Genomic DNA, 55,243 nt, shown 5'->3' with positions numbered 1-55,243 from the left:
GAGTGAGCGGCTTGGCGTCGTCGACCAGGCGGGTCAGCTCGGTGTACATGCCATCGGTGATGCCGGTATCGAGCACGCCGATGCGCAGCGCGAAGGTGCCGGGGGTGCCTTCGGGCGTTGTTTCCCACCACTCCTCGACGTCGAGCAGATAGCCGAGGGGCTCGACGACCCGGCGCAACGCCGAGATCGTCCCTTTTCGCTGGTGGACGTAGAACGCGGCGCTGATGACGCCGCGCTTGGTGGCGTCCGACCAGCTGGTGTCCCAGCGGTCCACGCTGAAGGCCCAGGCGAGGTAGGGCAGCAGGTGGACGGGGCAGGTTGCCGGATTCCACAGCTGCCGCAGTGGCACCGGAACCCGCTGGATCTCGGCCAGGGCCTCGGCGGCGGCACGCTCGAGCGGGGTGCCGTTGGGCGGCAGGAGCGGGCGGCGGGCGTTACTCATCGCTGCCCCCGATCGAGACATTGGTACCGGTGCAGTGGGCGGCCTGGGTTTCGTCCAGCACCACGTCAGCCGCGGGGCTCACAAGCTCCACGCGCTGGACGCCCTCAACGTGCAGGGCGGCGTAGACCGCGCTCAGGCGAATATCGCGCCCGAGGCGGCGCTGGGTGGAGACGTAGGCATCCAGGGCGGCCTGGGCGGCGGCGAGGATCGGCTCCTGCTCCGGCCCGGGGTAGAGGTAGAGCACGGCCACGACGCTGTACGCGACGATGCTTGCCGATTGCACCGTGAGGCGGTCGCCGACCGGCCGCACGTCCTCGGCGGAGAGCGCGGCCGTCACGGTGTCGATCAGGTCCTGGTCGGCGGTGCCATCGCCCAGCCGGGACAGCACGGTGACCAGGGCCTCGCAGGGGGCGGGCGAGATCGCCGTGGCATCGGCCACTCGACCATCGGCGCTCAGGGCGTGGAAGACGTAGGCACCACGCGGACCGGCTACCGACAGCCCCTCGAAGGCACGCTGGGCACGCAGGCGGAGATCCTCGTCAGATTCCAGGATCGGCGGTACCGGCGGCACGGCCGAGGGATCTCCGAGGGCGATGGTGAGGCGCTCGACGTTGTAGTTGGCGGCCAGCTGGTCGAGGTCCCCGTCGCGGGCATGGGCGAGCATGACGGCCTTCGCCGCCTCGTTGACCCGCTGACGCCAGTGGAGCTCGCGATAGGCGTTCTCCTCGCAGAGCTTGGTCAGCGGCTCGGATTCGAGCTCGAGAAGGGCGGCGATGGCGTCCTGCTCGTCGGCGGGATAGAGGGCGACGAGGGCGGCCTTGCGCTCAGCGAGGACGGCTTCGAAGTCCAGGACCTCGACGACATCGGGCGCCGGCAGGCGGGAGAGATCGATCGGGCTGCTCATGTCAGGCCTCCGGCGGCGCTGCCCAGGGGCACGCTCAGCTCGATGGGCTCTTCGGTGTCGGTGCGCCGCGCGGTCATCTCAAGCACCAGGGTGCCGGGGCGGTCCGCGGGCGCCAGGCGGGTGATGCGTTGCACGCGGATCCGCGGCTCCCACTTCATCAGCGCGACGACGGTGGCCGAGTAGGTGCGCAGGGCGGTGGCTCCGTGCAGCGGCTGGTCGATCAGTTCGGGCAGCAGCGAGCCATAGTCGCGGCGCATGACCCGCGAGCCGAGCGGCGTGGTCAGGATGTCGCGCACTGACTGTTGAATGTGGGCGATGCCCTCAATGGCACGGCCGCTGCTGGCGTTCATTCCAGGCATCACACGGGCCCCTTGGTGTTGCTGTTACCGGCGACGACGCCCTTGTGGGCGTGGTCGTGGCCGACGTTCTTGCCGTTGTGGGTCAGGCTGCCGCCCTGCTGGTCGTAGGCTCCCTCGCGACTCATGGCGCCCTGGTGGTTGATGTCGCCGACCCAGGCGGTGCCGCCGGGGGCGCTGATCTCGATGGAGCCGGGCAGGTTGATGCGCAGCCGGCTGGCCGCGTGGTCGTACTCGAACAGCGCCTGGTCCGGAAACAGCCGCCGCCACAGGTCGGCGCTATCCGCCGGCGCCGGGTGGGCGTCGGAGAACAGCCCGCTGATCACGAAGCCGGCGGCGGGGTCGCCACCGGGGGAGAACACCACGACTTGCTCGCCCCGGGTGGGCGGGTCCCAGTCGCGGGTGGTACCGGCGCGTGCCTCGATCCAGGGCAGCCAGTTGGTCAGCAGCTCGCCGGACTGGACGCGCACCTGGGCACGGGTATGATCCACCTCGGCGATGGTGCCCAGGCGGATCAGGTTATGGATGAGGCGCAGCAGTTCGACGAGGTTCATGCCCGCTATCGTGCGGGCCGGCGCGGAGTGCGCGAAGCGGTGGCGGGTGTGACTGTGGGGACTTACACCGAGGCGAGGTGCTCGATCAAGGCGTCACGGATCCGCGTCCGATCCGCCTCGGTGAAGCCGAGCAGCTCGCGTTGCGGGTACTCGATGGTGGGGCCGTTGCGGTCGACCCGGTCACGCAGGCCATACTGGTGAGTCTTGGCGATGCGCGCCACATTGCCGAAGAAGCCCACCACCGCGGTGTCGCCCTGGGCAGTGGCCTTGAGCCACTTGGCGGTGGCCAGCTTGCCGAACATCGCCCGGCGGCGGATGCCGCCCTGGCGGGCGCGCCACTTCTGGGGCTGGCGGGGCGCGAATTCGCTACCGTCGGGATTACGCTGGGCCTTGATGCGCTCGCGCTGGCCGCGGCGCAGCTCGCGCGCCAGGGATCGGGCCAGGGCCCGCCGCTCCTTGGCGTCGAGCCGGGCCAATAAGGGCCCGGCCCAGTCGGCCAGCTCCTGCAGGTCGTCAGCCATTTTCAGCCTCCCAGGCGCTGGCCAGGGCCCAGTCGTCCTCGCCGGGCTCGCGGGTATAAAGCTGCCACTGGGCGGCGGGGCAGGTATCGCGCTCGAAGCGCAGGGTGACGTGCTCGGCCTCGATGCGACCGCTGTCGCAGTCCACCCGGGCGATAACCCGCTCGCTGAGGCGTAGGCGCAGGGCGAGGTCGACGGCGTCGTTACTGAGGATCTCGGCCTCGAAGGTGAGCGCCTCCCCAGGATCGACGTCCGGTTGATGCTCGGCGAGCCACTGCAGCAGCGGCAGCATGACGGTATCCAGGTCCTCGGCGAAGTCGGTCAGGACCAGCTGGGCGGCGAAGGCGTACTCGTGGGAGAGGTTGGGGCCGCGGTGGAACTCGATGCTGCCCTCCTCGACGAAGGTGAGCAGGCGGTCGGGATCCCGGGCGAGGGCCGGCACGGCGGCGATCAGGTGCTTGCGCAGCAGGTGCAGCTTCTTCATGGGCGAGCGTCTCGTTGGCGGCGATCCAGGGACTCGATCAGGCCGTTATGGCGCGTGGCGCAGCCGTGGTACTGGCTGGCCCAGCCGCGCAGTGTCAGCGCCACGTCCCGGGCGGTGCCGTCAGTCAGCGGTGGCAGCGTCGTTGGGCAGGGTGTCAGCAACGTCTGCTGAAGCGGGGGCGCGGCCGGCGGCGGCGTCGTTGAGCAGCCGGACAAGGCGAGGCTCAAGGCAAACGCGCCGATAAATGGGCTTCTCGATTTCACGGATGATCCCTCGATCGATGATGCGCTCATTGGCCTCGAGCTCGGCCAGTCTGGCCTCGACGGCACCGGCGATCTCGGACTCGCGAGCCATGGCGGCGGCGATAGCCTGTTCGATGGAGCGCTCGGCGGTGAGGCGCTGGCTGTCCTCGAGCCAGCCCCGGGCCAACCAGCCGCCGGTGGCGGTGGTGGCCAGCACCAGGGCGGCGACGAGTAGGCGGAACCGGGTCATGCGGCGATCTCCAGGTCCCGGGAGTGGCGTCGGTAGGCGGCGGCGAGCCTGGTGTCGTAGTCGTTCTTCGCGAAGGCCGGGCCGTTGTAGCGCCGGGCGAAGTCACGCCAGTCGCGGCGACGCAGGGCGGCATGGAGCCCTCGGTCGGCGGCGATGAAGCGTACGAAGGCGTCGAGCTGGGCGGCCTCGTCGCGCTGCATCGCGATGACGAAGGCTTCGGCACTCTCGTAGCCCAGCGTCTGCCAGTGGAAGCCCATGATCTGAAAGGTACCCCAGGACGCGGACTCCCAGGCGCTGGCCGGATGGATGGCGTGGGCGCGGTCCAGTCGCCGGTGCTCGCGGATCCCGCCGACGTAGCCGCCGGGCTTGTCGTTGACGATGTCGGGCTGACGGCGCTGCCAGGGCACTGGGTCGATGCCGTGGTGGATCAGCCGGCGGCGCATGATGTGGCGCTCGAAGAGGATCACCGGCTCGCCGCTGGGGTGAAAGCCACGCCCCCGCGACTCGATCTCGTTGACGGCCATGATCGCCGCGAGTTCGACACCCAGATACTCGGCGGCCAGCACCAGGTCGATCTGGCACAGGGCGAGGGGATCCGGTTCGCCGCGGTGCAGGGCCTCGCGGGTCTTGGGGCCGGCGAGGCCATCGATGACCAGGTCATGCTGACGCTGGACCGCACGCACCGCGGCTTCGGTCTCGTCGCCATACCAGCCATCGATGGCGAGGCTGTGACCGGCGCGCACCAGGTCGCGTTGCAGGGATTCGACCCGGTAGCCGGTGTCTCCATGGCGTAGCAGCATCACAGCCTCCTGAGCTTGATGACGTGAGCGACGTTGCCCCGGGCGCGCACTACCAGCCAGGCCAGCACCGCCATGACCAGGGCGATGCCCCAGCCGGCGGGATAGCCACTCTGGGTGATGATGCGGATGGCCACGGTGCCGGTGCCGGCGATCAGCAGCCAGGCGGTGCAGGAATAGCCCAGCCGGTAGCGGGCCCCGCGGCGGCGAAAGGTCAGCAGCCGAACGCAGATGAGCAGGGCACAGAGCAGGGTGACGAGGGTGGGGGTGGTCACTTGCGGCCTCCCAGTAGCGACTTGATGTCGAGTGTCTTGACCCCTTCGATGGCGCGCAGTCCCGCGGTCACCGCGGTGGCGCTGGCGATGAATGCCGACACCGCGCTGTGCGGAACCCACTGGCCCAGCACCGGCGGGCCTCCTAGGTAGCCGATCAGCAGGCTGATCAGCAGGTAGATCAGGCGCACGACGATCGGCAGGTCCTTGGCGCTGATCACGAACAGCGTGGCGCCGCAGAAGGCGCCGATGACGGCATTGGCGTCGACGCCCGGCAACCAGCCGACCAGGGCGGCGAGTCCGGTGGCGGTGGCGACGGCGGTGGCGGTGCTGGGCTCTGCCATAGGTTCCTCTGCGTACTTCGCGCGTCTTGTGGCGCTGGTTATCGCGCTGGTTTGGCGTTAGCCGGGCGCGTTTATAGGTTCAGTCCCACAGCTGCACGGTGGGGGAGCGCTGCGGCTGTGGCGTGGCCTCGGGCAGCTGCACCGGCGTGCCCTGGGCCAGGGTCGGGCCGAGGTCGGCAACGCCGGGGTTGAGCTCAAGCACCTGCTCGGTGACACCTGCCGTGCGGCCGAAGACGCGATGGCAGATGGCGTCGAGGGTGTCGTGCTGCTGGGCATAGGCCGTGCGAGGCATCAGACCAATCCTCCGGGAGGGGATTGGAACAGCGCGAAGCGCTGGCCCGACGGGTGAACGACAGGGACGTCGTTCATATCAGCTCGATGGTGCTGTGGGGCCGGCCTTCGATCTCGGCGATCGCCCAGACGGCATCGCGACGGTAGCTGTCCGCCGGGTCCACCAGGCTCTCGGCACGCTCGCGGCCGCTGTTGGTGGTGTCGTAGTCGGCGTAGCGTTCGATCAGGCTGGCGTGGGCCATGGAGTAGACAGCCCGCTGATAGAGTCCCTGGTAGACGCCTGGGGCTTGCCATATGGGGATCGGCACCTCGTCGATGCTGGCGTGGCCGGCGTCGACCTGGCGGGCCTGCCATTCGCGCAGGGTGCGGTTGACGGTGGCGATGGCCGCGAGCAGGGCACCCTCGATCCTTGCCGCGGTAATGGCGCCGTCCAGCCGATGGCGATCGCGGAAGTCGGCGGGCGCGATGTCGGGCCAGAATCCGTTGTTCTGCACCGGCTCCGCGGCGGGGGCGCTGGTGGTAGCGGTCGAAACGAAGCTGTTCATCCGGACTCCTGGTTGAAGGGGGTGGGCCGGGTTACGAGCGGGTCTGCTATCGACCTGCTCTCACCCGGCGCCCCCTGACGTCGGCGTGCGACTCGGTGGCAGCGTCAGGCCCCGTTCTGGGGAGAGCCCTGATCGCCGGCGTTCTGTTGCTTGAGCTCGCGCTCGATGCGTTCGAGATCCTTCTTCACCCCAACCTTGTCGTTTAGCGCCAGGGCGCGCTCCAGGCTGGACTGGGCCTCGACCAGTTGGCCGGCGGCGCGCTGGGCATAGCCCAGGGCCTTGAACAGCTTGGCGCGCACCTGGTCGTGCATGTCGGCCTGGCGGGTCATGATCTCGGCGTCGATCAGCTGTTTGAGCAGCGCCAAGACATCGGCGCCTTCCTCATCGAGCTGCTTCAAGCCCTGGTCGGCGACTTCCTCGGCGATGATCGCCGCGGTGGAGCGCTCGAACTGGTCGGGCGGATTGAGATCGTGGGTGAGGGCGTAACGGGCAATGGTCACGGCGCCGGCGATATCTCCGGCATCGATGCGCCACAGCATGACGCGCATCAGCACGTCGTCCTGGGCGCCCTGGCCGGCCTCGAGCACGCCGTCGACGTAGTCGGCGTACTTGGGCAGGATCTCGCGCTTGATCTCGGCCTTGCGCTCCATCGACTGGGTCGATTTGAGGCGGCGGTAGTCCTCGAACAGGGCGGCCTGCATCAGCTCATAGGCGGGGCCCTGCATGGGGGTCTCACCAGCGTCTCCCGCCGCTTGCGCGGCGGAGACCCGTTGGAAGTGGCGGCGGGCGGGACTGGTCATCGTGGCTCCTTATCAGACGCTGAAGTCGCCCAGCTCGATGTTCTCGATCAGGCAGCCGGCGCCGAAATCCTCGACCACATAGGCGTCGTTCGAGGATTCGAAGTTCTCGATGCGGTTGCGCTTGGGGTTCTCGCTGACGTAGCGGCGGCGGGCGCCGTTCTGCCAGTAGATCGAGAGGTTATCCAGGGTGGTGACCAGGATGGCGTTGTCGGGGAAGAACGGCACCTGGAGGCCCTGCTGCCCGCCGATGCGCTTCTGGCTGATGATCACGTCCATGGCCTGCTGCTCGGTGGGCGGCTGGGTCTGGTTGATCAGCGGGAAGTACTTGTCGGCCATCAGCTTGCGGCCGACGATCGCGACCAGGTCGGTGGCGTTGCGGAACCACGGATCGATCAGCTCGTTGACCGCGTCGTAGACCACGGCGTCGAGGTTCTCGTAGTCGCCGCCCTTGCCCACCTTGAGGGTGCCGGCGGTGGCGCCTTCCTTGAGCACTCTGGCCGGGGCCTTGGTGCGGTAGTGCTGGAGCCAGCCGATGTTGACGTCCTGCAGCATCGGGTTGGTGGCCGGATTGGTCTGGGCGGCGGCGGAGGTGCCGTTGAAGCCGATCATGATCCGGTCCAGGGCCTGCTGGCGGACGATGGCATCGCGCACCAGGGCCTGGAAGTTGGGAAATTTGGCCCAGGCGTCGAGCTTGCCGTAGCCGAGGTGGGTATCGAACTCGGTCAGGCGGCACTCGTAGCCGTTGGCGTCCAGCGTCGAGAGGTCGCGGGTCTCGCGATCGTTCTGGCTGACGTCGGTGCGCGCGGCGATCGGGCCGGAGACGCCGAGGGCGAGCTTCTCCCCCTTCAGCTCGTCGACGCCGATCATGTTGATGCGGCCCAGGAAGTCGCTGGACTCCTGGATGCGCTTCTCCAGGCGCTGCTGGACGCTGGGGTCGACGGCGAATTTCTGGGTGGCTTCCGGCACGCCGTTGAGCTTCGCCACCTGGGAGGCGAACTGGTTGAAGAGGATGCGGGTATCGTTGCGCATGAGCGGGTCGGTTCCTTAGCAGTCGGTGACGATGCCGCCGTCGTTGCCGGTGGCGCGGGAGCGGTGATGTTGGGTGGAGGGTTCGTTGTCGAGCCGGGTGTAGAGCTCGTCGAAGCGGCGCTGCAGTTCGCCATGGGCGGTCTTCAGTTCATTGAAGGCCTCGGCGGTGGGGCGCTTTTCGAGGTCGGATTCCAGCGCGGCGTGGCGCTTCACGAACAGCTCGAGGGTCTGTTCCAGATCCTTGCTGAAGGCGTCGAATCCGGCCTTGGATTTGGCGTCGTGTTTCTTGAACAGGGCGGTGACGCGCTCGGTCAGGCTGGGCCCCTTCTCGGGCGCAGGCGTCGGATCTGAGAAATCCAGCTCGGTCTCGACGGCGGCGGTGAAGAGGTTGTCGATCTTCTGCTTGCGCGCGGCCAGCGGTGACGCCTGGCCCTGCTGGGCGGAGAACTGGAGCATCTCGGTGCCCAGGCTGGCGGGGCTGTCGGTGACGGCCAGGCCGACGAAGTAGGCCTCGCCCGTGCCGGCGAAGTCCGGGTCGACCTCGATGCTGGTATAGACCTTCTGTCGCTCGCCGTTGATCTGCTTGAGCTTGTCGGTGGGGTCGATGTCCGCGAACAGGCCCAGCTTGCCTTCCTCGACTTCCTCGGCCTTGACCGCCTTCACATCGCCAAGGGCGGGGAAGGGCCCGTCATGGAACATGCCGCGCATGTGCTCCATCCACACACGGGCGCCGTATTTCTTGGGGTCATAGTTGCCGGCCATCTGCGTGATCCAGTCGCGCGAGATGATCCGGCCATCGGTGGTGGCGCCTTCGGTGGCGACGCGGAAGAAGGGCATGGGGTGTCCTCGGTTCATGGGCTCTCGGTGCTGCCGTCAGGTTCCGCGCAGAGGCGTTGGGGCTCAACGCGTTGCCGGTGTCGCTGGGCCGACTTACACCGAGCCCCGCGAGGGCACCGTCGCGCGCGCGGGTACGCTGGGCGGCATGACGACACCGACGCCCGACCTGGACATCCTCGACGCTTCACGCCTCTCCGCCCGGCACCTGTACTGGACGGGGTGGCGCATCGCGCGTATCGCCGAGTTCCTGGACGTGCCCCGGGCCACCATCGACAGCTGGAAGAAGCGCGATGCCTGGGACGACGCCACTCCCACCCAGCGGATCGAGGGCGCGCTCGAAGCGCGTCTGGTTCAGCTGATCTGGAAGGACCAGAAGGAGGGCAAGGACTTCAAGGAGATCGACCTGCTGGGGCGGCAGGTCGAGCGGCTGGCCCGGGTGCACAAGTATCAGGGCAGCGGGAAGGAGAGCGACCTCAATCCCAACATCGATCGGCGCAACGTCGGGCCGAAGCGCAAGCCCAAGACCAACGACGTCGGCGACGAGGGCGTGATCCAGATCGTCGAGGCCTTCGAGGCCTCGCTATTCGACTACCAGCGCACCTGGTACCGGGCCGGCCAGCATGAGCGGATCCGCAACCTGCTGAAGTCGCGCCAGATCGGCGCGACCTGGTACTTCGCCCGGGAGGCAATCGCCGATGCCCTGGAGACCGGCAAGAACAAGATCTTCATGTCGGCGAGTAAGGCTCAGGCCCATATCTTCAAGCACTACATCGTGCAGTTCGTGAAGGAAGTCACCGGCGTCGAGCTCAAGGGCGACCCGATCATCCTCGCCAATGGCGCCGAGCTGCACTTCCTGGGCACCAACGCCAAGACGGCCCAGGGCTACCACGGCGACACCTACCTGGATGAGTACTTCTGGATCCACGGCTTCGAGACCTTCCGCAAGGTGACCAGCGGGATGGCGATGCACAAGAAGTGGCGCCAGACCTACTTCTCGACGCCATCGAGCGTGGCCCATGAGGCCTATCCGTTCTGGACCGGCGAGCGCTTCAACAAGCGGCGCAAGAAGGCCGACCGGGTGAAGATCGATGTCGGCCATGCGGCGCTCAGGGACGGCGCCCGCGGGCCGGACGGCCAGTGGCGCCAGATCGTCACCATCGAGGACGCCATCGCCGGCGGCTGCGACCTGTTCGACATCGACCAGCTGCGCCTCGAGTACAGCGATGACGAGTTCGCGAACCTGTTGATGTGCGAGTTCGTCGACGACACCCAGTCGGCCTTCCCGCTGGCGATGATGCAGCGCTGCATGGTCGATAGCTGGGACGTGTGGCGGGACATCAAGCCGCTGGCCCCGCGGCCCTATGGCGAGCATCCGGTGTGGGTCGGCTATGACCCCGCCGGCGACGGCGAGGAGGGGGATGGTGCCGGGCTGGTGGTAGTGGCGCCGCCGCGCGCGATGAACGGCAAGCACCGGATCCTCGAGAAGCACCGCATCAAGGGCAGCGACTACGAGGCCCAGGCCGAGTTCATCCGCGGCGTGACTCGCCGCTACAACGTGACCTTCATCGGCATCGACACCTCGGGGCTCGGCGAGGCCGTCGCCCAGCTGGTCGCCAAGTTCTTCCCCACGGTCACCCGCTACCGCTACACCCCCGAGATCAAGGCCCGCCTGGTGATGCAGGCGCAGCAGATCATCAACAAGGGGCGGCTCGAATTCGACGCCGGCTGGGCGGAGCTCGCCCAGTCGTTCATGGCGATCCGGCGCGGACTCACCGCCTCGGGCCGCCAGATCACCTACACCGCAGGGCGCAACAACCTGACCGGCCATGCCGATCTGGCCTGGGCGACCATGCATGCCCTGCACAACGAACCCCTGGACGGGCCGGCGGAGCACGGCACCGGACGATCAATGATGGAGATGTTTGGATGAGCGAGCCGCTTGCAGAGAAGCCCCGGGTGCGCGTGTCGGCCTACCGCGCCGACGCCGGTGGCGACCAGGTGCCCACGCCGGCGAGGGCCGAGGCCTTCAGCTTCGGCGATCCGGTACCGGTCACCGATGGCTACGACTTCTTCTACACCGGGTGCTGGATGCTGGGCAGCGAGTGGTACGAGCCGCCGGTGGACTTCCCGGCGCTGGCCCAGACCTATCGCGCCACCGCCCATCACGGCAGTGCCATCCAGGTAAAGCGCAACATCCTGGTGCGCTCCTTCGTGCCGCACCCGCTGCTGAGCCGGCAGGTCTTCAGCGCGCTGGCCACCGACTATCTGGTGTTCGGCAACTGCTACCTCGAGCAGATCCGCGGGCGCCTCGGCAAGCTGCTGCAGCTGCGCCCGGCCCGGGCCAAGTACGTGCGTCGCGGGGCCGACCTGGAGCGCTACTTCTGGGTCCCCAACTGGGCCGATCGCAGCGAGTTCGCCCGGGGCAGCTTGATCCATCTGCTCGAGCCGGACATCAACCAGGAGGTCTACGGCGTGCCGGACTACCTGGGGGCCCTGCAGTCGATCTACCTCAACGAGAACGCCACCCTGTTCCGCCGCAAGTACTACCTCAACGGCAGCCACGCCGGCTTCATCATGTACGTCTCGGACGCGGCCCAGAACCAGGAGGACATCGACGCCATGCGGTCCGCGTTGAAGGAGTCGAAGGGTGTCGGCAACTTCCGCAACCTCTTCCTCTACAGCCCCAACGGCAAGAAGGACGGCATCCAGATCATCCCCATCAGCGAGGTCGCCGCCAAGGATGACTTCGCCTCGATCAAGAACATCACCCGCGACGACCAGTTGGCCGGCCACCGGATCCCGCCGCAGCTGATGGGCATCATCCCCAACAACACCGGCGGCTTCGGCGATATCGAGAAGGCGGCGAGGGTCTTCGTCGCCAACGAGCTCGAGCCGTTGCAAGCCACCCTCAGCGAGATCAACGACTACCTGGGCGAGGAGGTCGTCAAGTTCCGCCCCTACTCATTGGACGCCGGCGGCGCGGCGCCGCTCGATCCCACCCGCTGATACGAAAAAGCGCCCGAGCCGTGAGGCTGCGGGCGCGAATCGCCGAGATCGTCCCTGATCTACAACGCCTTCCTGGCGCATCCAGCGACACCGACAGAATAGCAAATACTGGATAAATAAACAGGTATCTGGATGACCATGAAACCGATCCTCCCATGGATGGGAGGCAAGCGCCGCCTCGCCAAGACCATTCTGCCGCTGTTCCGGCCTCACCGGACCTACGTCGAACCCTTCTGCGGAGGGGCGGCCATCTTCTTCATGAAGGAGCCGAGCCCCGTGGAGGTGATCAACGATGCCCACGGCGAACTGGTGAACCTCTATCGCATCGTCAAGCATCACCCCGATGAACTGGTGCGCCAGTTTCGCTGGAGTCTGGTGAGCCGTGAAGAGTACCTGACCCAGCGCGAGGTGGATCCTCGCCACCTGACCGACGTGCAACGTGCGGCGCGGTTCTTCTACCTGCAGAAGCTCGCCTTCGGCGCCAAGGTCCACGGTCAGACCTTCGGGACCTCAGCCAGCAGCCCACCCCGGCTCAACCTGATGCGTATCGAGGAGGATCTCAGCCAGGCACACCTTCGTCTATCGCGTGCAGTAATCGAGCACCTGGACTGGGCGGAGTGCCTGACCCGCTACGACCGTCCCGAGACGCTGTTCTACCTCGACCCGCCGTACTGGGAGACCGCGGGTTACGGTACCGACTTCGGCATCGAGCAATACGAGCGCATGGCCGAGCTGGCTCGGACAGCGAAAGGGCAGGTCGTCATCAGCGTCAACGACGTGCCTAAGATGCGCGAGATGTTCCAGGGGCTCGATCTACAGACGACGCAACTGCGGTACACGGTGGGCCGGAAGACGACGAGCCCGAAAGGGGAGCTGATCATCACCAACCGCTGACACCTGTATCCAGCAGTCCCAGAAGCCGCCCTACGAGGCGGCTTTCTTGTGCCCTGGCGCTGCTCACCACACCTGGCGCGCCGTCGACACCCCGCCCCGCCTGCGCGCTAAACCTGTCGTTTTTTGTGCACCCATGCGTCACGGTGCAGCCCGCCCAGGCACTGGGCTTCCTCACGAAGGGTTGGGTGATGGTTTTCATGCGGAATCATGCGAAATCAAAGAGATGGAGGGGCAGCGGGTATGAGCCTCCTCAGAGGGAGTGGGGGGTGCTCGGAAAAAGGTAACATCGGTCACGGGGTATCTCTTCGATGCTTATCTTGCTGTTTTTCATAAAAAATCTTGTAACCGTAAAAAGGTCGCAAAAGGTAACGCAAAAGGTAACGCTCTGGTAAGTGTCTGATTTGTATGGATTGTTGAAATTGAAGATATCACCTCTTAAAAAGGTAACGCATCACCTTTTCATCACCTTTTTGTTACCTTTTGGACACCCGTTCGAATTGCTTTTAAATCATAGGGTTAAGCCATTTTTTGGCAACCCATTACCTTTGTTACCTTTTTCCGAGCCCCCCACGGATTCTGAGACTCCCTCCGCCTATGATGCGTGCACGCGCGTCACGTCACGCTCTATCAGCACACTTCGCACTCGTCTGCAGAATCGAGCATTCGCGGAGATATCAGCAAAGCAGCGATACAGTCATACGGATATGACAAAGCCGGCTCGCGCCGGCTCCGTTGAAAAGTGGGTCTGTGTACCAGAAGTGTACCAGTTGGCTGATAAGGCCCGTGGTTCAGGGCTTTGTTGTCCCATCCATCATCGGCGCCACAGAGAAGCGGCGGGCCTGGGCCAGGGGATCTCGGTCAGTCATCGGCATCAAGAGGTCGGGCAGGAGAGGGCGCGTAGTGTACCAGCCTCAAGGGGGCGTTTTCATTGTTGGTGTGGTGACGGAGGGGGGGGACGAACGGTTGCCTCTGGTACTGCCTTCTAGGCAAGACTTTTGCAGATAGAGGAGTTGTGCCCACGCCCTGCTGTTGGAGTGGGTATTGTGGAATCGACGATGGGTACCAGGCGGAGTTGTGTGGTGCCAGCTAGACCGTTGGTGGGGACGCTGTCTCGAGCCTCTGTGTACTGATGGAGTTCAGCAAGGGGGTACGATTTGTCCTTTCGCAGGAATGTAAATACAATGTATGTACATAGGGTTCGATATGGATATCCAGTACCCGCATCGTGGCACGACGTTTTGCTGGAACCTGTCCAAGGCGATCAGCAATTGGCACAAGCACGGTGTCAATTTCGAGGCCGCGGTTGCTGTATTCGATGATCCGCTGCTAGTAGTGCAGGACGCCTCACGCAATGGACAACCTCGTGAGGCCGTCATTGGCTTCGATACCCACACTCGATTGTTGTTCGTGGTGTATGTCGAGATTCGCGATGATGGCTTGCGCATCATCTCGGCGCGACGGGCCACCAGGCGAGAGGAGGCGATTTATGCTCAATGAGACCTTGAAAAGGCGATTGGCGAAGGACCGTCCCATGACGACAGTGACGCTGCGGGTGCCGGTTGATGTGGTGGAGTCGCTGAAGGCGATAGCGCCACTGAAGGGGTTTCAAGGCTACCAGACGCTGCTGAAAGCCTACGTCAGCGAGGGACTGCGTCGCGATGAGGCTCGCTATCTCGATGATGGTGTGCGGCGTTTGGTGGAGGCGTTGAAGGCTCGCGGTGTGGCTCCGGAACTTATCGAGCGTGCGGTGGCTGATGCCTATGAGGAGAATTGAGTCGAGCACATCCGACTGTGCGCGTTTCGATAAGGGGGCTCAATAGCCTCCTGCAAGGAAAGGCGATATGTCAGGGGAAGGTCAGCGGGGCCGCCTCTAATGCGCACGTATGCGTTCGTCACATCCATGCTCGCGCCTGTCTCACCGACAAGCGCAACTTCAGCGGTAGGATCCGTGCCACTGTTTCTTGCTGGTGCATTTTTGGCGCACGATACCGGGAAAGCCCGTGACTGTGGGCTTTACCTCCTACCGATCGTCGGCGCCACGGAAAATCGGCGGGCCTGGGCCAGGGGATCTCGGTCAGTCATCGGCATCAAGAGGTCGGGCAGGAGAGGGCGCGTAGTGTACCAGCCCCAAGGGGGCGTTTAGGTCGTTGGGATAAGGCCGTGGTACGCCGAGCAAAAAACTTGTCAAGGTGTTAACTATGGTTAACACTTGATGGTATGAATATGATCCGCGAGACGCAGTCCTATGCTGCCTGGTTCGCCAAGCTGCGAGATCCCAGGGCCAAGGCCAGGATACTGGCTCGGCTACGGCGCGTTGAACTGGGTAATGTCGGTGACTGTGAGGCTGTCGGTGAGGGAGTCTCGGAACTGAGGATCCATTACGGGCCTGGTTACCGAGTGTATTTCGTCCAGAAGGGGCACGAACTGATCATTTTGCTGGCAGGCGGCGACAAGTCCAGCCAGGCCAGAGATATCGAACTCGCCAAGCGATTGGCGAGGGAGTTGACGGAGGCACCATGAGCACACTTCAGAAATGGGATGTCGTTGACCATCTGCAGACGGAAGAAGACATGGCCTTGTATCTTGAGGCCTGCCTTGAAGAAGGTGATCCCGCACTCGTCGTGGCGGCGCTTGGCGATATCGCTCGAGCGCGAGGCATGACGCAACTGGCGCGCGATACCGGCCTGACCCGCGAAGGGCTTTACAAGGCGCTTTCGGCCGATGGGAACCCAAGTTTTGCGACAGTCATGAAGGTCATGAATGCCCTTGGCTTCACGTTGCGAGCCGACGCTCCCTGACGCTTTCTGCGATTCAGACAAGCTATCGTCTTTTCCAAGCGCTTCCCCCCGGTGCTTGTGCTGCGGCTTTCAGGGCCTGAGGGCTGGAGAATTCAGCGCCCAGGCCGTCTGGTTTCATTGGTTGGCTCGGTTAGTGCCTACCACCGGTCGTAGACGCTTCTCTGCCCCATGTATTGCCTTTGCACAGCCCAGTGCTTCGCCCTTGCTTCGCTCCTTGTTTCATTGCTCCGGGCGGCACCGGGTTCAAGCACTTTTCGTTCTTACTGCTCCAGCGCTTCCAGTATCCGCCAGGCGGCTTCGACGCGCTCGCCGTTGGGGTAGCGCTTGTTGGCGAGGATGACGATGCCCAGTTCATGCGCCGGCATAAAGGCGGCGTAGGCGCCGAAGCCGCCGGTGGAGCCGGTCTTGTGGTACCAGCGCTGGGGCTGTGGCTCGCCTGACGGCTCGAGCATGGTGACGGGCTGGGGCTCCAGCGCCATCTCTGCGGTGGTGCCGTTTTGCAGCGTATCGAGGGTCGTCGGCAGGGCGTAGCTTTCCCAGGCGAGTCCCTGCTGCATCTCGCCGACGGCGGCGTAGCCCTGATGGGTGGCTAGCAGGGCTTGTGCCATGCGCTGGTCGTCCTGGCTGCCTTGATAGGCGTCGATATTGGCCTGAACGAAGCGTGCCAGGTCCCGTGCCGTGGTCTTGATGCCGTAGGCCTGGGTGTCCAGCGGGCCCGGGTTGACGCGCACAGGCTGGTCATCGCCGTTGTAGCCCTGGGCGTAGTGGCGGGCCTGGTCGTCGGGCACCGTAAGCCAGGTGGCATCGAGGCCAAGTGTGGGCAGCACGCTGTCCTGCATCAGCTCAGCGAAGCTTGAGCCTTCGCTCTGGGCCGCGAGCAGGCCGAACAGGCCGATGCTGGGGTTCGAGTACAGGCGCTTGGTGCCGGCGGCAAAGTCCGGCTGCCAGTTCACGAAGTAGTCGTGGAGGGTGGCGTCGTCGACGCCCGCGGGAAACTGTAGCGGGAAGCCGCCGGCGGTGTAGGTGGCAAGCTCTACCATGCTGACCTCGCCTACTGGACGACCCTCGAAGTCGGGCTCGATGCTGGCCGCGCTGTCGCTCAGGGAGAAGGCTCCGCCTTGCTGCACCCAGGCGCCCAGCGCCGCGGTGAAGGTCTTGCTGACAGAGCCGATCTCGAACAGGGTGTCGTCGTTCACGGCGGCGCCGGTCGAGGACTCCCGGCTGGCGACGCCGTAGTGGCTCAGGCAGATGTTGCCGTGGTCGATCAGTGCCACCGACACCCCCGGGATGCCGTGTTGACCCATCAGTGCCTCGATCTGCTGGTCCATGGTCGGGTTTTCGCAGAATCGGCTACTCTGCTGCTCGACGGTACTCCGGTCGGCGTCTTTTGGCGCGGAGGCCGCCTGGGCGGAGGTGGTCCCCACGGCGAAGACGAGGGGCAGAAGATGAACGGGGCGAACGGGCATGAGCGGTGATTCCGTCGTGTGGGGGTGTTGCCCGGGGCTGTGGGGCCACGGGGCAGGCGGACAGGCACAGGACGGCGCGCCTTGAGGCTCGCCGAGTCTGCTGTGCCGGCACAATCATCGCCTGAACCCGGCGGCGAGTCACCCGTGGGATGAGGGTCGATGGTGCGGCTCTCACCTCATTTCGTCTCGCTCTACTTCTACCTCTACCGATCGCCACGTTTACCGATCGCCACCTTCACCCTGGTAGCGCCTGCTATATCGCCTCAGGCCAGGACCTTGAGGCCTCGTTGCACGGCGGGGCGCTCGAGAAACGCCTGGAGGGTGCGGTCGACGTGGGGGAAGTTGGCAAACTCGACCAGATCTCCGGCGTCGTAGCGGTAGACCAGGTTACGTACCCAGGGAAGGATGGCGATATCCACCACCGAGTAGTCCTCGCCCATGATCCACTCGCGCTGTTCCAGGCGCTTGTCCAGCACCCCAAGCAGGCGTTTGGCCTCGTCCACGTAGCGCTGAAGAGGGCGCTTGTCCTCGAGTTCCTTGCCGGCGAAGAAGTGGAAGTAGCCGATCTGGCCAAACATCGGGCCTACCCCGCCGACCTGGAACATCAGCCATTGCAGGGCCTGGTAGTAGGCCTGGGGCGTCTGGGGCACCAACTGGCCGGTCTTGTCGGCCAGGTACAGCAGAATCGTGCCTGACTCGAACAGTCCGATCGGCTGGCCTTCGGGGCCGTCGGGGTCGAGGATCGCGGGAATCTTGTTGTTGGGGCTGAGCGAGAGAAACTCGGGAGAGTGCTGGTCTCTGGTATCGAAGTTGACCCGGTGCGCTTCGTAGTCCAGCCCGACTTCCTCCAGCATGATCGAGACCTTGACCCCGTTGGGGGTCGGCAGCGAGTAGAGCTGCAGGCGCTCGGGGTGTGTCGCCGGCCACTTGGCAGTGATGGGGAAACGGGAAAGGTCGGTCATGGGGACATTCCTTGTGGTGAAGAACGAAGGGAGCGTGACGCTGACATCTGGTGGCTGGAAGTACGCACTGACGGCGCGAGCAAGGAGCGATCGAGACAGGCGTCGCCCTTGACCTGAACCGGGGAAAGCCGTCAGCCAACGTCTGGAGGGTAGCACCCGACGACGGATTCGAGCGTCGCCAGGCGCAGAAAGGCGCAGCTCTGGTGCATTTGGCGCTGCTGTCAAAGCGGGTTCGGGCGCGTATCGGCGGGTTCGGGCGCCTATCAGCGGGGTCGGGCGCCTGCCCGCGGGGTCTGCCCCTGGGCTGACTCAGGCCCTGGGTCTTGTACGCAAAGCCACCGAGCGCAGGCACTTTTCCTACAAGTCTCACCCAGGCCGGTTGGGCCAGACGCTCTCCAGGGTGGCAAGCGCGGCCTGCAGCGGCGGCTCGCGGGTGCGTTCCTTCTTCCACACAAAGCACAGGGCGCAGTCCAACGTCACCCCCTCGACGATGGTCAGGCCGCTGCGCTGGCGCTCGGTCAGAGCCAGCGAGTCCCGGGCCAGGCTTAACCCCACCCCGGCGCGTACCAGGTCGAGCATGCAGGCTTCCTGGTCGACCTGGGCGACCCGCCGAGGCGTCTCGCCGCTGTCCTGCATGGCGCGCTTGAGCAGTCGATGATGGACCGAGTCGGGGGGTGTGACGATCCAGGGCAGGGTGGCCAGCGTCGACCAGCGGGTGTCCTCGACCCGCGATTCCCATCCGGAGGGCGCCACCACGTAGTAGCGAAAGTGGGTCAGCTCGACAAACGCAAGTTCGCCGGTACCGTCGGCGTGGGTGCTGCCTGTTCCGGGGGGCGCCAGATAGAAACCTGCATCCAGCTCGCCGCGCTCCACTCGCGACAGGGCGTAACCGCTCATGCCGTGGTGCAGCTCGGTCTCGAGTTCCGGGGCGCGCTCGACCAGCACCTTGAGAAAGCTGCCCAGACGGATGAACTCGGGATCGATGATGGTGCCGATTCTCAACAGCCCACGCACCGTCGAGTGCAGCGAGCGGGCCATCTGATCGAACACCCGAGCGCTCTCCAGGGCCTTTTCGGCGGTGGGCAGCAGTGCCTGACCGTGGGCCGTCAGCTCCAGTCCCTGGGGGCGGCGGTGGAACAGCGTCAGTCCCAGCGTTGCCTGCAGCTGCTTCAACTTTAGGCTAACCGCCGGCTGGGTGAGATGCAGCGCCTCGGCGGCGCGGGAGACGCTGCCGAGGTGCGCCACCGTGACGAATGCTCGCAGCGTGGGGTAGTCCTGCATGGCGCCTTCCTTTCATAGAGCGTGTTATTTGAGAACTTTATATCTGGGTTTCAAATAACTCAATTGCTCAGATCGCCACCAGAGCTAGGCTGTACAGCGACAAGACGAGCAGGCTGGGCACCTTTCCTCATACGGCCACGCTCGAATGACTTAAACAACGCTTATAAAGGAGCACCCCATGACCTCGACGATTCCTCACTTCATCGGCGGCCAGATCGACGAAAGCGCCTCCCTGGGTCATCAGGACGTCTACAACCCGGCGACCGGCCAGGTCAGTGGCCGCGTGGCGCTGGCCTCCGCCAGCGAGATCGACAAGGCGGTGGAGGTGGCCAAGGCGGCTTTCCCGAGCTGGGCCGACACCCCGCCCATCCGCCGCGCCCGGGTGATGTTCCGCTTCCTCGAATTGCTCAATGCCAACAAGGACGCCCTGGCCGAGGCGATCACCCGTGAGCATGGCAAGGTCTTCACCGACGCCCAGGGCGAGGTGGCACGGGGTATCGATATCGTCGAGTTCGCCTGCGGAATCCCGCAGCTGCTCAAGGGCGACTTCACCGACCAGGTCAGCACCGGCATCGACAACTGGACACTGCGCCAGCCGCTTGGTGTGGTCGCCGGCATCACCCCGTTCAACTTCCCGGCCATGGTGCCGATGTGGATGTTCCCGGTCGCCATCGCCGCCGGCAACAGCTTCATCCTCAAGCCCAGCCCCACCGATCCCAGCGCCTCGCTGATGATGGCGGACCTGCTCAAGCAGGCCGGGCTGCCCGACGGCGTGTTCAACGTGGTCCAGGGTGGCAAGGAAACAGTGGACGCGCTGATCGACCACCCCGACGTCAAGGCGCTGTCCTTCGTCGGCTCCACTCCCATCGCCAACCTGATCTACCAGCGTGGTGCGGCCCTGGGCAAGCGTGTGCAAGCCCTCGGTGGCGCCAAGAACCACATGGTGGTGATGCCCGACGCCGACCTCGACAAGGCGGTGGACGCGCTGATCGGTGCCGCCTTCGGCTCCGCCGGCGAGCGTTGCATGGCCATCAGTGTGGCGGTGCTGGTCGGCGACGTGGCCGATGACGTGGTGGCCCGGATCGCCGAGCGCGCCCGGGGTCTCAAGGTCAAGGACGGCATGCAGCTGGACGCCGAGATGGGGCCGATCGTCACCGCCCAGGCCCATCAGCGTATTACCGGCTACATCGACAAGGGCGTCGAGGAGGGTGCCGAGCTGGTGGTCGATGGCCGTGGCTTCGACAGCAGCAACACCGGTGAAGGCTGCAGCGAGGGCTTCTGGATGGGCGGCACCCTGTTCGATCACGTCACCCCGGAGATGACGATCTACCGCGAGGAGATCTTCGGCCCGGTGCTGGCCTGCGTGCGCGTGCCGGACGTGGCCACCGCCATCGAGCTGATCAATGACCACGAGTTCGGCAACGGTGTCAGCTGCTTCACCGAGAGCGGCAAGGTGGCCCGCGAGTTTGGCCGTCGCATCCAGGTGGGCATGGTCGGCATCAACGTGCCGATTCCGGTGCCCATGGCGTGGCATGGCTTCGGTGGCTGGAAGCGCTCGCTGTTCGGCGACATGCACGCCTACGGCGAAGAGGGCGTGCGCTTCTACACCAAGCAGAAGTCGATCATGCAGCGCTGGTCCGACTCCATCGAGGCGGGCGCGGAGTTCGTGATGCCGACCGCCAAATAACGCCCTGAATCGAGAGATCTGCGATGACAACCGCACAACAATACGACAGCGAGTTTGACTACATCGTGGTCGGAGCAGGCACCGCCGGGTGCCTGCTGGCCAATCGCTTGAGCGCCAACCCCAACAACCGGGTGCTGCTGATCGAAGCCGGTGGTCGCGACAACTACCATTGGATCCACGTGCCGGTGGGCTACCTGTACTGCATCGACAACCCGCGTACCGACTGGCGCTTTCGCACCGATCCGGACGCGGGCCTCAACGGGCGCTCGCTGCTCTACCCGCGCGGCAAGACCCTCGGCGGCTGCTCCAGCATCAACGGCATGATCTACATGCGCGGCCAGGCCCGGGACTACAACCACTGGGCCGAGGTCACCGGTGACGACCAATGGCGCTGGGAGCACTGCCTGCCGGCCTTCATCCAGCACGAGGATCACTATCGTCTGGACGAGGGCGGCGACGCCGACGCCGCCCACCGGGACTTTCACGGTCACGGCGGCGAGTGGCGCATCGAGAAGCAACGGCTCAAGTGGGAGGTGCTGGACGACTTCGCCGAGGCGGCGGTCCAGGCGGGAATCCCACGGACCCAGGACTTCAACCGTGGCAGCAACGAGGGGGTCGACTACTTCGAGGTCAACCAGCGCTCCGGCTGGCGCTGGAACACCGCCAAGGCGTTCCTGCGCCCGGCGCTCAAGCGGCCGAACCTGACGCTGTGGCACTCCACCCAGGTTAACCGGCTGATCGTCGCCGGCGGCGAGCCCGACGGCGAGAAGCGCTGTGAAGGGGTCGAGGTCAAGCGCGAGGGCACCACCCAGCTGGCCAGGGCGCGCCGTGAGGTGGTGCTGTCCGCCGGCGCCATCGGCTCACCCCAGATCCTGCAGCTCTCCGGCATCGGACCTGGTGAGCTGCTCAAGCAGCACGGCATCGACGTCGTCCACGAACTGCCGGGGGTTGGCGAGAACCTGCAGGACCATCTGCAGATCCGTTCGGTATACAAGGTCAAGGGCGCCAAGACCCTCAACACCATGGCCAGCACCCTGTGGGGCAAGGCCGGCATCGGGATGGAGTACCTGCTCAAGCGCACAGGCCCGATGAGCATGGCGCCGTCTCAGCTCGGTATCTTCACCCGCAGCAGCGACGAGCATGAGCACCCCAACATCCAGTACCACGTCCAGCCCCTGAGTCTGGAGGCCTTCGGCCAGCCGCTGCATCCCTATCCGGCGGTCACCGCCAGCGTCTGCAACCTGAATCCGACCAGTCGCGGCAGCGTCAGGATCCAGAGCGCCGATCCGGCCCAGGCGCCGTCCATCGCCCCCAACTACCTGAGCACCGACGAGGACCGGCGGGTCGCGGCGGACTCGCTGCGCGTCACCCGCAGGATCGCCGAGCAGAAGGCGTTCGCCAGGTACGAACCGGAGGAGGTCAAGCCCGGCGTCCAGTACCAGACCGATGAAGAGCTGTGGCGGCTGGCCGGTGACATCGGCACCACCATCTTCCACCCGGTCGGAACCACCCGGATGGGCCAGGCCGATGACCCCATGGCGGTGGTCGACTCACGCCTGCGGGTGAGGGGCATCCAGGGCCTGCGGGTGGCGGACGCCGGCGTCATGCCGACCATCACCAGCGGCAATACCAACTCGCCGACCTTGATGATCGCCGAGCGAGCGGCGGGCTGGATGCTCGAGGCCGCCGGCTGACGCCGGCGTCCTGCGCAGCAAGCGTCACAACAACAAACGATAAAGGTATCCCTGATGAACGCGCCAGAGTCCCATTCCGATCGGCTCGACCTGCGGGTCTTCGTACCCGCCGTGCTGGTCATCGCAGGCCTGATCCTGCCCATCATCGTGTTCCCGGAGTCGGGGGCCGCACTGGTCAATGCGGCCTTTGCCTTCGCCACCGGGCGATTCGGCTGGCTGTATCTGCTCGCCGGCATCGCCGTGGTGGTCTTTCTGGTGGGCCTGGCCATCAGCCGCTACGGCAACGTGCGGCTCGGCGGCCCCGATGACAAGCCGGAGTTTTCCTACTTCAGCTGGGTGGCGATGATCTTTGCCGGTGGTATCGGCATCGCCATCGTCAACTGGGCCTGGGTCGAACCCATCTACTATTTCACCGGCCCTCCCTTCGGCGTCGAGCCAAGCTCACAGGAAGCGGCCGAGTGGGCCTTGACCTACGGTCAGTTCCACTGGGGCTTCACGCCCTGGGCCTTCTATTGTCTGCCGGCCATCCCGATCGCCTACTCCATGTTCGTCCACAACCGCCCGGGCGTCAGGCTGTCCGTGGCCGCCCGCGGGGTGCTGGGGCGTCATGCCGACGGCTGGTGGGGCGCGCTTCTCGATGCGGTGGTGGTGTTCGGCATCGTCGGTGGCGTCGGTACCTCGCTGGGGCTGGCGGTGCCGCTGGTATCGCAGCTGCTGAGCGGTCTGCTTGGGGTGTCACCGTCATTCATGCTGGATATCGCGGTGCTGCTGATCTGGACCGCCATCTTCTCCGCCAGTGTGTGGTTCGGCCTGGCCAAGGGCATCAAGATCCTGTCGGACATCAACGTGCTGCTGGCGGGGGTACTGCTGGTCTTCACCCTGGTGGTGGGCGACACCCTGTTCATGGTGGAGGGCTGGGTCAACAGCCTCGGCAAGATGGTCTCCAACTTCGTGCCCATGAGCATGTGGACCGACCCGGTGGGGGACTCCAGCTTCTGGCGCGACTGGACGGTGTTCTACTGGGCCTGGTGGATCGCCTACGCCCCGATGATGGGCCTGTTCGTCGCCCGCATCTCGCGCGGTCGCACCATCCGTGAGCTGATCATCGCCGAAATGGTGTTCGGATCCCTGGGCTGCTGGGTGTTCTTCGCGGTGTGGGGCGGCTATGCGCTGGACCTGCAGATCTCCGGCACCCTGGACGTGGCGGCCATTCTTTCGGCCGAAGGCATCCCCGCCGCCGTCGAGGCGATCCTCGGCACCCTGCCGATGTCCGGCGTGATTACCACCCTGTTCGTGCTGCTGTGCTTCATCTTCCTGGCGACGACCCTGGACAGCTCCGCCTACGTGCTGGCGTCGGTGACCTCGCGCAAGTTGTCTGGCTATCAGGAACCGCAGCGCAAGATCCGCCTGATCTGGGCATTTTTGATCGCCGGCGTCGGGGTAGCGCTGATCCAGCTTGGCGGGCTCAAGCCGGTGCAGACCTCCACCATCGTGGTGGCGCTGCCGATGATTCCCGTGCTGGCGATCCTGGCCTGGTCACTGGTGCGCTGGCTGCGCCAGGACTTCGCCAAGAAGGTCCTTGAACCCCACCTGGTCATCGAAGACGGCAAACACTGACCTCACCGAGGAGGCTTCGGCCTCCTCACGTTGCCGCGCTGGCTGCGCCAGGACTTCGCCAAGAAGGTCCTTGAACCCCACCTGGTCATCGAAGACGACAAACACTGACGTCACCGAGGAGGCTTCGGCCTCCTCCCGTTGCCACCCTTGCTTTACAGGAAGACCCCGATGTCACCGAATCCCCATTCCCAACTGCCGCTCAAGGACGTCAAGGTCATCGACTTCGGTCAGTACATGGCCGGCCCTGCGGTGGCGATGATCCTCGCCGACCTGGGCGCCACGGTTATTCACGTGGACCCGCCCACGGGGCCCATGTGGGAGTCACCGGCCAACGCCACCTTGCAGCGCAACAAGCTGATCGTGACGATCGACCTCAAGACTGAAGAGGGCCTCGAACAGGCGCTGGCGCTGATCGAGGAGGCCGATATCGTGATCGAAAGCTTCCGGCCCGGTGTCATGCAGCGCCTGGGCATCGACTTCAGCGCGCTGCGCGAAGAGCGTCCGGAGCTGATCACCCTGTCGATGCCGGGCTTTGCCTCCAACGACGAGCTGCGCCGTGACTGGCGGGCCTTCGAGAGCGTCATCGCCGCCCACTCGGGGGTGTTTACCGACATGGGGCTCAACCGGGTGCTGATGGGCATCAATCCGTCCTTCTCGCCGCTGCCGCTGGGCTCGGCCTACGGCACCATGCTGGCGGCCACCGCCGTCACCCTGGCGCTGCAGGCGCGTGAGCGTACCGGCCTCGGCGACGAGATCGAAGTGCCCATCGCCTGCGCCCTGATGGAAGGCCTCTGCTACAACTCGATCAAGATCGAGGGCCTGCCGGAGCGCTACAAGACCCAGCGCGAAAAGGAGATCGAGCGCCGCCGCATCGAAGGCGCGCCGATGAACCTGAACTACGACGAACTGCAGGAACTGCTCGATCCCTTCTATCGCAGCTACAAGTGCAAGGACGGGCGCATGTTCTACGTGGTCTGCCCGAGTCACAAGGAGCACGCCAAGCGCTGCCTCAAGGTGCTCGGTCTCTACGACGAGCTGGTGGAGGAAGGGCTGGTGGAAGAGTCCGACACCTATGCGCCCACCAGCCAGTGGCAGAGTGACGTGTCACTTGGCGTCTACCCGCTGCCCAAGCGTTGGGCGGATCATATCGCCGCGCGTATGAAGGAGGTCTTCCTGACCCGAACCTCCAAGGAGTGGGAGAAGATCTTCGGCCGTGGCAAGTTCCCCGGCGCGCCGCAGCGCTGGCTGCAGGAGTGGATCCACGACGACCACGCCGAGACCGCCGGGCTGATGATCGAAGTGGACGATCCCGAATTCGGCCTGATGACCCAGCCCGGCCCGATGGTCTGGCTGCACGACAGCGGCCACGAGATGCTCACCCCAACGCCGCGCCGCTGGGTGTCGTTCGACCAGGCGCTGGCGGTGCTGCATCGCATCGAGACCAAGCTGCCCCGGGTTCGCGCGCGCAACGCCAAGGACGGTTGGCTCGAAGGCGTCAAGGTGCTGGACCTGTGCAACGTCATCGCCGGTCCCCACTCGGTGGCCTTTTTGGCACGCTTCGGCGCCGACATCATCAAGGTGGACCCCGCCAAGCCGTTCTACGACTGCTGGAACACGGTCATCTTCGGCCTGTCGCATATGCGCTCCAAGCGCTCCTTGCTGACCGATATCCAGGTGCCTCGGGGGCGTGAAATCCTCGACGAGCTGATCCGCCAGAGCGACGTGGTGGTGTGGAATGCCACCGACAGGCAGGTGGAGCGGATGGGGCTGACCGAGGCGGAAATGCAGCGCATCAATCCCGAGGCGATCTTCTGCCAGCTCGACTGCTTCAGCGGGGTCAAGCCGGGCCCCCGGACCAACTACCTGGGCTACGACGACCTGGTGCAGGCCACCACCGGCATCATGCTGCGCTTCGGGGGCAGCATGGACACGCCAGAAGAGCACGCCCACGTCGGCACCATCGACGTGATGTGCGGCTTCGGTGCCTCTCTTGGTGTCGCCACCGCCCTGTACCAGAAGCTGCGTACTCGCCGGGTCAGCCGGGTCAAGACCTCGCTGTCGGCGCTCAGCGGCCTGGCCCAGATGCCGTTCTGCTACGACTACGAGCGTCGCGGTCTGTTCGACGAGCCCTCGGGCCGTGAACTCAACGGCTACGACGATCTGTCACGCTTCTATTTCACCGCCGACGGGGTGGTGCTGATCAGCGCCTACGAGCGGGACCTGCACAAGTTCGCCCAGGTGCCGGGGATCGAAGGGGTGGTCGATGTTCCGCCGGAGGAGCGGGCGGCCTATCTGGCACCTCGCTTTATCAATGCGGTGGCCACCGACTGGGTGGAACGGCTGCAGAAGGCAGGCATCGCCGCGGCGGTGTGCGAGAACATCGAGGCCCTGCGCTCCTACAATTCGCGGCGCTGGGACAACACCCCGGGCATCGATCGTGGCAGCTACTCCTTCACCGTCTACGACGAGCACCCTAGCGGTCACGTCATCACGCAGCTTGATCCGTACGCCATCCGTCCCAAGCGAGGTCGCATCTATCCGCTGGCACCGTCGGAGAAGTACGGCAGCTCGAGCCGTCAGGTTCTCGAGGAGCTGGGGCACAGCCCAGAGGAGATCGATCGGTTGATCGCAGAAGGCGTCGTGTCGGAGAGCTGGAGCGAGGAGTACCTGCCGACCTGAGGAGTCGTCGATGCAGCTCCTTGTCGTGGCCCGACCAGGCGGGCTGAAGGTGTCCTGAGCCGACCAGGTGGGGAACGTGCCTCCCCGCCTGGTCGTTTTCGTTGCGCTGGACCACTCCCGCTGCGACGGGCGTCGCCAGCGCAGCGGCTGGTAGAACGCCAGGGCGTCAGGTGAGCTGGCGTACCGCAGTCTCGACGCCACGCAGCTCGGCCAGGCCGCGCAGCCTGCCGTACAGCGGGTAGCCCGGAGCGGTGGCGCGGTGCTGATCGTCGAGAATGTGGTGGCCGTGGTCGGGACGCAGCGGCAAGCGTCGGCCGCCGTCGCGCTCGCGGCGGCGTTCCTCGGCGACCAGCGCGCTGATGACCGCGACCATGTCGACATCACCGTCCAGGTGAGGCGCCTCGTGGAAGGAGCGAGGGTCGGGGGACTCGCGCCGGGTCGAGCGCAGATGCACGAAGTGGATGCTGGGACCAAAGCGCTGAACCATGGCGGCCAGGTCATTAGCGGCGAGCACGCCGTAGGACCCGGTGCACAGCGTCAGGCCATTGGCGGGGCTGTCGACGGCCTCAAGGATCCACTCGGCGTCCGCCGCCGTCGAGACCACCCGGGGCAGGCCGAGCAGCGGCCGGGGCGGGTCATCGGGGTGGATCGCCATCTTGATGCCGAGTTCTTCGGCGACCGGGATGACCGCTTTCAGAAAGTAGCCGAGGTGCTCGCGCAGCCGCGCGGCATCGATCTCGGCGTATCCGGCCAGTACCTCGCGAAAGCGCTCCAGGGTGTAGTGCTCTTCGGCGCCGGGCAGGCCGGCGATCAGGGTATCGACCAGTGACTGGCGGGCTTCGGCGTCCAGGCTATCGAGGTAGCTCCTGGCTTCGGTCTTCTCGTCGTCGCTGTACTCGTTCTCGGCGCCTGGTCTGGCGAGCAGGTACAGGTCGAAGGCGGCAAAGGCTGTCTGGTCAAAGCGCAGCGCCAGGGCGCCATCCGGCATCGCCCAGCGCAGGTCGGTGCGGGTCCAGTCGAGCACCGGCATGAAGTTGTAGCACACGGTATCGATGCCGCAGGCCGCCAGGTTGCGCAGGGTATCGCAGTAGTGGGTGATCAGGGCGTTGCGCTCGGGCAGTCCTTTCTTGATCGCCTCGTGCACCGGCACGCTCTCCACCACCGACCATTCGAGGCCAGCGTCCTCGATCATCTGCTTGCGCTCGGCGATGGCCTGCCGGGACCAGACCTCATCGTTGGGCACCTCGTGCAGCGCGGTGACGATGCCGGTCGCGCCGGTCTGGCGAATCTCCTCGAGTCGGATCGGGTCCTTGGGGCCGAACCAGCGCCAGGTGTGTTGCATGGAAATCTCCTTTTCTCGGGCCCGGCTAGAGGGTGCTCAGTGACGCCGCAAGCCCGGTATTGATCAGTCGGCGGTAGCCATCGGTGACAGCATCGGCAAATCCCTGCTGCGCCGCCAGGGCCGCAGGGACGATGTCCTGCTGGGCCAGAAAGGCCGCCACCAGCGCTTCAGGGTCATCGCCGTGACGTTCATGCAGCTCGATGAAGCGCGATGCCAGCGGGTCGTTCACCTCATGTGGCTGGCCGTCGAGCGAGACGCCGGAGGTGTAGCGTACCCAGGCGGCCAGCCCCAGTGCGGTGCAGGGTACCTCGTGGCCGTCCTGCAGCCGCTCGAGGGCGCCGTGAAGCCAGCGCTGGGGCAGTTTCTGGCTGCCGTCCATGGCGATCTGAGCCAGCCGATGGCGCAGACTGTCGTTGGCGAACCTGGCCAGCAACTCGTCGGCGTAGCGTTCGAGGTCGACCCCGTCCGGCATGTGCAGCGTTGTCGCCGCTTCCTTGAGCATGTAACGACGCAGCAGGGCGCGGAACTCGGGGCGGCTGACCGCATCGTAGACCGTCTCGACGCCATCGATGGCGCCCAGGTAGGCCAGCAGTGAGTGGCTGCCGTTGAGCATGCGCAGCTTCATGGTCTCGAAGGGGGCCACCTCGGAGACCATCTCGACCCCTTCGGCTTCCCAGTCGGGCCGGCCCTGGGGGAAGTCATCCTCGATGACCCATTGGGAAAAGGCCTCGCACACCACCGCGTTGGGATCCTCGACTCCCAGCTCGCCCAGCCGGGCGAAGTCGGCGTCGGTCATGGCCGGCGCGATGCGGTCGACCATGCTGCAGGGAAACGCCACCTGGTCGCTGATCCAGTCGGCCAGGTCGCTGTCGCGCAGGGCGGCGAGCTGCACGATGGCGTTGCGCGTGCGGCGGCCGTTGTCCGGCATATTGTCGCAGGACAGCACGGTGAAGGGGGGCAGGCCGGCGGCGCGACGGCGGGCCAGCGCCTCGACCAGGATACCGGGGGCGGTCTGCGGTGTGTTCGGTGAGGCAATGTCGGCCTTGATCATCGCATCGTCGACAAGCAGATCGCCGCTGGTCGGGCTGAGAAAGTAGCCCTTCTCGGTCACCGTCAGGGTCACGATGCGTACCTTGGAAGACGTCAATCGCGTCAGCAGTGCTTCCAGATCCCGGCCCTGCTGGCCTTCGCTGTCTCGGCCGGTGAACAGCGTCTGCTGAATCACGCCGATCTCTCTGAGCGTGACGTTGTCGCTATCGGTGAACTCGGCCACATGGTAGCGATGGCCCGCCGCACGCAGCCCATCGACCAGGCCGACGCTGGAGCGCAGGTTGGCGCTGCACAGCCCCCAGGCGGTGTCACCGCTGCGCTCGAGATAGCGCGCCAGATAGACCGCCTGGTGGGCACGGTGAAAGGCACCGAGTCCCAGGTGGACGATACCGATGTCGCAGGCGAAGTTCGGTGCTTCGACGAAGTGGGTCATCTTGTTCTCTACCTCAGTCCCGGAGGAAGGCCCGCAGGCTCGGTCGGTTGTGTGGTGCCGGTGTCTGACATGTCCGCTTCACTACATCCTGGTGCATCCGCTATCCCATCAGATAGTCGGGTAGAAACAGCACGATCTGCGGGAAGAAGATGATGGCCAGCACCACGGCGAACACGGCAAGGGCAAAGGGCAGCATTTCCCGGGTGTAGGAAATGAAGGAGCAGCGCAGAATGCCGCACACCGTGTACATCGACACCCCGACGGGTGGCGTCATGCCGCCGAAGGTCACCAGCGTCATCATCAACAGGCCGAAGTGCACCGGGTCGATGCCGGCGGCCTTGATCACCGGTACCAGGATGGGGGCCAGCAGCATGACCACCACCGTCGCCTCCAGCAGCATGCCCAGCACGATCAGCAACAGCGACAGCACCAGCAGCAGGGTGGTGGGGCTTTCGAACACCCCGAGGGTGACCTCGGTGATGGTCTGCGGTACTCGTTCGAAGGACACCACGTAGCTGATGGCGCCGGAGAACATGATGATCAGCATGATCATGCCGACGTCGCGGACACCGGCACGGAAGGCATCGATGATCGACGTCAGGGTCAGCTCCCGGTGGATGAAGCAGCCCACCACGATGGCGTAGACGATGGCGAAGGCGCCGGCCTCGGACGGGGTGAACAGGCCGTAGCGGATGCCCACCAGCAGCCATACCGGGAACAGCAGCGCCCAGATGCTGCTCCTGGTCGCCTGCCAGACTTCGCCCAGCGACGGCGCCTTCTCGAGTTCTGGCACGTAGCCGCGCCGGTGCGACATCACGCTGGTGGCGATCATCAGCGCCACCAGCAGCAGGATGCCCGGCACCACGCCGGCGATGAACAGCCGGCCGATCGACACCTCACCGAGGAAGCCGTAGATGATCAGGCCGATACTCGGCGGAATGGTGGCGGTGATCAGCCCGCCGATGGACAGCAGGGCGGCGGTGAAGCCCGGCGAATAGCCCCGTGCGATCAGGTTGCCGCCCAGCACCCGGGACTGCATCGCCGCATCGGCCACCGCCGAGCCGGAGATGCCCCCCATCATGGCGCTCAGGGCAAGGCTCGACTGGGCCAGACCGCCGGTCATCCAGCCGGTCAGCAGGGTGGCCAGGCGCAGCAGACGTGGGGTAATGCCACTGGCGTTCATCAGGTGCCCGATCAGGATGAACAGCGGCACCGCCAGCAGCGGAAAGGACTGACTGGCCGAGACGATCCGCTGTACCGCCGTGCTGGTCGGCAGGAAGGTCTCGGGCAACAGGAAATAGGTAAAACCGGCCATGCCGATGGCGAAGGCGACCGGCATGCCGATGGCCATCAGTACCAGGCCGAGAATCAGGATGGCGAGTGTCGTCACAGAAGCTGCTCCTGCTGGTCGCTGTCGGGCTCCAGCGCCTGAACAATGCCGACCGCGGCAAGCCGCCTGACCAGCGAGACGATCATCATGACGGCGCCTACGGGCAGTGCCAGCGTCACGTAGCCGTAGCTGATCCCGGCAAAGCCGAGGGGACGCTGCCAGTTGGAGAACGCCAGCGAGAAACCATAGCGTGCCAGGCAAGCCAGAAAGACGATCATCAGTCCCACCGTCACCAGGTTCGCCAGCCACTGGCCTGATCGGGGCAGCCGGGTCAGCAGGGCATCGACCCGAATCTGGCCTCCTTTCTTCAGGGTGATATCTGCGCCGAACATGCAGGCCCAGATAAAGAACAGCTGGGCCAGTTCGGCGCCGCCGAGCATGGGGTTGCCCATGGCCCGGGTGGTGGCGCTGAACAGGATGCTGGCCGCGGTGAGAAACAGCAGCGCGACGGCCAGCCACTCCTCGAAAGTGTCATAGTGCTTCCACATGGGTCCTCCCCAGCCGCTGCCGGCATCGGCAGCGGTGGACGCTTGGATCAGGTCTTGAGGGGGGGTTATTCGCCGGCGCTGAGCACAGGCTCGAGTTGCTCGCGCAGTTCGGTCCAGCCCATGTCGTCGTAAACCGCCTGCATCTGGCTGCTGAACAGTTCGGTGTCGACCTCGGCGAACTCGACGCCGGCCTCTTCCATCTCCTTGCGCACATCGGCCTGGGCGTCGACCGTCATCTGGGTGGCTTCGTCACCGGCCTTCTTGAGCTCTTCGTCGAGCATGGAGCGCAGCTCGTCGGGAAGCTCCTGGTACCAGCGCTCGGAAACCAGCAGGCCCGTCATCAGGTGGATGTGATTGGTCAGGGTGACGTTGCTGGTCACTTCCTGCAGCCGCAGGCCGTGGGCGCCGGTCAACTGCGCCTCGGCGCCGTCGATGGTGCCGAGCTGGATGGCCGAGTAGATTTCCGACCAGGGCAGCGGTACCGGGGTCGCGCCCATGCCTTCGATGGTCTTGATCCAGCCTGGGGAGTTGATGGTGCGGATGCGCACACCGTCGAGGTCCTCGGGACCTTCGATCGGCTTCTGGGTGAACATCTGGCGGGTGCCCTGGAACCAGTTGTAGTTCATCAGGCGCATGCCGGTGTTTTCCGCCAGCAGCTCGACCCACTCGAGGTAGGGCTCGGAAGAGGTGATGCGGTCGTAGTCCTCGTGGCTCTCGACCAGGTAGGGCGCAGCAAGAATCCCGAGCTCAGGCTGAAACTCGGACAGGCGGCCTGCGTCCGTCAGTACCGCGATGTTGGCGCCGTTGCGGATCTGCTCGATCATGTCGTTGTCGGCGCCGAGCTGGCTGCTGGAGAAGATGTTCAGGGTGACTTCGCCCTCGCTTCTTTCCTCGATCCGTTCGGCGGCGTTTTCCATCGCCTTGACCATGGGGTCCTGGCTGCTCTGGGCGGTGGACAGGTTCAGTTCGTAGGCGGCAAGGGCCTGGGTGCTGCTGAGGACAGCGGCGGCGAGAATGACAGACTTCTTGAACATGGGGCGTCTCCTTATCACTTGTTGTTGTCGCTTCAGTTGTTGTCGTTGCTGTTGCAGTTGCTTCCGGGGGAGTGGCCCGGCAGGCCGCAGGGCAGGGGCCGGCTGGCCCTTGCCCATGAGAGACGTCTGCCGGGTAGATAACGATCAGCCGTTGGTGTCCTCGAAGATCGACGAAAAGCGCTGCACCATCTGGGGCAGGGAGATCAGGATCTCGCTTTGATGCACCAGCATGGCCTGGCGGGCCTTGTCTTCGTCTCTCTGTTCGATGGCATCGACAATGTCGGCGTGCTGCTGGACCAGCTTTTCGAAGGGCGTGGTGTCAGGCACGCTGAGGTAGCGCACCCGGTCGAGCTGTGCCTTGACCTCTTCGATGACGCGCCAGGCGGTCTCGTGTCCGGCGCCAAGGGCGAGCACGCGGTGGAAGTCCTCGTCGAGGATGAAGAACTGGTCATACTGGCCGCTGCTGGCGCAGCGAATCTGGCGTTCGATCAGATCCCGCAGCTCGTAGATCACCTTGTCGGCGAGCCCTTGCCTGGCGGCGGAGGCGCTGACGGCGGTTTCGACCGCCTCCCTGACGAAGCGCGCTTCGCGCACCGACTTCTGCGAGATGCCAACGACATAGGTGCCGCGTTGTGGTCGAACGTCGACCAGACCTGCCTCGGACAGGCGGATAAAGGCTTCGCGTACCGGCTGTCGGCTGACCGAGAAGGCGTCGGAAATCTCCTTCTCGGACAGTGCCTGGCCAGGGGCGAACTGCATCCGGATGATGGCGAGTCTAAGTACGCGGTAGAGCCGCTGACGCACCGATCCACCGGCGGCATCCTGTTCCCAGAGTTCAGCGATTGCGGGGGTCAGCATGGGGGCACCTACCTGTTGTTGAGCGTTTCATTCTTTCCAGCTTTTCGACTTTTCAGCTTTCCGGCTTCTGAGCCTTGAGGCCGTTGAAGCCTTGAGCCGTTAAGGCGTCAGGCCTTTGAGCTTTGGTCTGATATGACTTGTATGGTAGTCATACTAGGATAGCGAAAGCGCGCTGTCAGGCCTAGACGTATAGCACTTTGGTCTCATCTCGACTCGCCACCTTGATTCGTCACCCCGGAGGACGCCATGTCACATCCCACCTACATCGCTGCACCGGACGACTGTCTATTGCGCAAGGACGAACACCGCCGCTGGCTCGCCAAGACCGGGATGCGCCTGCTCGAGTTCGGCGCCGCCGCCGAACACCCCCAGGGCGGCTACGGCTGGCTCGATATCGAGGGCAAGCTGGACGCCGCGAGGCCGGTAACGACCCTGCAGACCGCGCGACTCACCCATGTGTTCTCGCTCGCCCACCGCCTCGGCGTGCCCTTCGCCCGCGCCAAGGTCGAACACGGCATCGCCGGGCTTGGGCTGCTCGCCGACGAGCAACACGGAGGCTGGTACCAGGGACAGCAGGAGCCCGGCGCCGCCACCATCAAGCACGCCTATACCCACGCCTTCGTGGCGCTGGCCGCCTCGTCGGCGCATATGGCGCTGGGCAGTCGCGAAACCCGCGAACTGCTGGATCGGGCCATCGACGTCATCGACCGCCACTTCTGGTCGGACGACATGGGGCTGTGCCTGGAAAGCTACGAGCGGGACTGGACGCAGCTCGACGACTATCTCGGTGCCAACAGCAACATGCACTCGATAGAGGCCTATCTGGCGCTGTGCGACGCTACCGGAGAGCTACGTTGGCTCGATCGTGCGGTGGCGATCGCCGAGCGCTTTATTCACACCCACGCCCGCCAGCATGATTACCTGGTCCCCGAGCACTTCGATCGCCGGATGACGGTGCTCTACGACTTTCACAAGGACCTGCCCGCCGATCAGTTCCGGCCCTTCGGCCTGACGCCCGGACATTCGCTGGAATGGTCGCGCCTGCTGCTCAATCTGGAGGCATCGTGCCTGAGGCACGGACGACCAGCGCCGGCCTGGCTGCTGGAGGACGCCGAAGGGCTGTTTGCCGCCGCCGCCAAGCATGGCTGGCAGGCTGACGGGCAGCCGGGCTTCGTCTACACCCTGGACTGGGACAAGCGTCCGGTGATCACCGCCCGTCGCCACTGGGTCACCAGCGAGGCGGTGGGGGCGGCGCATGCGCTGCTGGTGCGCACCGGGCGTCAGCAGTATGCCGACTGGTACGCCACCTGGTGGGCCTACATCGATCGCCACATCATCGATCATGACCGGGGGGGCTGGATTCACGAACTCGACGAGAGCAGCCAGCCCCGCGCGCGCTACTGGCCGGAAGGCAAGCCGGATATCTATCACGCCTTTCAGGCGACCCTGCTGCCCCTCCTGCCGCTGGCGCCGACGCCGGCCAGCGCTCTGGCCCATTCGCCCTGGGGTGGGTTGATATAGGCAGGGTTGATCCAGACAGGGTCGTGCTGGAGAGGGCCTGTCTGAGCAACGTTTCAACAGGCTCTGCTTTAAAGGAAATCGATCGGGTAGCCGGTGCTGCAGCCGCTGCTGTCGCCTGAGATGCCCGGGAGCTTGAAGCGAAGATGGCGCTGCCGTGGCGGCGTGCTCAGGCCACGGAGGCAACGGCTTCTCAGGGCATATGGTCAGCGCGGGAGCCGGCGAGGGCGTGGCCGTCGACGGTGGGGTGGCCGGGACTCCGGTCGGTGTCTGTGCCGGCGGTTGGCGAGTCGGCAGGTGCGTCGCCTGCGAGCGGGCCTTCGCGCCCGGGTACCGGCACCACCATCATCCAGTCGAGCCCGGCGGCGATCGGCGCAAGGCGCATGCCGTCGCCCAGTGCGACCACGGCATCTCCCAGTTCGCTTAACGGGCGACTGGACATCGGCGCCTGCACCACGGCGTCCGCCAGGCGGTTGACGCCGTCCTGCTGGGCGCTGGTGACGGGGTCAAGCGTGCCTCCCAGGCGATCGGCCAGCGTCTCGATGCGGGTATCGGCCTGCGCCAGCCCGTCTGCCAGGGTGTCGGCCAGGGGCAGCAGCCGGTTGCCGGTCCTGTCGAGGCCCTGATCGAAGCGCCCAAGGGTCGTGACACCACTGTCCAGGCTGTCCGCCAGCACCAGACCCTGCAAACGCCCGGACAGGTCCTGGCCGGCATCGACCAGCCGTCCGACCTCCTCGAGGGTGGTGCGAGTGTCGCCTACCAGCGATGACAGATTGGCCGACATGTCGCCCAGTTGCTGGGCCGGGGCCAGGGCGAGTGTCACCCGGTTGTCGAGCATGTCGCCGGGACGTGTGACCATGACGCCGAACTCACCGGTCAGGCCCACTGCCTCGGTGGCCAGCATCTGACTCAGGCTGCCTCGGCCCAGGTCCGTCGCTGCCGTGAGCGTGCTGCGCTCATCGTTTCCGATACTCTCGACCAGTCCGACGACGGCCTGCTCATCCAGCCGCGGAATGCCGCTGTGGCTGATCCCGCCATGGCGCAGCGCCGTGCGCGCCGCCACCCCTTGCAGGCTGGTCTCATCACGCCTGCCGCCCAGCACCTGACCGGCCAGGGCGACCCACTGGCCGGCACGACTGAGCCCGCTGGCGGAGGCGTCGACCAGGGCGTTGCCGGTGGTGGCGCTGATGTCTGACAGCGCATCGCCTCCGGCGACGATCAGGTCCGCCGCCAGGCTTGGCCACAGCAAGGAGTCGGAGGTGATCAGGATCGGTTCCAGGCCGAGCTGGATGGCGTTAGCCACTCGGGTGGTCAGTGACTGCTCAAGATCACCCCATGGCTCCTCGAGATCGAGTTCCTGCTGGCCGATGCCCAGCGTGCTGGACAGGCGACGTCGATAGCGATCCAGTGACAGCACCCGCTGCAGCCGGTCATCGAAGCGATGCAGTAACGGCAGAGCAGCGACGCTGTCGAGCACACCCTCAACCGCTTCCAGAGATCCCCCCAATGGTCCCTCAAGGTAGGCCCCGGTGCTTGCCAGGGCGGACTCGGTAGCGCTGGCCCATCCATCGGCACCGACAGCGCGGGCCACGGCGGTTCCCTGAGTCGTGAGCTGGTTGGCGGTCATCCGTCCGATCCCCCCGGCCACCAGCTCGGCGGAACGGGAGGCGCTGGGCAGCGCCGGGCTGGCCGAAAGGTGCTGTCGGTCGCCGGAAATCTGATCACGTTGGACGATCTGTACCGACGACTGGAAGCCGTGACCCGGAAGGGGGGCTGACGTCATCTCGGTGGCTGGTCTGGTGGCTGTTCTGGTGGCGGACGCTGCTGGCGAGAGAGGGGAGTGCTCAGCGCAGCCGGTCAGCAGAACGGCCAGAACGGTTACCGCTATCCATCGTGGCAATCGAGCCGCCTGTGCGCTGGGCTTGAGGATCATGAGGTGTCCAGCCGTCTGATACCGGCAGTAGTGCACCAGACTATCGACAAAACGGGCGAGATCGTGGACGAACTTTGCTAGAGCAGGCGTGTTGCCGGCATGGATGAGCGCTAGGAGCGAGTCATTGGCAGTTAACCTGCCCGGGATCGCGACAGGGTCGACCGGGCAAGAGGATCAGGCGAGCAGGTGGTGATACAGAGTGGTGGCGCCGATGGCGATCAAGACCAGCCCCCCGAGGATCTCGGCACGCGGCCCCACCGTCTTGCCGAGCCGGCGTCCCAGCAGCATGCCCAGGGTCGCCATCAGGGTGGTGGCGCCACCGATCGCCAGTGCCGTCACCCAGATGTTGGCGTTCATGAACGCCAGACCTACGCCCACCGCCATGGCGTCCAGGCTGGTGGTGATCGCGGTGGCGATGATCAGCCACCAGCGGGTGCGATCGCTGGTCGTGCCGCAATCGCAGCTGGCGCAGTCCTTGGGGGCGGGAGCGAGGCCACTGTGGATCATCTTGCCGCCCAGGGCGAGCAGCAGGAAGAAGATGATCCAGTGATCCCAGTGGGCAATGGTGTCATAGGCGCTGGTGCCGAGCAGCCAGCCGATAATTGGCGTCGTGGCTTCCACCAGACCAAACAGCAGGCCGGTCTGCAGGGCCACCACGAAACGCAGCCGACGCACGCAGGCACCCTTGCTGACCGAGGCGGCAAAGGCATCGGAAGATAGCGAGAAGGCGAGCAGCAGGGTCGAAGTGGGCGTCATGAAGGTGCGAATCCGGCGGTTGCCTGTTGAAAATACGTGATGTCGCTGAAAGAGCCTCGTGCGCAGCGTTACGACCGATATTCCGGGCATTGGCTATGGACACGATAGCGAATTTGCATGGCGATATTAGCGCGCAGGCTGACAGATGCAACTCTTTACCAAGGCTGCAAGTTTAAGCCAAAACAAAGACATATAGCCGTGACTATACCTTATGGCAGCGGCAAGAAAAGGAGAGGCCAGAGGCGCACTATTGCCCGCTGGCGGGTAATCCCGAGGCGCGACAAAGCGGCAAGGTCGTCGAGGCCCTTTCCCCGATAAACGAGCAAGAAGATGCATTGGCAGCGGCAAGAATGTTGGTTCTCGGGAAGAGAAGACGGTCAGGATTTCAAGGCGTCTTCCAGCATCTTTACGATGACGAGGCCGGCCTTGGCGGGCAGGCTGTCGCCGGCATAGTGGCGAATGGCTGCGACCTCTTCGCGAAGCTTTAGATGCCGAGCTCTGAGGTGTTCGAGTTCCTGTTCAAGGAGCTCCATTCCATCCATTCCAACCGATGCAAACTGGGAAGCCCGAGGTTCGAGGGAGTCGTCAAATGGCGTGGTCACTGTCATCTCCGGACCAGGACAAGGGCACCGCCGGGCAGGCGAGACCATCGGAGAATCCTGGTTATTGAAGTGTGGCGTATCTCTCCTTGTGGCGATATAGGGATCAGGGGGTAGTTCGCCTGTAATGACGAGGTAATCAAACCATTAATCCGTCACGATCATGATATTGCGACTCAGGCATTCGACCGACACGCGGTCGAGCCAGGCTCAGGCCTGGAACTCGGGCACGGCGACTGCGTCGTTGTGGGTGACGACCTCCTCGAGCTGTTGGCAGAAGGTGTTGAAGGCGTCGCTCGCATGTCCGGGGCGCCGGTGCATCTCGATTTCCACCTGGCCGAGCGCCGGCAGGCCCTGCTCCTCGCCGAGAATCCGACAGCCCGCCGGTACGCTGCGGGGTGTCTTGACGGTGATCGCGAGCCCCGCCTGGACCGGCAGGTTGATGCCGGTGGGGGACTGGCTCGAGTAACGCAGTTCCCAGGCGCGTTCCTGACGCCCCAGGGCGGCGAGGGCGTGGGCGCGAAAGATGCAGCCTTCGGGATTCAGTGCCAGGGGCAGTCGGCTGCCACGGGTAGGATCGGCATCTTCTGCCGCGACCCACACCATGGGTTCCCAGCCGAGCAACTGGCCCGATTGCGTCGGTCCGTGGCGGATCGACAGGACCACGTCGAGCAGGCCCTGCTGGAAGCTGTCCACCAGGTCGGCACTGATGCCACAGATGACCTCGATGCGGGTATGCGGATAGGCCTCGGCGAACCGGGGCAGCAGTTCCGGCAGGTAGGCGCTGGCCTGTTCCTCGGAGGTGCCGATACGAATCTTCTCGCCGTGCTGGCGGTCGCCGAGTGCCGCCCTGGCCTCGTCCTCCAGCGTCAGCATGTGTCGCGCATAGGGCAGCAGCCGTTCACCGTCGGACGTCAGCAGCACGCTGCGGCTGGTGCGCTCGAACAGCGACTTGTGCATCTGGTCCTCCAGTCGCTTGATCTGCAGGCTGACGGCGGACTGGGTGCGGTGCAGCACGCGGCCGGCGGCGCTGAAGCCCTGGCACTCGGCCACGGTGACGAAGGCGCGGAGCAGGTCGGTATCCATAATCGATGAGCCTTTGAAATAAGTGATATCTCAACCATTCATTTCTATTATGAAGAGGCGCTCTCTATCCTGTCCAACATCACTTGAGACAGGCAGGAGTTCCTCATGCAGGCCACCGATGCGCCCACCACTTCCTCGCTGGACGGTCTGATCGACCTTGAGCACTACCCGATTCATGACCTGGACGGCGAGTCCGGACGGGCGCTGATCCAGCGCTGTCACGAACAGCTGGCCGACGATGGCTGTGTGGTACTCAAGAACTTTGTCCCCGAGGAGGCGTTGGCGCGGCTGGAGCGCGAGACCGAGCGGCTGTCGCCCGAGGCGCACTACAACCAGACCGAGACCAACCCCTACAACAATGCCGGCGATCCCGAGCGCCCGGCCCGCCATCCGCTCAATCGCTTCGACGATCGCACCAACGGCTTTGTCGCCGGCGATCGCATCGGCGAAGACACCATCATTCGCCAGGTCTACCAGCACCCGGACTTCCAGCGCTTTATCGCCACCGTGGTGGGCATGGAAGAGATTCACCAGTACGCCGACCCATTGGCGGACCTGGTGGTCAACGTGCTGAGAGAGGGCTGCCAGCATCCCTGGCACTACGACACCAACGAGTTCATCGTCACCATGATGACCCGCCAGTCCCACGGCGGTGGCCGGTTCGAGTATGCCCCGGGCATCCGCAGCCCCGAGGGTGAGAACTTCGACGAGGTCGAGCAGGTGCTGGACGGTGATCGTTCGCGGCTCAAGGCGCTGGACCTTCAACCGGGTGACCTGCAGGTGTTCTTCGGCCGCTATTCGCTGCACCGGGTGACGCCGGTGGAAGGCCAGAAGGAGCGTCACACCGTGATCTTCGCCTACGCCAAGGAACCCGGCTTCATCGGTCGCCCCGAGCGTGCCCAGCGCATCTTCGGGCGCATGGCGCCGATTCACGAGACCCTGTTGAAGGAAGGCATGAATCGCAGCGATTCGCTGGCCGACTGAGCCCACGCCGATGACATCGAAGCCGAGCACGTAGAGGCTCGGCCTGTGCCCCTTGCGACCCCGCCATATTCGAACAGGACCCTGACATGAGCATCGTCGATTTCGACAACCTGACCGACAACGAGCCGGACCATATTCCGGTCGTGCCCTCTGCGCCGATGGCCAACGGCGACAGCATCCCCACCGCCTTCGATCCCAGGCAGCTGCGCGCCGGGCGCCTGGCGCGGCTGCGCGCGACGATGGCGGAGCAAGGCTACGCCGCCATGGTGCTGTTCGACCCCAACAACCAGCGCTATGCCACCGGTTCGCGCAACATGTTCGGCTACTTCCTGCGCAACTCGACCCGCTACATCTATGTGCCCCTGGAAGGGCCGGTGATCCTGTTCGAGTACCCGGGCAGCGCCCACGTCTCTACCTGGCTCGAGACCATCGATGAATCGCGCACCTCCAAGGTGGTGTGGTCCGCCGTCAACCAGCGCGACAACCTCTCTTCGGACCCCTTCGGTGTGGAGATCGCCGAACTGATCGAAGAGCACGGACGCGGCAACCGCAAGATCGGGCTGGATCGCTGTGCGCTCAACCTGGCGCGCTCACTCGAGGCCCAGGGCCTCGAGGTCTTCGACTGCATGCAGGACACCCTGCACTGCCGGCGCATCAAGACCCCCGAGGAGATCGCCTGTCTGGCCCAGTCCATGGCCGGCAGCGAGGCTGCGGTGGCCGAGGTCGAGGCGGCGATCAAGCCGGGCATCACCGAGAACGAGCTGTTCGCGATCATGTACGGCAACGTCATCCGCCAGGGCGGAGAGTTCATCGAGACCCGTCTGCTGTCGTCCGGCCCGCGCACCAATCCCTGGTTCAATGAGGCCAGTGACCGGGTCATTCGTCCGGGCGAGCTGGTGGCGCTGGACACCGATACCATCGGTTGTCACGGCTACTATTCGGACTTCTCGCGTACCTTCCACGTCGGCCCGAATCGCCCCAGCGCCTACCAGAAGGAGCTGTATCGCATGGCCTACGACCAGGTGCACCACAACATGGGCATCTTGCAGCCGGGCATGAGCTATCGCGAGATCGCCGAGCAGGCCTGGAAGATCCCCGAGCGCTTCCTCGACCGTCGCTATCCCTCCATCATCCACGGCGTCGGCATGCACGGTGAAACCCCGCTGGTCGCTCACCATATGGACTTCGATCGCTTCTCCAAGGATGGCGTTCTCGAACCCGGCATGGTGGTGTCCGTGGAGAGCTACATCGGCGAGGTGGGTGCCGCCGACGGGGTCAAGCTGGAAGAAGAAGTGCTGATCACCGACAGCGGTGTGGAAAAGCTGTCCCGCTATCCCTTCGACGAGGCGCTGCTCGACCGCCAGTTCTGAGCCGCATCATCTGTGTACCATGCTGCGCCGGGCCCCATGCGAGATGGCCGCCCGGCGCTGACGCCTTTTCAGAAAGTCATATCGAGAGTTTTTATGAAAGACGTGAATCATTGGATCGGCGGTGAGTCACAGCCGTCGCAGCGCCATCTGGATGTCATCAACCCGGCCACCGCCGAGCCGGTCGGTCGTGTCGCCCTGGGGGACGCTGCTACCGTCGAGAGTGCCATCGAGGCGGCCCGCCGCGCCCAGCCGGCCTGGCGCGACACGCCGCCGGCCAAGCGCGCCCAGGTGATGTACCGCTTCAAGGCGCTGCTCGAGCGTGACGCCGACGAGATCTGCGCGCTGGTCAGCGAAGAGCACGGCAAGGTGCTTGAAGACGCCATGGGCGAACTCAAGCGCGGTATCGAGAACGTCGAGTACGCCTGCGGCGTGCCGGAGCTGCTCAAGGGGGAGTACTCCCACAACGCCGGGCCGGCCATCGACACCTGGTCCAATCATCAGCCGCTGGGCATCGTGGCCGGGATCACGCCGTTCAACTTCCCGGCCATGGTGCCGCTGTGGATGTATCCGATGGCGCTGGCCTGCGGCAACGCCTTTATTCTCAAGCCCTCCGAACAGGTGCCGTCGGCGGCGCTCAAGATGGCCGAGCTGCTCACCGAAGCCGGTCTACCCGACGGCCTGTTCAGCGTGGTCCACGGCGACCGTGAGGTGGTCGAGGCGCTGATCGATGCGCCGGATGTGAAGGCGGTGTCCTTCGTCGGATCGACCCCGGTGGCCAAGGCGATCTACCAGCGTGGCGCCGAGAACGGCAAGCGCGTGCAGGCGCTCGGTGGCGCCAAGAACCACGCCGTGGTACTGCCCGATGCCGATCTGGACAACGCCGCCAGCACCCTGATCGGGGCCGCCTACGGCAGCGCCGGTGAGCGCTGCATGGCGATCAGCGTGGCGGTGTGTGTCGGCGATGACACCGCCGATGCCCTGGTCGAACGGCTTTCGCAGGAGGCCCGGGAACTCAAGATCGGTGCCGGCACCGAGCGCGGCCTGGATATGGGCGCGCTGGTCAACGCCGGGCACCGTGACAAGGTGGCGGGCTATCTCCAGCAGGGCGTCGACGCCGGGGCCGAGCTGGTGGTGGATGGGCGCGAGCATCCGCTGGTCGCGTCGTCACCGGGCTACTTCCTCGGTGCGAGCCTGCTCGACCGGGTCACGCCCGAGATGAGCGTCTATCGCGACGAGATCTTCGGGCCGGTGCTGTGCGTCGTGCGTGTCGCCAGCTTCGATGAGGCCATTGCGCTGATCAACGCCCACCAGTACGGCAACGGCACCTGCGTGTTCACCCGGGATGGCGAGGCCGCGCGTCGCTTCGCCGACGCCATCGAGGTCGGCATGGTCGGCATCAACGTACCGCTGCCTGTACCGGTGGCCTTCCACAGCTTCGGCGGCTGGAAGGAGTCGCTGTTCGGCGATCTGCATGCCTATGGCCCCGACGCCGTGCGCTTCTACACCCGGCGCAAGGCCATCTCCCAGCGCTGGCCGAGGAGCCAGGACAGGGAAAGCGCACAGTTCAACTTCCCCTCGAACTAGCGCGCTCTCGAGGCCAGACTCGTCCTGCAAGCGCAGCGCCGGCCTCGGACCCCCGACGAGGGAGAGCGCCTCAGGCCACCGACAACGCCCACTCCTTGCGAGTGGGCGTTGTCGTATCCGTGGCAGGCGCTCGCGCCCTCACTCGGGGGCTGTCGGTGTCGAGGTGGATGGCGGCGTCGCCGCAAGACGCGGGTGGATAGGGTTGGCGGGCCGATAGCCGGGCAGGGCAATACGACGGGTGGCGACGCTCGGGTGCAACGTCTCGTTGCCGAAGGAGGCAAAGCCGATGCGCCGCAGATAGCGCCGGGGCGAGATCAGTCGATAGAGGCGCGAAAGAAACCTCTGGTAGGAGTCGACGATGTCGTCCTCGCGCGGTGGTGAACCAAGCAAGGGGCGACTGTCAGGCAGCAGCGGCAGCCCCTGTTCGCAGGCGCGGCCCATCATCCAGTCCAGGCTGACGTCCGACAGCACGCGGTCCCGGTAGCCTCCGCCGACGTTGGAGTGGGCGCCGGGAAACCATACCTGTTCGAGAGTGGAAGTGGTGGTCTGCGGCGACCACAGGGTGGGGGCGAAGGCCTTGCGATGCTCGTCGATCGCCAGCGCCTGGTAGGCGTGGCGCACCAGCGGGCTCAGGCGGGTGTCATGGAACTCGAATCGGCGGCGGTTGAAGGCGGCAAAGCTCCTGAGTGGAATCCCCAGGCTGCCCACGGTGTCCCACACACCGATCATGTGGATCTCCGGCACCCAGGCGTAGCGCGAGGCGAAGCGTCGAGCCTCGGCCGATTGCGGGCCACGTCTTCGATCGCGGTAAAGCGCGTAGGCGCGTCCCGCCAACTGCCGGTGTTCGGGGTGCAGCAGACCGCTGGTGTGAAGCATCCCGCTCAGGCTGCGCGCGGTGTAGGCGCCTCGGCTGAAGCCGAACAGAAACAGCCGGTCGTCCGGGCGCAACAGTTCGACCAGCTCGACGTACGCCTCGACCAGAATTTCCGATAGCCCGAGTCCGGTGGCGCCTGCCACCAGGCGGTCGTACCAGTGCAGGTCACTGCCGACGCCATGGTAGTAGCGCTTGACGGTGCCGCCCTCGGCCATGGGATTGTCGGCCACCGCCTGGTAGAGCCGGCTGACGTTGGTGTTGGTGTCACCGTCTTCCAGGTCCATGTCCGGCACCTGCCAGGTGCCATCGAAGAACAGCGCGACATTCTTGGCCATCGGCTTCCCTTGCTGTCAGCCCTCTTGATCCGAGCGATGCCCGGTGGTCGCTGTCAGTGTATGTCGGGGGCGTGGCCAGAAAATTGAGCGCAGAGGCGAAGGGCGTCGATCGGTCGTGCCGTCAGCGCTGCGGCAAAGATTGCAGGAGCGGGGCGGGTGGATGGTTTCCGCCCGCTCCTTGGTCGTTCGCTTGTCAGAGTGTCTAGAAGCGCGTCGCCCAGGTATCGACGACCCTGAGCGCGTCATCGACCAGATGGAGCTGGCGCCACTTGTCGAAGGTCATGCAGGGGTGCGAAGCGCCGAAGGCCAGGACGTCACCGATGCGCACGTCGCGGGCGCTGTCCGGTAGCTGGATAAAGGTGTGCTGATCCATCTGCTTGACGACTTGCCAGCCTTCCACCGACAGCTGCTCGCTGGCCTGTCCGCCTTCGCGATAGCGCCTGAGCACCTCGGGCGCCAGGTCGAAGCCGATATCGCGCTTGCCCAGTGCCACGATGGCCAGCCCCGGCTCGGGCAGCGACTGCACCTGTGCGAACACCTCCAGCGCCGGCTCAAGCCCCTGGTGCAGGTCCTGGCGCCGGGACAGCACGCCGGCCTGGGCCTCGCGGTAGATGCCGTGGTCGTGGACCACGTAGCAGCCCGGGCGCAGCACCGGGGTGAAGCGGCCTTCGAGTCCACCGTCGCGGAATTCTTCTGCGATCAGGTCGTACCAGGCTGAACCCGAGGCTGTGACGATGGGCTTGTCGCGCTCGACCAGGCCTTCGGCGGCCAGTCGCTTGACGCCGTCGACCAGGCGCTGGGCGTAGCGACGGATACCGGCCACCGGATCGTCGCCATGGACCACGCCCTCATACCCCTCCAGACCTGCCAGGGCTATGCCGGGCAGGGTAGCCGCCCGGCGCGCCAGCGCCATTACCTCGTCATCATCGCGAAGTCCGCACCTTCCCCCTTCGACGCCTACCTCGATCAGGATATTCAGGGAGATGCCGGCCGCCCCGAAAAAGGCGCCTAATTGGTCCAGGTTCTCGGCGCTGTCGACGGTGACATAGAGCTCGGCGCCGGCACGGATCAGGCCGGCGGCGATGGCCATGTTGGCCTGACCGACCATCTGGTTGGCCACCAGTAGTCGCTGGGCGCCCTCGGCGAAGGCGGCGCGGCACTGGGGCAGGGTGGCCAGGGTGATGCCCCAGGCGCCGGCCTCTAGCTGCCGCCGGAACAGCGCCGGGGTCATGGTGGTCTTGCCGTGGGGCGCAAGCTCGGCGCCGTGGCGGCGGGCGAAGTCCTGCATCCATGCCAGATTGTGGGCGAGCGGCGCCTGGTGGATCACCGCTGCCGGCAGGCTGACGTCGGCCAGCAGCCGGTCGCCGGTTTCCAGGGTGCCCTTGTGGCAACCCTTGGCATCGAAGGAAGAGGAAGAGGGGGAGTGGGCCATGGAAGTTCTCCTGAAGGCGGAACGCGGCTCATGTTACGCCGCACCAGACGATTGGCAATGTTCGAAGATTGATCTGACTACGACCATTGTCGGAAATTTTCAAAAAACGGTGGATGGTTGTTAGAAACTAACATAGCGTAAGGATACCGCAGATGACGAGGGCCCTGGACAGGCTTCGTGATCTGGCAACGTCGCAACGGAGGGAGGCAAGCCGTGAGTCAACAGATCGATATCCTGTCGCGCATCACCGCGGTGGTTCGCTCCCTGAGCGAGTCGGAGCGCAAGGTGGCGGAGCTGATCTTCGACGACATCGACTTCGTGGCAGAGGCCAGCATCAGCGAGATCGCCCGGCGATCAGGCGTCAGTGACGCCACCGTGACCCGCTTCGCCCGCTCGGTGGACTGCGACAACGTGCGTGACCTCAAGCTGCGCCTGACCCGTGCCCTGGCCGCCGGTCGTCGCTTTATCGAGGACGCCGATCCCGCCCGGGGATCGAGCATCGTCTACGACGTTGCCGCCCAGACCCTGGCGCTCAACCGCGAGTTGCTGTTAGAGGCCGATATCGAAGGCGCGGTGGAGCGACTCGACAATGCCCGCCAGATCCTGACCTTCGGCAGTGGCGGCGGCTCCAGCGTGATGTGCCAGGAGCTGCAGTTTCGCCTGATGCGCCTGGGCTATGCGGTCAGCGCCTATCCTCACGGTCTGCTGCCGAGGATGGTGGCCGCCACCCTGGAGCCCGAGGACGTAGTGGTGGTGCTGTCGGTGTCCGGTTACACCCCGGAGATGGTCGAGTCGGCCCAGATCGCCAGTCAGTACGGGGCCCAGGTGATCGCCATCACCGCCGTGGGGTCTCCGCTTGCCGCCGCCGCCAACGTGGTGCTGCCCATCGCCGCCCGGGAGACCGATTTCATTCTTCACCCTTCGGCGTCGCGCTATGCGTTGATGGCCGCCATCGACGTGCTGGCGCTGGAGCTGGCCATGCGTCATCGCGACCAGGCCCGCACCAAGCTCAGGCGTTTGAAGATTGCACTTGATGACCATCGCGGCGGTGACAATCGCCAGCCGCTGGGAGACTGACATGCACCATGACCTCTTGATTCGTCGCGCCACGCTGCTGGATGGCACCGGCGCAGATCCTCGTATCGCGGATGTCGCGATCAAGGGGGATCGTATCGTGGCGGTGGGGGATCTCGCCGGGCACGAGGCCAGCGAGGTGGTGCAGGCCGAGGGGCTGGTGCTGACCCCGGGATTCATCGACGTTCACACCCACGACGACACCAATGTGGTGCGCACCCCCGAGATGCTGCCGAAGCTGAGCCAGGGGGTGACCACGGTGGTGGTCGGCAACTGCGGCATCAGCGCCTCGCCGGTCACGCTGCGCGGCAGCGAGGTGCCCGATCCGATGAACCTGCTGGGCGACGCCGAGGATTTCGCCTACCCCAGCTTCTCCGCCTACGCCGATGCCGTGGCGACGGCCTGCCCGGCGGTCAATGTGGCGGCACTGGTGGGGCATACCAGCCTGCGCTCACTGGTGATGGATGACTTCGAGCGCCCGGCCCGCGACGACGAGATCGCCGCCATGCGCCTTGCTCTGGAACAGGCGCTGGCCGAAGGGGCCATCGGCATGAGCACCGGGCTTGCCTATCGCAACGCCCGTCAGGCGCCAAGTGCCGAGGTCGGTGCCCTGGTGCGCGCGGTCAGCGAGGCGGGCGGCATCTACACCACCCACCTGCGTGACGAGTTCGCCGGACAGGCCGAGGCGATGGACGAGGCCTTTGCCACCGCCGCCGAGGCCCGTGCACCGCTGGTGATCTCGCACCTGAAGTGCGCCGGTGCCGGTAACTGGGGCCAGGCGCCGCGGGCCCTGGCGCAGTTGACCGACGCCGCCAGCCGCCAGCGTGTTCACTGCGACTGCTACCCCTATACCGCCGGTTCCTCGACCCTGGATCTGGGGCAGGTCACCGACGAGATCGACATCACCATCACCTGGTCGAAGCCGCATCCGGAGCAGGCACGTCGGCCGCTGGCCGACATCGCCGCCGACTGGGGGCTGTCGCTGATGGACGCGGCCAGGCGCCTGCAACCCGCCGGCGCGGTCTATCACAACATGAGCGAGGACGACATGCGCCAGGTGCTGGCGCACCCCTTGACCATGGTCGGCTCCGACGGCCTACCCAATGACCCGCATCCGCACCCGCGCCTGTGGGGCGCCTTTCCCCGCGTGCTGGCACATTACAGCCGCGACCTGGCACTGATGCCGCCGGCCGAGGCGGTACGCAAGATGACCGGTCTTTCCGCCGCCACCTTTGGCCTGGAAGACCGCGGTGTGATTCGTCCAGGCGCCTTCGCCGATCTGGTCCTTCTGGATCTCGAGCGCCTGGAAGATAGCGCCACCTATGACCAGCCGAAGACGCCCGCCAGCGGCATCCTCCGGGTGCTGGTCAACGGCACGACGGCCTACGCCAACGGTCAGGCGTCGGGCCAACGATCCGGGCGCATGTTGCGCCGAAGCGTGCGCCTCGCGGCCACGCCACTCTAGCCACGTTTATTGCATCAGCCTTTTTCAGGAGACATTGACATGACGATCAAGCGTTATGGCGCCGAAGGCGGCGTCGGTACCGGCGGTCAGAAACTTCCCTTCTCCCGCGCGGTGGAAGCCGGCGGCTGGCTGAAGGTGTCCGGTCAGACCCCGATGACCGATGGAGAAGTGGTGGAAGGTGGCATCGTCGAGCAGAGCCGACTGGCCTTCGAGAATGCCCTGACCATCGCCCGCGAGGCGGGCTACGACATCGAGGACGTGGTCCACGTCACCGCCGTGCTGACCGACTCGCGCTACTTCCAGTCGTTCAACAAGGTGTTCGCCGAGTACTTCAAGGATCACCCGCCGGCGCGCATCTGCAGCGTTCAGGATCTGGTGGTGGACTGCAAGGTCGAGGTGGACCTGACCTGCTACCGCGCCGACCGCGCTTAAACCAGGGATATTGCGTCGAGCGGCAACTCGACCGGGGCAGGGATGCCCGCATCGTAGCGACAGGAAGGCGCCGGATCCCGGCAAGGACCCGACGCCAGGCACAGCAAACGTTCACGTTCACTGTCTCGATCGCGGCAACGACCGAGACGACAAGTATAAGAGGTCTGTATGAACAGTCATCTTTTCCTTGCTACCTTTTGCGTCTACATCGTCCTGATGATCGGCTTCGGCTGGTGGATGTCGCGGAACGATCGCGGCACCGGCGATGACTTCCTCCTTGGCGGGCGCAGCGTACCGATATTCCTGACCATCGGTACCACCGTGGCCACCATGGTGGGAACAGGTTCCAGCATGGGGGCGGTGGGCTTCGGCTACGCCAACGGCTGGGGCGGCGCACTCTATGGTCTGGGTGGTTCGATCGGGGTGCTGCTGCTGGCGCTGTGTTTCGCCGGTGTGCGCCGCTACCGCTTCATGACCATGAGCGAAGAGTTGTCGTTCTACGTCGGGGCCAACCGCCTGGTGCGCAATGTCGTGGCATTGTTCATCTACGTCGCCTGCATCGGCTGGCTCGGCGCCCATATCCTCGGTGGCGGCCTGTATCTGGCGTGGATGGCGGATATCCCCGCCTGGCAGGCCAAGATGGTGGTGGCCCTGGGCTTCGGTGTCTACTGCGTCATCGGCGGCTACATGGCGGTGGTCTGGACCGACACCGTGCAGGCCATCGTGCTGTTTGTCGGCTTCTTTTTGATGGCGGCGGTGGCCGTGGTCGAGGTCGGCGGCTTCTCCGAGATGACCGCCTCCATGGACGCCGCGGCGACCAGCTTCCTGGCCATCGACAAGGTCGGCCTGGTGCCCGCCCTGTCGCTGATCACGGTGATCGCCGTCGGCGTGCTGGCGACCCCGTCCTTCCGCCAGCGCATCTACTCCGGCGCCTCGGTGGGCTCGGTACGCCGCTCCTTCCTGGTGACCGGCTGCCTTTACATGCTGTTCTCCATCGTGCCGGCGATCATCGGCATGGCGACCTACGCCCTCAACCCCAACCTGGAAAACAGCAACTTCGCCTTCCCGTATCTGGCTACTGAGGTGCTGCCGCTGTGGCTGGGCCTGCTGCTGCTGGTGGCCGGTCTGTCGGCGACCATGTCCAGCGCCAGCAGTGACGCCATCGCCGGTGTCACCACCCTGATCCGCGATCTCTACGTGCTGGTCAAGGGCCGCGCGCCTTCGGCCAATAGCGTGGTCATGCTGTCGCGGGTCGGCCTGGTCGGCACCATCAGCCTGGCGCTTGCCTTCGCCCTGACCTCCGACAACGTGATCGCCTACATCACCAAGATGGTGGCGACCGTGCTGGCGGGCATGTTCGTGTGCGGCGTGCTGGGCCGCTTCTGGCCGCGCTACAACTGGCAGGGCGCGATTGCCTCGCTGGTGGTGGCGTCCGCCACCTCGCTGACGGTCATCTCGGTGGAGAGCTGGAGTGAGTACTGGGGCAACCCGAGCATCCCGGCGGTGGGCCTGGCCATGGCCGCCGGTATTGTGGTCAGTCTGTTTACCCCGGCTTCCGAGCTCAGCGAAGACCAGGCACTCGAGCTGATCACCGAAGAGCGCGAGCGCATGGAGGCGGTGCCGGACGTGCCGCTGCGCAAGGGGCCCGCCAAGGCCTGAAGACCGCTCTCCAGGCCGAAGCACAAAAGCCCGCGCAGGTGACTGCGCGGGCTTCTTCGCATGTCTGCCGCGGTGGCGAGGAGCATGGGGCGCCGCTCAACGGCGCAGTGACCATATTCGGCCAAGAGCGCCGTCCTTCAACACAAGATGGTGAAACAGGGCCGCCGCGATGTGGCCACCAAGCAAAAAGGGCAGCAGCAGATCGGCGCCCCAGTCCCGATGGAAGCGGCCAAACGGCTCCATCAGGGTGATCAGCGGTACTTCGAACAAGGCTGCGAGCGACGCCGCCAATGGCAGGCGCTGAAACGCGGGCAGTGTCCACTGGCCCAGCACCCTGAGGTCGAAGCCGGTACCGATATACGCCGCCACGGGCAGCGCCAGGAGCACGGCGAGCAGGCCACGGTGGGCGAGGCGAGTCACTCGTGGCAGACCCAGGGGTGGCGGCTGCGGCAGCCACAGGTGGGCCGCCAGCAGCCCGAGCGACAGCGCCACACTCAAAAGCCCCAGGTTGACGTGGACCACCAGCAGGTACCAGTTGGCCGACTCGAGCTGGGTGGTCGCCCACTTGCGCCCGTAGGCAGTGAGGTAGAGAAGACCGATGGTCAACGCCAGCGAGGCGTGCAGGGCGCGGCTGGTCACGGCATGACGGGCAGGGTGGACATCGGGGGCGTGGGTGACGTCGTGGGCTCGGCTCGCTGGCATGAAGGAAACCTCGGGGATGCGGTATTGCCCGGTGTCAGGCAACTACCGCCATGCTGACGCCTGGCCCTTCGCCTGTCAGCCATTCCCTGTGCCATGCTGGGGGCAATTCGCCCTCGGAGCCTTCCATGTCGATCTTTCTCGTCACCCTCTTTGTTGCCTCCCTGCTGCCGATCCTGCTGGCCTGGATCGGCGCCGCCTGGCGTGTGCGCCAGTTCGGCCACCTGGACAATCGCCACCCACGTGCCCAGCAGGCGCGTCTTGAAGGCGTCGGTGCACGGCTGCAGGCGGCCCAGTCCAACGCCTGGGAGGCGCTGATCGTCTACGCCACCACCGCGGTGGTGGCCATCGGCACCGGGGTGGAGCTTGAAAGCCTCGACGTGCCGGCGCTGGTCTTTCTCACCTCACGCCTGCTCCACCCGCTGGCCTACGCCCTGAACTGGCAGTGGACCCGCTCCCTCGTCTTCGCCATCGGCATGCTGGCGTGTCTGACGATCATGATCGGAGCGTTGTGGTAGCCGCCCTGAAACGAGACCGGTGGCGGGCGGTTGTCCGCCGGCGTTCAGCCCTTTGACCGTCAGGGGCCGACGGCCGTCATTGTGACGACTGCGCCAGGGTGGTGACCAGGCGCTGGCAAATGTTGTCCAGCGCCTTGGCCTTGCCTTCGTCGGCCAGGCTGCCGTCTTCATGGAAGGCGCTGCCGGCGCCGCCTACTGCAAGCTGGTCCGGCAGTACCGTGACGCCGATGTTGCTCAAGAGCTGACGCAGCAGCGGCAGGGCGCGTAGCCCGCCCAGCCCGCCGGGTGAGGCGCCGACGATGGCCGCCACCTTGTGCTGGTAGGGCTCTAGGGCGCCCAGGTCGCCGTCGGGGCGCGAGACCCAGTCGATGGTGTTCTTCAGAAGCGGTGTGATGAAGCCGTTGTACTCCGGGGAGGCGATGGCGAGGCCCTGATGCTCCATGAACATCCGCTTGAGGCGGCTGGCGTGCTCGGGAAGACCCTCGCCGGCCTCCAGGTCGCCGTCGTAGATCGGCATGGGAAAGTCACGCAGGTCGACAAAGGTGGCCTGACCACCAAGGGCGTCGATGCGCTGTGCCATCAGTCTGGCCAGACGCTTGTTGAAGGAATCCTCCCGGGCGCTGCCGGCAAAGACCAGGATACGGGGGCGGGTATCGCTCATGGGGTTCTCCTGCGGTGTGAACGGAAGTGCAAAAGGGCAAGGCATGGACCAATAGCCAATGGCGCACGCTCTGTCAGCCATTGCCAACGCCGATCTTGTGCATTCATCCTGCAACATATCGCATCAAGATGGCAGAAGGAGGACGATGTGAAGTACCCCACAACGCCGGATGGGCGCTACTTTGTTGCCCGCAATCGTCTCTGGCGCTGCACCGATCCCGGCCTGGACGAGGACACCCGCAAGCGCCACGTCAAGGCGCTGATGGCGGCCCGACGCGCGGTCAAGGAGGCCAACAAGGTCGACGATGACGACGCGCTCAAGGCCGCGCGCCGCCAGGTCCAGGCAGCCAAGGAGGCGCTGGGCGAGCGTGGCCCGGTGTGGTGGTCCGACGGCGCCGAGGATGAGTCCGGACGCGCACCCCACAACAGCTCCTACGCCGACTGGTGGGCCAGCCTGAACGCGCAGGAGGACAAGGTGTCTGGATGAATGCCTTGCCTGTCGGCAAGGCGGCCTTCAGGAAGACCAGGGCAGCGGTGGCGCCTCCAGGCGTGCTCCCTGCCACTGGGGGATGTCACCAAAGCGCTCGCTGGCGGCTTCCCAATCGTGCTGGGCCTGGATGATCGCTTCCCGCGAATGGCCAACGAAGTTCCACCAGATCAGGATCTCGTCCTGCATCGGCTCGCCGCCGATCAACAGGATCCGGCTGCCCGCCGACAGCGACATCTCGAGGCTGTCTCGCCCACGTCCGAGATACCCCAGCTCGTCCACCGCGAAGGCCTCGTCATCCAGCTCGAGGCCGCCTTCCAGCACCAGCACGCCGTATTCGAAGTCAGGACGCAGGGGCACCGCCAGCTTCGTGGTGTCACTGGCCTGAACGTCGAGTCCCACCAGCGGCGAAAAGCTCAGGGTGGGGGCGTGGTGGCCTTCGGCTTCACCGATCAGCAGGGTGAAGTCGGCGCCGTCGCGGCGCCAGCGCGGCAGCTCGGCGTAGTGATCAAAGCGTGGCGCGGTGTCGGCCTTGTCCTGGGGCAGGGCGATCCATAGCTGGGCGGCGTGCAGGCTGTCGGTTTCCGCCAGGCTCTCTTCGGTATGGCTGATGCCGTGGCCGGCGGTCATCAGGTTGACCTCACCCGGTCGGATCACCTGGTCGCTGCCCAGGCTATCCCGGTGGTGGACCTCGCCGGAAAGCATCCAGGTGAAGGTCTGCAGGCTGGTGTGGGGGTGGGGGCCGACCCGCATGGCCTGGCCCTCGCGCAGGATGCTGGGGCCGGCGTGGTCGAGAAAGCACCAGGCGCCGATCAGGCGGCGCTCGCGGGTGGGCAGTACGCGGTGGATCGGCAGGCCGCCGACGTCGGCCTCCCGGGAACCGATGCGCTGGATACAACGGCGTCCATCGACCACCGGGCAGTCCAAAGAAGATGATGGGCGATGGGGCGTTTCGTGCAGGCTCATGGTGGCCTCCTGGGCGGTTATGGCTAGACCTGGTTTGGCTGTACCTGGCTGGGATCGACAGAAAGAACAAGACCTGGGCGCAGTACGCCCAGGCCTGAAGCTCACCCTTGGGTCTGCTGCGAATAGCTCTGCATCAGGTTGGAGTAGGCCGGCAGGTGGGACGCCAACAGGCCACCGAAGCCTTCGATGTCGTTGCGCCAGTCGCGATGCAGCTCGCCACCCACCCCGAACCATGTCATCAACTGGGCGCCGGCCTGGCTCATGCGATCCCAGGCGGCCTCGCGGGTCACCGGGTTGAAGGTGCCGGAGGCGTCGGTGACGACGAAGACGTCGTAGCCGGCCTCGATGGCCGACAGCACCGGAAAGGCCACGCAGACCTCGGTGACCACTCCGGCGATCAGCAGCTGCTTGCGTCCCGTCTTCTCGATGGCGGCGACGAATTCCTCGTTGTCCCAGGCGTTGATCTGGCCGGGGCGAGCGATATAGGGGGCGTCCGGGAACATCTCCTTGAGTTCGGGGACCATGGGGCCGTTGGGGCCGTCCTCGAAGCTGGTAGTCAGGATGGTCGGCAGCTCGAAGAACTTCGCCATGTCGGCCAGGGCCAGCACGTTGTTCTTGAAGGCGTCGGGCTCGAAGTCGCGCACCAGCGACAAGAGGCCGGCCTGGTGGTCGACCAATAGTACGGTGACGTCATCCTTGTCGAGACGAACATAGGGGCGAGTCATGGGGTTTCTCCTCCTGTCAGGGGAAACCTTCCTTGGGAGATGCCTCCGGCATCCAGCCTGGAGGTGGGGTCCCGGCGGCGACTGCCGCCGGGAAGTTGCCAAGCATTGAGAAGGGGTGAGTCGGCAGGGGCAGACGCCTAGCCGCCAGCAACCTGTTTCTAGCTGCCGACACTCTGGGTATCGAGTCGGCCAAACCGGCCACGCCGAAATGCGTCGATGGAGGCGTGGATCTCGGCCTCGCTGTTCATCACGAAGGGGCCATGACCTACCACCGGCTCGTCGATCGGTTCACCGGTCAGCACCAGCAGCCGGGCGGCGGTGTTGGCGGCCAGGGCCAGCGTCTCGCCATCGCGGGACAGCTCGACCACGCTGCCACCGCGCACGACCTCCTGATCCTGTACCAGCAGGGTGCCGTCGAGCACTACCAGAAGGCTAGTGTGCCCGTTGGGTAGCGACAAGGTCGTTTCAGCGTCCTCGTTCAATGCCAGCTTCCAGGCGTTGATCGGGGTAAAGGTCCGCGCCGGGCCACGTGCCTCCAGGTACTCGCCGGCCACCACCCTGAGCTGGCCCGCCTCGCCCGGCAGTGTCACCACCGGGATCTCGTCACGGGTCAGCTTCTGGTAGGCCGCCGGGGTCGTCTTGTGGCGCGCCGGCAGATTGACCCACAGCTGGACCATCTCCAGGTCGCCGCCCTGGCGAGTGAAGTCCTCGGAGTGAAACTCCTCGTGGAGGATGCCGTCGCC

56 protein-coding genes (2 of these 56 cut by a window edge) are annotated in these 55,243 nt (G+C 65.4%); 21 read left to right on the top strand and 35 right to left on the bottom strand.

The features are described 5' to 3' along the window. The 15 genes from EBB56_RS09240 to EBB56_RS09165 form a co-directional block, all read right to left on the bottom strand. Positions 1-442 carry the 5' portion of a phage tail protein I gene (locus EBB56_RS09240; RefSeq protein ID WP_124804043.1) on the bottom strand. Its footprint begins 188 nt before the window's first position, so only the first 442 of its 630 coding nucleotides appear in the window; its start codon is at positions 440-442; the stop codon falls past the left edge of the window. Continuing rightward, entirely contained in the window at positions 435-1,346 is a 912-nt protein-coding gene (locus EBB56_RS09235; RefSeq protein WP_124804041.1) for a baseplate assembly protein, read from the bottom strand. The genes EBB56_RS09240 and EBB56_RS09235 overlap by 8 nt, the downstream gene beginning before the upstream one ends. Next, positions 1,343-1,705 carry a GPW/gp25 family protein gene (locus EBB56_RS09230; protein ID WP_124804039.1) on the bottom strand — a complete coding sequence of 121 codons (363 nt, stop codon included), beginning with the start codon at positions 1,703-1,705 and terminating at the stop codon, positions 1,343-1,345. The genes EBB56_RS09235 and EBB56_RS09230 overlap by 4 nt, the downstream gene beginning before the upstream one ends. Further along, the gene (locus EBB56_RS09225) at positions 1,705-2,256 is read right to left on the bottom strand and encodes a phage baseplate assembly protein V (protein WP_124804037.1); all 552 of its coding nucleotides are present in this window, start codon (positions 2,254-2,256) and stop codon (positions 1,705-1,707) included. Before EBB56_RS09225 ends, EBB56_RS09230 begins: the two co-directional genes overlap by 1 nt. 62 nt (positions 2,257-2,318) lie before the next feature. Continuing rightward, entirely contained in the window at positions 2,319-2,777 is a 459-nt protein-coding gene (locus EBB56_RS09220; protein ID WP_124804035.1) for a phage virion morphogenesis protein, read from the bottom strand. Next, positions 2,770-3,258, bottom strand: a complete 489-nt coding sequence (locus EBB56_RS09215) for a phage tail protein (protein WP_124804033.1) — start codon at positions 3,256-3,258, stop codon at positions 2,770-2,772. The genes EBB56_RS09220 and EBB56_RS09215 overlap by 8 nt, the downstream gene beginning before the upstream one ends. A gap of 120 nt (positions 3,259-3,378) precedes the next feature. Beyond that, positions 3,379-3,750: a hypothetical protein gene (locus tag EBB56_RS09205; protein ID WP_124804029.1), complete on the bottom strand. Its 372-nt coding sequence runs from the start codon at positions 3,748-3,750 to the stop codon at positions 3,379-3,381. Next, positions 3,747-4,550 carry an N-acetylmuramidase family protein gene (locus EBB56_RS09200; protein ID WP_124804027.1) on the bottom strand — a complete coding sequence of 268 codons (804 nt, stop codon included), beginning with the start codon at positions 4,548-4,550 and terminating at the stop codon, positions 3,747-3,749. The genes EBB56_RS09205 and EBB56_RS09200 overlap by 4 nt, the downstream gene beginning before the upstream one ends. Then, on the bottom strand, positions 4,550-4,822 hold the full coding sequence (locus EBB56_RS09195; protein WP_124804025.1) for a phage holin family protein: 273 nt from the start codon (positions 4,820-4,822) through the stop codon (positions 4,550-4,552). The genes EBB56_RS09200 and EBB56_RS09195 overlap by 1 nt, the downstream gene beginning before the upstream one ends. Continuing rightward, positions 4,819-5,163, bottom strand: coding sequence for a putative holin (locus tag EBB56_RS09190; protein WP_124804023.1), 345 nt, complete (start codon positions 5,161-5,163; stop codon positions 4,819-4,821). Before EBB56_RS09190 ends, EBB56_RS09195 begins: the two co-directional genes overlap by 4 nt. Before the next feature lie 79 nt (positions 5,164-5,242). Continuing rightward, positions 5,243-5,455: a tail protein X gene (locus EBB56_RS09185; protein WP_124804021.1), complete on the bottom strand. Its 213-nt coding sequence runs from the start codon at positions 5,453-5,455 to the stop codon at positions 5,243-5,245. 73 nt (positions 5,456-5,528) lie between these two features. Then, a complete protein-coding gene (locus tag EBB56_RS09180; protein WP_124804019.1) occupies positions 5,529-5,999 on the bottom strand; it encodes a head completion/stabilization protein in 471 nt (156 codons plus the stop codon). Between the two features lie 104 nt (positions 6,000-6,103). Then, entirely contained in the window at positions 6,104-6,799 is a 696-nt protein-coding gene (gene gpM, locus EBB56_RS09175; protein WP_124804017.1) for a phage terminase small subunit, read from the bottom strand. A 12-nt stretch (positions 6,800-6,811) separates the two neighbouring features. Beyond that, a complete protein-coding gene (locus EBB56_RS09170) occupies positions 6,812-7,828 on the bottom strand; it encodes a phage major capsid protein, P2 family (protein WP_124804015.1) in 1,017 nt (338 codons plus the stop codon). 15 nt (positions 7,829-7,843) lie between these two features. Then, positions 7,844-8,683, bottom strand: a complete 840-nt coding sequence (locus EBB56_RS09165; protein WP_260425320.1) for a GPO family capsid scaffolding protein — start codon at positions 8,681-8,683, stop codon at positions 7,844-7,846. 127 nt (positions 8,684-8,810) lie between these two features. On the opposite strand from EBB56_RS09165, the gene EBB56_RS09160 reads away from it, so the two are divergent. From EBB56_RS09160 to EBB56_RS09130, 7 genes are all read left to right on the top strand, one after another. Continuing rightward, entirely contained in the window at positions 8,811-10,595 is a 1,785-nt protein-coding gene (locus EBB56_RS09160) for a terminase large subunit domain-containing protein (protein WP_124804013.1), read from the top strand. Further along, positions 10,592-11,671, top strand: coding sequence for a phage portal protein (locus tag EBB56_RS09155; RefSeq protein WP_124804011.1), 1,080 nt, complete (start codon positions 10,592-10,594; stop codon positions 11,669-11,671). The genes EBB56_RS09160 and EBB56_RS09155 overlap by 4 nt, the downstream gene beginning before the upstream one ends. Before the next feature lie 138 nt (positions 11,672-11,809). Continuing rightward, positions 11,810-12,565 (top strand): DNA adenine methylase, encoded by a 756-nt coding sequence (locus EBB56_RS09150; RefSeq protein ID WP_185696408.1) that lies wholly within the window; start codon positions 11,810-11,812, stop codon positions 12,563-12,565. 1,203 nt (positions 12,566-13,768) lie between these two features. Beyond that, positions 13,769-14,062, top strand: a complete 294-nt coding sequence (locus EBB56_RS09145; protein ID WP_124804007.1) for a BrnT family toxin — start codon at positions 13,769-13,771, stop codon at positions 14,060-14,062. Next, positions 14,052-14,339 (top strand): hypothetical protein, encoded by a 288-nt coding sequence (locus EBB56_RS09140; protein WP_108449122.1) that lies wholly within the window; start codon positions 14,052-14,054, stop codon positions 14,337-14,339. The genes EBB56_RS09145 and EBB56_RS09140 overlap by 11 nt, the downstream gene beginning before the upstream one ends. A gap of 443 nt (positions 14,340-14,782) precedes the next feature. Then, positions 14,783-15,085 carry a type II toxin-antitoxin system RelE/ParE family toxin gene (locus EBB56_RS09135; RefSeq protein ID WP_045991841.1) on the top strand — a complete coding sequence of 101 codons (303 nt, stop codon included), beginning with the start codon at positions 14,783-14,785 and terminating at the stop codon, positions 15,083-15,085. Then, positions 15,082-15,363, top strand: a complete 282-nt coding sequence (locus EBB56_RS09130) for an addiction module antidote protein (RefSeq protein WP_045991840.1) — start codon at positions 15,082-15,084, stop codon at positions 15,361-15,363. The genes EBB56_RS09135 and EBB56_RS09130 overlap by 4 nt, the downstream gene beginning before the upstream one ends. A gap of 260 nt (positions 15,364-15,623) precedes the next feature. Here EBB56_RS09130 and ampC read toward each other — a convergent pair whose 3' ends face one another. The 3 genes from ampC to EBB56_RS09115 all read right to left on the bottom strand — a co-directional run bounded on the left by ampC (position 15,624) and on the right by EBB56_RS09115 (position 19,072). Next, a complete protein-coding gene (gene ampC, locus EBB56_RS09125) occupies positions 15,624-16,829 on the bottom strand; it encodes a class C beta-lactamase (RefSeq protein WP_124804005.1) in 1,206 nt (401 codons plus the stop codon). A gap of 263 nt (positions 16,830-17,092) precedes the next feature. Beyond that, positions 17,093-17,791, bottom strand: a complete 699-nt coding sequence (locus EBB56_RS09120) for a glutathione S-transferase N-terminal domain-containing protein (protein WP_108449125.1) — start codon at positions 17,789-17,791, stop codon at positions 17,093-17,095. A 366-nt stretch (positions 17,792-18,157) separates the two neighbouring features. Further along, positions 18,158-19,072: a LysR family transcriptional regulator gene (locus EBB56_RS09115; RefSeq protein WP_108133286.1), complete on the bottom strand. Its 915-nt coding sequence runs from the start codon at positions 19,070-19,072 to the stop codon at positions 18,158-18,160. Between the two features lie 178 nt (positions 19,073-19,250). Here EBB56_RS09115 and EBB56_RS09110 point away from each other — a divergent pair, with 178 nt between their 5' ends. The 4 genes from EBB56_RS09110 (at position 19,251) to EBB56_RS09095 (ending at position 26,749) form a co-directional block, all read left to right on the top strand. Next, the gene (locus tag EBB56_RS09110) at positions 19,251-20,759 is read left to right on the top strand and encodes a CoA-acylating methylmalonate-semialdehyde dehydrogenase (RefSeq protein ID WP_124804003.1); all 1,509 of its coding nucleotides are present in this window, start codon (positions 19,251-19,253) and stop codon (positions 20,757-20,759) included. A 23-nt stretch (positions 20,760-20,782) separates the two neighbouring features. Beyond that, complete coding sequence (locus tag EBB56_RS09105) at positions 20,783-22,453, top strand: GMC family oxidoreductase (RefSeq protein WP_124804001.1); 1,671 nt, start codon at positions 20,783-20,785, stop codon at positions 22,451-22,453. A gap of 54 nt (positions 22,454-22,507) precedes the next feature. Continuing rightward, complete coding sequence (locus EBB56_RS09100; RefSeq protein ID WP_108133289.1) at positions 22,508-24,070, top strand: BCCT family transporter; 1,563 nt, start codon at positions 22,508-22,510, stop codon at positions 24,068-24,070. 168 nt (positions 24,071-24,238) lie between these two features. Beyond that, a complete protein-coding gene (locus tag EBB56_RS09095; protein WP_124803999.1) occupies positions 24,239-26,749 on the top strand; it encodes a CoA transferase in 2,511 nt (836 codons plus the stop codon). A 166-nt stretch (positions 26,750-26,915) separates the two neighbouring features. Here the strand turns inward: EBB56_RS09095 and uxuA are convergent, their stop codons facing one another. The 6 genes from uxuA to EBB56_RS09065 all read right to left on the bottom strand — a co-directional run bounded on the left by uxuA (position 26,916) and on the right by EBB56_RS09065 (position 33,344). Beyond that, positions 26,916-28,091, bottom strand: a complete 1,176-nt coding sequence (gene uxuA / locus EBB56_RS09090; protein WP_124803997.1) for a mannonate dehydratase — start codon at positions 28,089-28,091, stop codon at positions 26,916-26,918. Positions 28,092-28,116: 25 nt separating this feature from the next. Further along, on the bottom strand, positions 28,117-29,574 hold the full coding sequence (locus EBB56_RS09085; RefSeq protein ID WP_124803995.1) for a mannitol dehydrogenase family protein: 1,458 nt from the start codon (positions 29,572-29,574) through the stop codon (positions 28,117-28,119). 100 nt (positions 29,575-29,674) lie between these two features. After that, positions 29,675-30,964, bottom strand: a complete 1,290-nt coding sequence (locus EBB56_RS09080) for a TRAP transporter large permease (RefSeq protein WP_083970262.1) — start codon at positions 30,962-30,964, stop codon at positions 29,675-29,677. Continuing rightward, a complete protein-coding gene (locus tag EBB56_RS09075) occupies positions 30,961-31,452 on the bottom strand; it encodes a TRAP transporter small permease (RefSeq protein WP_045991831.1) in 492 nt (163 codons plus the stop codon). The genes EBB56_RS09080 and EBB56_RS09075 overlap by 4 nt, the downstream gene beginning before the upstream one ends. 65 nt (positions 31,453-31,517) lie before the next feature. After that, positions 31,518-32,486, bottom strand: a complete 969-nt coding sequence (locus EBB56_RS09070; protein WP_045991830.1) for a C4-dicarboxylate TRAP transporter substrate-binding protein — start codon at positions 32,484-32,486, stop codon at positions 31,518-31,520. Positions 32,487-32,630: 144 nt separating this feature from the next. Next, entirely contained in the window at positions 32,631-33,344 is a 714-nt protein-coding gene (locus EBB56_RS09065) for a GntR family transcriptional regulator (protein WP_045991829.1), read from the bottom strand. Positions 33,345-33,590: 246 nt separating this feature from the next. Between EBB56_RS09065 and EBB56_RS09060 the strand changes: the two genes are divergently transcribed. After that, on the top strand, positions 33,591-34,865 hold the full coding sequence (locus EBB56_RS09060; protein ID WP_124803993.1) for an AGE family epimerase/isomerase: 1,275 nt from the start codon (positions 33,591-33,593) through the stop codon (positions 34,863-34,865). A 190-nt stretch (positions 34,866-35,055) separates the two neighbouring features. On the opposite strand, the gene EBB56_RS09055 is transcribed toward EBB56_RS09060, so the two are convergent. From EBB56_RS09055 to EBB56_RS09040, 4 genes are all read right to left on the bottom strand, one after another. Continuing rightward, the gene (locus tag EBB56_RS09055; protein WP_124803991.1) at positions 35,056-36,645 is read right to left on the bottom strand and encodes a hypothetical protein; all 1,590 of its coding nucleotides are present in this window, start codon (positions 36,643-36,645) and stop codon (positions 35,056-35,058) included. A 324-nt stretch (positions 36,646-36,969) separates the two neighbouring features. Continuing rightward, entirely contained in the window at positions 36,970-37,551 is a 582-nt protein-coding gene (locus EBB56_RS09050; RefSeq protein WP_045991826.1) for a manganese efflux pump MntP family protein, read from the bottom strand. Positions 37,552-37,928: 377 nt separating this feature from the next. Further along, positions 37,929-38,153, bottom strand: coding sequence for a hypothetical protein (locus EBB56_RS09045; RefSeq protein ID WP_124803989.1), 225 nt, complete (start codon positions 38,151-38,153; stop codon positions 37,929-37,931). Positions 38,154-38,360: 207 nt separating this feature from the next. Then, on the bottom strand, positions 38,361-39,236 hold the full coding sequence (locus EBB56_RS09040; protein WP_124803987.1) for a LysR substrate-binding domain-containing protein: 876 nt from the start codon (positions 39,234-39,236) through the stop codon (positions 38,361-38,363). A 105-nt stretch (positions 39,237-39,341) separates the two neighbouring features. Here EBB56_RS09040 and EBB56_RS09035 point away from each other — a divergent pair, with 105 nt between their 5' ends. From EBB56_RS09035 to EBB56_RS09025, 3 genes are all read left to right on the top strand, one after another. Beyond that, positions 39,342-40,220, top strand: a complete 879-nt coding sequence (locus tag EBB56_RS09035; protein WP_108133299.1) for a hypothetical protein — start codon at positions 39,342-39,344, stop codon at positions 40,218-40,220. Between the two features lie 86 nt (positions 40,221-40,306). Beyond that, positions 40,307-41,590: a Xaa-Pro peptidase family protein gene (locus tag EBB56_RS09030; RefSeq protein ID WP_124803985.1), complete on the top strand. Its 1,284-nt coding sequence runs from the start codon at positions 40,307-40,309 to the stop codon at positions 41,588-41,590. Positions 41,591-41,683: 93 nt separating this feature from the next. Beyond that, positions 41,684-43,174, top strand: coding sequence for a CoA-acylating methylmalonate-semialdehyde dehydrogenase (locus tag EBB56_RS09025; protein WP_124803984.1), 1,491 nt, complete (start codon positions 41,684-41,686; stop codon positions 43,172-43,174). Between the two features lie 138 nt (positions 43,175-43,312). On the opposite strand, the gene EBB56_RS09020 is transcribed toward EBB56_RS09025, so the two are convergent. Both EBB56_RS09020 and EBB56_RS09015 read right to left on the bottom strand, forming a co-directional pair. After that, the gene (locus EBB56_RS09020) at positions 43,313-44,383 is read right to left on the bottom strand and encodes a DUF2235 domain-containing protein (RefSeq protein ID WP_124803983.1); all 1,071 of its coding nucleotides are present in this window, start codon (positions 44,381-44,383) and stop codon (positions 43,313-43,315) included. A gap of 202 nt (positions 44,384-44,585) precedes the next feature. Beyond that, on the bottom strand, positions 44,586-45,815 hold the full coding sequence (locus EBB56_RS09015; RefSeq protein ID WP_108449140.1) for an amino acid deaminase: 1,230 nt from the start codon (positions 45,813-45,815) through the stop codon (positions 44,586-44,588). 213 nt (positions 45,816-46,028) lie between these two features. Here EBB56_RS09015 and EBB56_RS09010 point away from each other — a divergent pair, with 213 nt between their 5' ends. From EBB56_RS09010 to EBB56_RS08995, 4 genes are all read left to right on the top strand, one after another. After that, positions 46,029-46,892, top strand: coding sequence for a MurR/RpiR family transcriptional regulator (locus EBB56_RS09010; RefSeq protein WP_108449141.1), 864 nt, complete (start codon positions 46,029-46,031; stop codon positions 46,890-46,892). A gap of 1 nt (position 46,893) precedes the next feature. Further along, entirely contained in the window at positions 46,894-48,354 is a 1,461-nt protein-coding gene (locus tag EBB56_RS09005) for an amidohydrolase family protein (protein WP_124803981.1), read from the top strand. Positions 48,355-48,393: 39 nt separating this feature from the next. Further along, positions 48,394-48,786 (top strand): RidA family protein, encoded by a 393-nt coding sequence (locus tag EBB56_RS09000; protein WP_045995074.1) that lies wholly within the window; start codon positions 48,394-48,396, stop codon positions 48,784-48,786. 168 nt (positions 48,787-48,954) lie between these two features. After that, complete coding sequence (locus EBB56_RS08995) at positions 48,955-50,445, top strand: sodium:solute symporter family protein (protein WP_108449142.1); 1,491 nt, start codon at positions 48,955-48,957, stop codon at positions 50,443-50,445. A 96-nt stretch (positions 50,446-50,541) separates the two neighbouring features. Here the strand turns inward: EBB56_RS08995 and EBB56_RS08990 are convergent, their stop codons facing one another. Then, positions 50,542-51,147, bottom strand: coding sequence for a cytochrome b/b6 domain-containing protein (locus tag EBB56_RS08990; protein WP_108449143.1), 606 nt, complete (start codon positions 51,145-51,147; stop codon positions 50,542-50,544). Positions 51,148-51,272: 125 nt separating this feature from the next. On the opposite strand from EBB56_RS08990, the gene EBB56_RS08985 reads away from it, so the two are divergent. Further along, positions 51,273-51,662 carry an MAPEG family protein gene (locus EBB56_RS08985; RefSeq protein ID WP_108449144.1) on the top strand — a complete coding sequence of 130 codons (390 nt, stop codon included), beginning with the start codon at positions 51,273-51,275 and terminating at the stop codon, positions 51,660-51,662. 76 nt (positions 51,663-51,738) lie between these two features. Here EBB56_RS08985 and EBB56_RS08980 read toward each other — a convergent pair whose 3' ends face one another. Continuing rightward, positions 51,739-52,323, bottom strand: a complete 585-nt coding sequence (locus EBB56_RS08980) for an NADPH-dependent FMN reductase (RefSeq protein WP_124803979.1) — start codon at positions 52,321-52,323, stop codon at positions 51,739-51,741. A 147-nt stretch (positions 52,324-52,470) separates the two neighbouring features. On the opposite strand from EBB56_RS08980, the gene EBB56_RS08975 reads away from it, so the two are divergent. Further along, on the top strand, positions 52,471-52,809 hold the full coding sequence (locus tag EBB56_RS08975; RefSeq protein ID WP_045995070.1) for a hypothetical protein: 339 nt from the start codon (positions 52,471-52,473) through the stop codon (positions 52,807-52,809). Between the two features lie 27 nt (positions 52,810-52,836). On the opposite strand, the gene EBB56_RS08970 is transcribed toward EBB56_RS08975, so the two are convergent. The 3 genes from EBB56_RS08970 to EBB56_RS08960 form a co-directional block, all read right to left on the bottom strand. Beyond that, the gene (locus EBB56_RS08970; RefSeq protein WP_045995069.1) at positions 52,837-53,775 is read right to left on the bottom strand and encodes a pirin family protein; all 939 of its coding nucleotides are present in this window, start codon (positions 53,773-53,775) and stop codon (positions 52,837-52,839) included. A 101-nt stretch (positions 53,776-53,876) separates the two neighbouring features. Continuing rightward, positions 53,877-54,500 carry an isochorismate family cysteine hydrolase YcaC gene (gene ycaC, locus EBB56_RS08965; RefSeq protein WP_045995068.1) on the bottom strand — a complete coding sequence of 208 codons (624 nt, stop codon included), beginning with the start codon at positions 54,498-54,500 and terminating at the stop codon, positions 53,877-53,879. Between the two features lie 158 nt (positions 54,501-54,658). Continuing rightward, on the bottom strand, positions 54,659-55,243 hold the 3' portion of the coding sequence (locus EBB56_RS08960; RefSeq protein WP_124803977.1) for a pirin family protein. The gene runs 300 nt beyond the window's last position; only the last 585 of its 885 coding nucleotides appear in the window; its start codon lies off the right edge, out of view — the gene reads right to left on this strand; its stop codon occupies positions 54,659-54,661.

The sequence above is a fragment of the Halomonas sp. YLB-10 genome (assembly GCF_003856855.1).
Lineage (GTDB): Bacteria > Pseudomonadota > Gammaproteobacteria > Pseudomonadales > Halomonadaceae > Halomonas > Halomonas litopenaei.
Note: the sequence above shows the minus strand (reverse complement) of the source record. Positions and strands in the feature narration are given on the sequence as shown.

What these genes read in the sequence shown, in the direction of transcription:
- EBB56_RS09095 (WP_124803999.1), top strand. Translation starts at nt 24,239, where the DNA reads ATGTCACCGAATCCCCATTCCCAACTGCCGCTCAAGGACGTCAAGGTC.
- EBB56_RS09220 (WP_124804035.1), bottom strand. Translation starts at nt 2,777, where the DNA reads ATGGCTGACGACCTGCAGGAGCTGGCCGACTGGGCCGGGCCCTTATTG.
- EBB56_RS09115 (WP_108133286.1), bottom strand. Translation starts at nt 19,072, where the DNA reads ATGCAGGACTACCCCACGCTGCGAGCATTCGTCACGGTGGCGCACCTC.
- gpM (WP_124804017.1), bottom strand. Translation starts at nt 6,799, where the DNA reads ATGACCAGTCCCGCCCGCCGCCACTTCCAACGGGTCTCCGCCGCGCAA.
- EBB56_RS09035 (WP_108133299.1), top strand. Translation starts at nt 39,342, where the DNA reads ATGCAGGCCACCGATGCGCCCACCACTTCCTCGCTGGACGGTCTGATC.
- EBB56_RS09160 (WP_124804013.1), top strand. Translation starts at nt 8,811, where the DNA reads ATGACGACACCGACGCCCGACCTGGACATCCTCGACGCTTCACGCCTC.
- EBB56_RS09005 (WP_124803981.1), top strand. Translation starts at nt 46,894, where the DNA reads ATGCACCATGACCTCTTGATTCGTCGCGCCACGCTGCTGGATGGCACC.
- EBB56_RS09215 (WP_124804033.1), bottom strand. Translation starts at nt 3,258, where the DNA reads ATGAAGAAGCTGCACCTGCTGCGCAAGCACCTGATCGCCGCCGTGCCG.
- EBB56_RS09020 (WP_124803983.1), bottom strand. Translation starts at nt 44,383, where the DNA reads ATGGCCAAGAATGTCGCGCTGTTCTTCGATGGCACCTGGCAGGTGCCG.
- EBB56_RS09085 (WP_124803995.1), bottom strand. Translation starts at nt 29,574, where the DNA reads ATGACCCACTTCGTCGAAGCACCGAACTTCGCCTGCGACATCGGTATC.
- EBB56_RS09225 (WP_124804037.1), bottom strand. Translation starts at nt 2,256, where the DNA reads ATGAACCTCGTCGAACTGCTGCGCCTCATCCATAACCTGATCCGCCTG.
- EBB56_RS09075 (WP_045991831.1), bottom strand. Translation starts at nt 31,452, where the DNA reads ATGTGGAAGCACTATGACACTTTCGAGGAGTGGCTGGCCGTCGCGCTG.
- EBB56_RS09190 (WP_124804023.1), bottom strand. Translation starts at nt 5,163, where the DNA reads ATGGCAGAGCCCAGCACCGCCACCGCCGTCGCCACCGCCACCGGACTC.
- EBB56_RS09180 (WP_124804019.1), bottom strand. Translation starts at nt 5,999, where the DNA reads ATGAACAGCTTCGTTTCGACCGCTACCACCAGCGCCCCCGCCGCGGAG.
- EBB56_RS09070 (WP_045991830.1), bottom strand. Translation starts at nt 32,486, where the DNA reads ATGTTCAAGAAGTCTGTCATTCTCGCCGCCGCTGTCCTCAGCAGCACC.
- EBB56_RS09185 (WP_124804021.1), bottom strand. Translation starts at nt 5,455, where the DNA reads ATGCCTCGCACGGCCTATGCCCAGCAGCACGACACCCTCGACGCCATC.
- EBB56_RS09165 (WP_260425320.1), bottom strand. Translation starts at nt 8,683, where the DNA reads ATGAACCGAGGACACCCCATGCCCTTCTTCCGCGTCGCCACCGAAGGC.
- EBB56_RS09025 (WP_124803984.1), top strand. Translation starts at nt 41,684, where the DNA reads ATGAAAGACGTGAATCATTGGATCGGCGGTGAGTCACAGCCGTCGCAG.
- EBB56_RS09040 (WP_124803987.1), bottom strand. Translation starts at nt 39,236, where the DNA reads ATGGATACCGACCTGCTCCGCGCCTTCGTCACCGTGGCCGAGTGCCAG.
- EBB56_RS09150 (WP_185696408.1), top strand. Translation starts at nt 11,810, where the DNA reads ATGAAACCGATCCTCCCATGGATGGGAGGCAAGCGCCGCCTCGCCAAG.
- EBB56_RS09105 (WP_124804001.1), top strand. Translation starts at nt 20,783, where the DNA reads ATGACAACCGCACAACAATACGACAGCGAGTTTGACTACATCGTGGTC.
- EBB56_RS09130 (WP_045991840.1), top strand. Translation starts at nt 15,082, where the DNA reads ATGAGCACACTTCAGAAATGGGATGTCGTTGACCATCTGCAGACGGAA.
- EBB56_RS09145 (WP_124804007.1), top strand. Translation starts at nt 13,769, where the DNA reads ATGGATATCCAGTACCCGCATCGTGGCACGACGTTTTGCTGGAACCTG.
- EBB56_RS09120 (WP_108449125.1), bottom strand. Translation starts at nt 17,791, where the DNA reads ATGACCGACCTTTCCCGTTTCCCCATCACTGCCAAGTGGCCGGCGACA.
- EBB56_RS09135 (WP_045991841.1), top strand. Translation starts at nt 14,783, where the DNA reads ATGAATATGATCCGCGAGACGCAGTCCTATGCTGCCTGGTTCGCCAAG.
- EBB56_RS08995 (WP_108449142.1), top strand. Translation starts at nt 48,955, where the DNA reads ATGAACAGTCATCTTTTCCTTGCTACCTTTTGCGTCTACATCGTCCTG.
- EBB56_RS09050 (WP_045991826.1), bottom strand. Translation starts at nt 37,551, where the DNA reads ATGACGCCCACTTCGACCCTGCTGCTCGCCTTCTCGCTATCTTCCGAT.
- EBB56_RS08970 (WP_045995069.1), bottom strand. Translation starts at nt 53,775, where the DNA reads ATGAGCCTGCACGAAACGCCCCATCGCCCATCATCTTCTTTGGACTGC.
- EBB56_RS09200 (WP_124804027.1), bottom strand. Translation starts at nt 4,550, where the DNA reads ATGCTGCTACGCCATGGAGACACCGGCTACCGGGTCGAATCCCTGCAA.
- EBB56_RS09110 (WP_124804003.1), top strand. Translation starts at nt 19,251, where the DNA reads ATGACCTCGACGATTCCTCACTTCATCGGCGGCCAGATCGACGAAAGC.
- EBB56_RS09170 (WP_124804015.1), bottom strand. Translation starts at nt 7,828, where the DNA reads ATGCGCAACGATACCCGCATCCTCTTCAACCAGTTCGCCTCCCAGGTG.
- EBB56_RS09060 (WP_124803993.1), top strand. Translation starts at nt 33,591, where the DNA reads ATGTCACATCCCACCTACATCGCTGCACCGGACGACTGTCTATTGCGC.
- EBB56_RS08985 (WP_108449144.1), top strand. Translation starts at nt 51,273, where the DNA reads ATGTCGATCTTTCTCGTCACCCTCTTTGTTGCCTCCCTGCTGCCGATC.
- EBB56_RS08990 (WP_108449143.1), bottom strand. Translation starts at nt 51,147, where the DNA reads ATGCCAGCGAGCCGAGCCCACGACGTCACCCACGCCCCCGATGTCCAC.
- EBB56_RS09065 (WP_045991829.1), bottom strand. Translation starts at nt 33,344, where the DNA reads ATGCTGACCCCCGCAATCGCTGAACTCTGGGAACAGGATGCCGCCGGT.
- EBB56_RS09235 (WP_124804041.1), bottom strand. Translation starts at nt 1,346, where the DNA reads ATGAGCAGCCCGATCGATCTCTCCCGCCTGCCGGCGCCCGATGTCGTC.
- ampC (WP_124804005.1), bottom strand. Translation starts at nt 16,829, where the DNA reads ATGCCCGTTCGCCCCGTTCATCTTCTGCCCCTCGTCTTCGCCGTGGGG.
- EBB56_RS09030 (WP_124803985.1), top strand. Translation starts at nt 40,307, where the DNA reads ATGAGCATCGTCGATTTCGACAACCTGACCGACAACGAGCCGGACCAT.
- EBB56_RS09230 (WP_124804039.1), bottom strand. Translation starts at nt 1,705, where the DNA reads ATGCCTGGAATGAACGCCAGCAGCGGCCGTGCCATTGAGGGCATCGCC.
- EBB56_RS09015 (WP_108449140.1), bottom strand. Translation starts at nt 45,815, where the DNA reads ATGGCCCACTCCCCCTCTTCCTCTTCCTTCGATGCCAAGGGTTGCCAC.
- uxuA (WP_124803997.1), bottom strand. Translation starts at nt 28,091, where the DNA reads ATGCAACACACCTGGCGCTGGTTCGGCCCCAAGGACCCGATCCGACTC.
- EBB56_RS09100 (WP_108133289.1), top strand. Translation starts at nt 22,508, where the DNA reads ATGAACGCGCCAGAGTCCCATTCCGATCGGCTCGACCTGCGGGTCTTC.
- EBB56_RS08980 (WP_124803979.1), bottom strand. Translation starts at nt 52,323, where the DNA reads ATGAGCGATACCCGCCCCCGTATCCTGGTCTTTGCCGGCAGCGCCCGG.
- EBB56_RS09205 (WP_124804029.1), bottom strand. Translation starts at nt 3,750, where the DNA reads ATGACCCGGTTCCGCCTACTCGTCGCCGCCCTGGTGCTGGCCACCACC.
- ycaC (WP_045995068.1), bottom strand. Translation starts at nt 54,500, where the DNA reads ATGACTCGCCCCTATGTTCGTCTCGACAAGGATGACGTCACCGTACTA.
- EBB56_RS09055 (WP_124803991.1), bottom strand. Translation starts at nt 36,645, where the DNA reads ATGACGTCAGCCCCCCTTCCGGGTCACGGCTTCCAGTCGTCGGTACAG.
- EBB56_RS09140 (WP_108449122.1), top strand. Translation starts at nt 14,052, where the DNA reads ATGCTCAATGAGACCTTGAAAAGGCGATTGGCGAAGGACCGTCCCATG.
- EBB56_RS09155 (WP_124804011.1), top strand. Translation starts at nt 10,592, where the DNA reads ATGAGCGAGCCGCTTGCAGAGAAGCCCCGGGTGCGCGTGTCGGCCTAC.
- EBB56_RS09000 (WP_045995074.1), top strand. Translation starts at nt 48,394, where the DNA reads ATGACGATCAAGCGTTATGGCGCCGAAGGCGGCGTCGGTACCGGCGGT.